Source organism: bacterium, from assembly GCA_021372535.1.
Classification (GTDB): Bacteria; Latescibacterota; Latescibacteria; order Latescibacterales; family Latescibacteraceae; genus JAFGMP01.
This window is the reverse complement of the sequence record JAJFUH010000007.1, coordinates 1-42,657: the sequence shown is the minus strand read 5'-3', so window position 1 is coordinate 42,657 and position 42,657 is coordinate 1. Positions and strand designations below refer to the sequence as shown.

General features: G+C 51.1%; 34 protein-coding genes and 1 tRNA gene. 16 read left to right on the top strand and 19 right to left on the bottom strand.

Annotated elements, in window-relative coordinates:
- Positions 1-336 precede the first annotated feature (336 nt).
- From LLG96_00735 to LLG96_00660, 16 genes are all read left to right on the top strand, one after another.
- Complete coding sequence (locus tag LLG96_00735; protein MCE5248722.1) at positions 337-1,188, top strand: ATP-binding protein; 852 nt, start codon at positions 337-339, stop codon at positions 1,186-1,188.
- Between the two features lie 38 nt (positions 1,189-1,226).
- Positions 1,227-1,604 (top strand): pyridoxamine 5'-phosphate oxidase family protein, encoded by a 378-nt coding sequence (locus LLG96_00730; protein MCE5248721.1) that lies wholly within the window; start codon positions 1,227-1,229, stop codon positions 1,602-1,604.
- Between the two features lie 16 nt (positions 1,605-1,620).
- A complete protein-coding gene (locus LLG96_00725; GenBank protein MCE5248720.1) occupies positions 1,621-2,064 on the top strand; it encodes a CGGC domain-containing protein in 444 nt (147 codons plus the stop codon).
- 58 nt (positions 2,065-2,122) lie between these two features.
- Positions 2,123-2,611 (top strand): tRNA (N6-threonylcarbamoyladenosine(37)-N6)-methyltransferase TrmO, encoded by a 489-nt coding sequence (gene tsaA, locus LLG96_00720; GenBank protein ID MCE5248719.1) that lies wholly within the window; start codon positions 2,123-2,125, stop codon positions 2,609-2,611.
- A gap of 115 nt (positions 2,612-2,726) precedes the next feature.
- On the top strand, positions 2,727-3,647 hold the full coding sequence (locus LLG96_00715; GenBank protein ID MCE5248718.1) for an ATP-binding protein: 921 nt from the start codon (positions 2,727-2,729) through the stop codon (positions 3,645-3,647).
- Between the two features lie 126 nt (positions 3,648-3,773).
- On the top strand, positions 3,774-4,586 hold the full coding sequence (locus tag LLG96_00710; protein ID MCE5248717.1) for an Mrp/NBP35 family ATP-binding protein: 813 nt from the start codon (positions 3,774-3,776) through the stop codon (positions 4,584-4,586).
- Between the two features lie 54 nt (positions 4,587-4,640).
- Positions 4,641-4,976 carry an ATPase gene (locus tag LLG96_00705; protein MCE5248716.1) on the top strand — a complete coding sequence of 112 codons (336 nt, stop codon included), beginning with the start codon at positions 4,641-4,643 and terminating at the stop codon, positions 4,974-4,976.
- A 200-nt stretch (positions 4,977-5,176) separates the two neighbouring features.
- Positions 5,177-5,253: transfer RNA gene (locus tag LLG96_00700), tRNA-Met, on the top strand.
- A gap of 482 nt (positions 5,254-5,735) precedes the next feature.
- Positions 5,736-5,972 (top strand): hypothetical protein, encoded by a 237-nt coding sequence (locus tag LLG96_00695; protein MCE5248715.1) that lies wholly within the window; start codon positions 5,736-5,738, stop codon positions 5,970-5,972.
- Positions 5,973-5,993: 21 nt separating this feature from the next.
- Positions 5,994-8,213: a methyl-accepting chemotaxis protein gene (locus tag LLG96_00690; GenBank protein MCE5248714.1), complete on the top strand. Its 2,220-nt coding sequence runs from the start codon at positions 5,994-5,996 to the stop codon at positions 8,211-8,213.
- 50 nt (positions 8,214-8,263) lie between these two features.
- Positions 8,264-10,384 (top strand): methyl-accepting chemotaxis protein, encoded by a 2,121-nt coding sequence (locus tag LLG96_00685; GenBank protein MCE5248713.1) that lies wholly within the window; start codon positions 8,264-8,266, stop codon positions 10,382-10,384.
- A gap of 23 nt (positions 10,385-10,407) precedes the next feature.
- Positions 10,408-10,860, top strand: coding sequence for a chemotaxis protein CheW (locus tag LLG96_00680; protein ID MCE5248712.1), 453 nt, complete (start codon positions 10,408-10,410; stop codon positions 10,858-10,860).
- 95 nt (positions 10,861-10,955) lie between these two features.
- Positions 10,956-12,572 (top strand): chemotaxis protein CheW, encoded by a 1,617-nt coding sequence (locus LLG96_00675; GenBank protein MCE5248711.1) that lies wholly within the window; start codon positions 10,956-10,958, stop codon positions 12,570-12,572.
- A complete protein-coding gene (locus LLG96_00670; GenBank protein MCE5248710.1) occupies positions 12,569-15,277 on the top strand; it encodes a hybrid sensor histidine kinase/response regulator in 2,709 nt (902 codons plus the stop codon). The genes LLG96_00675 and LLG96_00670 overlap by 4 nt, the downstream gene beginning before the upstream one ends.
- A gap of 166 nt (positions 15,278-15,443) precedes the next feature.
- The gene (locus tag LLG96_00665; GenBank protein MCE5248709.1) at positions 15,444-16,460 is read left to right on the top strand and encodes a chemotaxis response regulator protein-glutamate methylesterase; all 1,017 of its coding nucleotides are present in this window, start codon (positions 15,444-15,446) and stop codon (positions 16,458-16,460) included.
- Positions 16,461-16,465: 5 nt separating this feature from the next.
- Complete coding sequence (locus LLG96_00660; protein MCE5248708.1) at positions 16,466-17,665, top strand: fused response regulator/phosphatase; 1,200 nt, start codon at positions 16,466-16,468, stop codon at positions 17,663-17,665.
- A gap of 42 nt (positions 17,666-17,707) precedes the next feature.
- Here LLG96_00660 and LLG96_00655 read toward each other — a convergent pair whose 3' ends face one another.
- The 19 genes from LLG96_00655 to LLG96_00565 form a co-directional block, all read right to left on the bottom strand.
- Positions 17,708-18,040 (bottom strand): STAS domain-containing protein, encoded by a 333-nt coding sequence (locus LLG96_00655; GenBank protein MCE5248707.1) that lies wholly within the window; start codon positions 18,038-18,040, stop codon positions 17,708-17,710.
- A 19-nt stretch (positions 18,041-18,059) separates the two neighbouring features.
- Complete coding sequence (locus LLG96_00650; protein ID MCE5248706.1) at positions 18,060-18,479, bottom strand: ATP-binding protein; 420 nt, start codon at positions 18,477-18,479, stop codon at positions 18,060-18,062.
- Positions 18,480-18,493: 14 nt separating this feature from the next.
- Positions 18,494-19,270 carry a hypothetical protein gene (locus LLG96_00645; GenBank protein ID MCE5248705.1) on the bottom strand — a complete coding sequence of 259 codons (777 nt, stop codon included), beginning with the start codon at positions 19,268-19,270 and terminating at the stop codon, positions 18,494-18,496.
- 65 nt (positions 19,271-19,335) lie between these two features.
- A complete protein-coding gene (locus LLG96_00640) occupies positions 19,336-19,746 on the bottom strand; it encodes a DUF4150 domain-containing protein (protein ID MCE5248704.1) in 411 nt (136 codons plus the stop codon).
- 12 nt (positions 19,747-19,758) lie between these two features.
- Positions 19,759-20,349, bottom strand: coding sequence for a DUF3540 domain-containing protein (locus tag LLG96_00635; GenBank protein MCE5248703.1), 591 nt, complete (start codon positions 20,347-20,349; stop codon positions 19,759-19,761).
- A gap of 17 nt (positions 20,350-20,366) precedes the next feature.
- Positions 20,367-21,428, bottom strand: a complete 1,062-nt coding sequence (locus tag LLG96_00630) for a pentapeptide repeat-containing protein (protein ID MCE5248702.1) — start codon at positions 21,426-21,428, stop codon at positions 20,367-20,369.
- A 5-nt stretch (positions 21,429-21,433) separates the two neighbouring features.
- Positions 21,434-24,430: a DUF2169 domain-containing protein gene (locus LLG96_00625; protein ID MCE5248701.1), complete on the bottom strand. Its 2,997-nt coding sequence runs from the start codon at positions 24,428-24,430 to the stop codon at positions 21,434-21,436.
- Positions 24,431-24,501: 71 nt separating this feature from the next.
- Positions 24,502-26,940 (bottom strand): type VI secretion system tip protein VgrG, encoded by a 2,439-nt coding sequence (gene vgrG, locus LLG96_00620; GenBank protein ID MCE5248700.1) that lies wholly within the window; start codon positions 26,938-26,940, stop codon positions 24,502-24,504.
- A 33-nt stretch (positions 26,941-26,973) separates the two neighbouring features.
- Positions 26,974-29,592 (bottom strand): type VI secretion system ATPase TssH, encoded by a 2,619-nt coding sequence (gene tssH / locus LLG96_00615; GenBank protein ID MCE5248699.1) that lies wholly within the window; start codon positions 29,590-29,592, stop codon positions 26,974-26,976.
- A gap of 48 nt (positions 29,593-29,640) precedes the next feature.
- Positions 29,641-30,660, bottom strand: coding sequence for a type VI secretion system baseplate subunit TssG (gene tssG, locus LLG96_00610; GenBank protein ID MCE5248698.1), 1,020 nt, complete (start codon positions 30,658-30,660; stop codon positions 29,641-29,643).
- Positions 30,624-32,357: a type VI secretion system baseplate subunit TssF gene (gene tssF / locus LLG96_00605; protein MCE5248697.1), complete on the bottom strand. Its 1,734-nt coding sequence runs from the start codon at positions 32,355-32,357 to the stop codon at positions 30,624-30,626. Before tssF ends, tssG begins: the two co-directional genes overlap by 37 nt.
- 14 nt (positions 32,358-32,371) lie before the next feature.
- The gene (tssE, locus tag LLG96_00600) at positions 32,372-32,788 is read right to left on the bottom strand and encodes a type VI secretion system baseplate subunit TssE (GenBank protein MCE5248696.1); all 417 of its coding nucleotides are present in this window, start codon (positions 32,786-32,788) and stop codon (positions 32,372-32,374) included.
- Positions 32,789-32,933: 145 nt separating this feature from the next.
- Positions 32,934-33,422 (bottom strand): Hcp family type VI secretion system effector, encoded by a 489-nt coding sequence (locus tag LLG96_00595; protein MCE5248695.1) that lies wholly within the window; start codon positions 33,420-33,422, stop codon positions 32,934-32,936.
- 123 nt (positions 33,423-33,545) lie between these two features.
- Positions 33,546-35,036 (bottom strand): type VI secretion system contractile sheath large subunit, encoded by a 1,491-nt coding sequence (gene tssC / locus LLG96_00590; protein MCE5248694.1) that lies wholly within the window; start codon positions 35,034-35,036, stop codon positions 33,546-33,548.
- A gap of 11 nt (positions 35,037-35,047) precedes the next feature.
- Positions 35,048-35,533 (bottom strand): type VI secretion system contractile sheath small subunit, encoded by a 486-nt coding sequence (tssB, locus tag LLG96_00585; protein MCE5248693.1) that lies wholly within the window; start codon positions 35,531-35,533, stop codon positions 35,048-35,050.
- 184 nt (positions 35,534-35,717) lie between these two features.
- Positions 35,718-37,289 (bottom strand): type VI secretion system protein TssA, encoded by a 1,572-nt coding sequence (tssA, locus tag LLG96_00580; protein MCE5248692.1) that lies wholly within the window; start codon positions 37,287-37,289, stop codon positions 35,718-35,720.
- Positions 37,290-37,304: 15 nt separating this feature from the next.
- A complete protein-coding gene (locus LLG96_00575) occupies positions 37,305-40,724 on the bottom strand; it encodes a hypothetical protein (GenBank protein ID MCE5248691.1) in 3,420 nt (1,139 codons plus the stop codon).
- Positions 40,725-41,245: 521 nt separating this feature from the next.
- Positions 41,246-41,899 carry a DotU family type IV/VI secretion system protein gene (locus LLG96_00570; GenBank protein MCE5248690.1) on the bottom strand — a complete coding sequence of 218 codons (654 nt, stop codon included), beginning with the start codon at positions 41,897-41,899 and terminating at the stop codon, positions 41,246-41,248.
- A 15-nt stretch (positions 41,900-41,914) separates the two neighbouring features.
- Positions 41,915-42,657, bottom strand: a 743-nt coding sequence (locus LLG96_00565; GenBank protein MCE5248689.1) for a type VI secretion system baseplate subunit TssK, incomplete at its 5' end; no start/stop codon positions are given.

Genomic DNA, 42,657 nt, shown 5'->3' with positions numbered 1-42,657 from the left:
GTGTGCTCTTCCGATCTGAAAAGGAACAGAAAGACTGATACAGTTCGGTTACGACACCATCCGGGCAGGGTAATGGCTCAGGAATAAAAATGCCGGTCCTGCCCGGGTGATCCAATACCTAGTTGCATTCGAACAGGTATTCGCAGTAATTTAAAAAGATGCTGAAGCAAGTTCAGCATGACGGAGTTTACGTCACCCTGAATTTATTTCAGGGTTTATTGCACAGTTTATTACTTCAATGAATGCAACTTGGTAAAAACCACAAAACCTGTTCATGGCACAGCACTGTCGATGAACTATCAAAAACAGGGGTGTTTTTTATCCCGGGAGTGAATCATAGTAAAGCATATTGCGATAGCGAGCGGCAAGGGTGGCACCGGCAAGACCACGGTGGCGGTAGGTCTGGCCGCCGTGCTTGCCGAAACGGGTGTTGCGGTTGCCTACGTGGATTGCGATGTAGAGGAACCGAACGGCCATCTATTCCTTCGACCGGTGATGCAGGAGACGGTCAAGGCAACCATGCCTTATCCCGTTGTTGACCAGGAACGCTGCATCTCCTGCGGGAAATGCCAGGAAATCTGCCAGTATAACGCCGTGATCCTGATCATGGACAAACCGCTCGTATTCCCCGAGATGTGTCATGCCTGCGGCGGATGTGTCCTTGTCTGCCCATCGGGCGCGATCACGGAGGCGGAACGGGAGATAGGTATCATCGAGACCGGCAAGAGAAACGGTATTCGATTCATGCACGGCAAATTGCAGGTCGGTCAGGTGCTTTCTCCTCCGCTCATCCGTAAGGTAAAAATGCGCATTCCCGGGGAGGGGATTACGATTCTTGACTGCCCTCCCGGTACTTCATGCCCGATGGTCACTTCAATACGAGGCGCGGATTACGTTCTTCTGGTCACCGAGCCAACCCCGTTCGGCCTTAATGACCTCAGGCTCGCGGTGGATGCAGTACGTGAGCTCCGGATTCCGTTTGGGGTCTTCATCAACCGTGCAGATATCGGGACACAAGACACGGAGAAGTACTGCAAGAAACACGCCATCCAGATCATGGGGAGAATCCCCGATGACCGACGGGTAGCGGAAGCATATTCTCGTGGAGAACTGCTCGATACGCTTTTACCGCTCTATGGCGAAACATTTCGCATCACCTGGGAAGCAATAGAGCGTGAAGCCATGTGACGGCAATCAACGTAAGCTGTATAAAAAGGAATCTCAACATGACCTCATTGCCGGAAATGATAACAAAAGCCTGGGAAAACCGTGAGGGACCGGCCATATTCACCACCGTGGACCGGAACGGGAACCCCAATTCCATTTATGTCACCTGCGTATTCCTTCACGGCGATGATCGGATAGCTATCGCCGATAACTATTTTAACAAGACCCGCGAGAACATCCGCGCTGGAAGCCGGGGGTCCCTCCTGTTCATCACGAAAGAGAAAAAGGCCTACCAGATGAAAGGAATGATCGAATATCAGGAGAGCGGAGAAATCCGTGAGTTCCTGAAGGACTGTCTCGATCCCAAGTATCCCGTGCATGCCGCGGCGGTGCTCTTGATTGATGAAGTGTACAGCGGAGCGGAAAAAATTGTGTAATTGAGAAGGGTCTGAAATGATAAGAATAGGAATCATCATCTGCGCCCGTTATCGGGACTGCGGCGGCGGCAAATGTTTCCGGGCGCTGCGCGAGCGTCATGGCGGCTTTTCCCGGTACGCCGCAGACGAGCCAGTGGAGATTATCGGTTATTCGAGCTGCGGCGGCTGCCCGGGGGGAAACGTAGAATATGTTCCCGCGGAGTTTGTGAAGAACGGGTGCGACGTCGTCCACCTTGCTACCGGTCTGGTGGTGGGCTATCCCCCCTGTCCCTACATCTGTCAATTCAAGGCATTTATCGAAACGCGCTATGGTCTGCCGGTGGTTATCGGGACTCATCCCATTCCATTAAAATACATGGAAACCCACAGCAAACTTTCCTTCTGGGATGAAGCGGATATGAAAGTGCTCGCAGACCACCTCATTGTGGAGCCTCGCAATGTAATGGAGTTGTACAATTGAGAAAAATGCCAAAAAAAATTACGTTTTCAATCTCGGCGGATGGAGAGGGGCATTGGGCATGAGCGAAACCATTATTACCTACAAACCCATCGGTGTTATCCACAGCGAGCATGTCGCCACGGAACGGACACCCATCCAGCCAGCATACGCGAAGGGCTGTAAGGGCATGGCAGTGTTATTCCCAGAGTTTGTCGACGGTCTCCGCGATCTGGATGGTTTTTCACATATCTATCTCATCTGCCACTTCCACCAAGCAGGACCCACCAGGCTTCTGGTGAAGCCGTTTCTCCAGGATGTTGAGCGAGGCGTGTTCGCGACGCGAGCGCCTTGCCGCCCCAATACCATAGGGCTGAGCATTGTCGAATTAATACGCCGCGAAGGTAACGTGCTTCATCTTGATAGCGTAGACATCCTGGACGGCACGCCACTCCTTGATATCAAGCCATACACGGCCAAGTTTGATAGAATAGAAACGACTCGCAACGGCTGGCAAGACAAAGTGGACGAGGAAACCGCCAGGCTGCTCGGGAAACGCGGTTATCAATAACATTACATGTAAAAATTCAGCAGAACGCTCAAGCTTCTGACAATCGAACGGCGTTATACCGAACTTGTCTTGGCTGAGAAACGAAAATCCCTATTTAAGTTGAGGATAAGGAAACGTGAAAGAACTTGTGGTCATTAGCGGCAAGGGTGGGACTGGCAAGACCTCGGTGGTCGCCTCGTTTGCCGCACTGGCGAAACGGGAAGTGCTTGCTGATTGTGATGTGGACGCCGCCGATTTATATATAGTGCTCAATCCGAAAGTACTCCATCGAAATGACTTTGTCGGCGGGAAAACCGCCCGGATCAAACCGGGGCACTGTACGGCATGTGGTAAATGCGAAGAACTGTGCCGATTCGACGCTATTTTCTTAGACGGGCCCGGAAACGGCACATTCCCAAAAACATTCCGGGTCGATCCACTTGCCTGCGAGGGATGCGGAGTTTGCGCCCATTTCTGCGCTGAAGGGGCTATTGAGTTCACTCCGACAGTCAACGGACAGTGGTTCATTTCGGATACCCGTCATGGAACGCTGGTACACGCAAAGCTCCATGCCGGAGGAGAAAATTCCGGGAAACTGGTCACCATCATCCGTAACGAAGCGCGGAATATCGCCGCGCGGGATCGTCTCGATACGATCATCGTGGACGGCTCACCCGGCATAGGATGCCCTGTCATAGCCTCAATCACAGGAGCAGACATGGTTCTGGCGGTAACCGAGCCGACAAAATCGGGTCTTCATGATCTTGAGCGGGTTATCGAGCTTGCCGGACATTTCGGTATTCCCCTGGCGGTAACCATCAACAAGTGGGACCTGAACGGGGATATGACCCGCGTCATTTCTGAAAAGGTACAGAGCAGGGGGATCGATGTGCTCGGAACCATCAGATATGACCGTGCGGTAACAGATTCCATGGTTCAGGGATCGTGTGTGGTCGAATTCACCGATTCCCCTGTCACACAGGATGTGCGTGCCTTGTGGCAAAAGGTACATGAAAAACTCTCGTCCCTGCCTGAAAAACAGGATAATGCTTCATAACACCGGTGCCAGATCAAATGAATGAACAAAAAGGCGGTGAGAAAATATCATTTTCACACGCCCGTTAATGAAATATGTATTTGTCAATTATCCCATCGCAGCATTTCCACTTATGGAGAAAACAGCATGAACAGTCCCGCAAACTCTTCACAGGAAGAGACCGACAAAAAAATCAGCAAAAGGCTTGCATCCATACACCACATTCTTCTCATTCTCTCTGGAAAAGGGGGAGTTGGAAAAAGCACCGTTGCCGTCAATATCGCAACAGAACTTGCCCGCGCGGGGAAACAAGTCGGTCTCCTTGATGTCGATATTCATGGGCCCAGTATACCGTCCATGATGGGTCTTTCGGGATCGCCCATTTTATACAGCGAAAATTCCATGCTCCCTGTTGAGTTTACGGTGAATCTAAAGGTCATGTCTATAGGATTCCTGCTTCAGGACCGCGGTGATGCGGTCATATGGCGCGGTCCGTTGAAATACAGCGTGATACAGCAGTTTATTGCCGATGTGGAGTGGGGAACGCTCGATTACCTCGTCATCGACTCGCCGCCGGGCACCGGAGATGAGCCGCTCAGCATCGCACAGCTCACCGCTCCAAAGGCAACAGCGGTCATAGTCACGACTCCCCAGCAGGTTTCAATCGAGGATGTGCGCAAGAGCATAACCTTCTGCCGTAAGGTCAATCTCCCCGTGAAGGGAATTATCGAGAACATGAGCGGATTCGTGTGTCCTCACTGCGGCAACAGTGTCGATATATTCAACACCGGGGGCGGCGAAGCGCTCGCACGGGAAATGAACGTGCCATTCCTCGGAAGAATCCCGATCGATCCTGTCATTGTCTCATCGTGCGATGACGGTACCCCGTTCATTCTCAAAAACACCGAATCCAAGGCATCCAAGGCGTTTCAAACCGTCATACAGGCATTCATGTCTTAGGAAAAACCGTACAAAACCTCATACGTTGAAAACAGTCAGGAAGGGAGTTATTCGATGAAAATTGCCGTTCCGCTTACGGAAAACAGTCTGGCGATGCATTTCGGTCACTGCGACCGGTTTGCAGTTATGATAGTCGATGACAACGGAACCGTCATCAGCCGTGAAAACCTCATTCCACCTCCTCATGAACCCGGAGTGCTTCCCGCGTGGCTGCACTCTCTCGGGGTTACACATATCATTGCGGGCGGCATGGGTTCGAGAGCTCAGAGTCTTTTTGCGGAGAATAATATCTCCGTGGTTGTCGGAGCGCCATTGAAACCGCCCGAAGTTCTCGCTTCGATGTGTGCGACGGGTCAGCTGGAAGGCGGGGATAATATCTGCGATCACTGATGCACTGTGTTCAAAGGATGGTACATCCCGTAATGCCCGGTATAACGGCATGACTGACCCTGTGCCCCCGAATCCGGATACCATGCCTGAAAACACAGTGAATCATGCTCTTGTATAGTTCTCTTTATGGTTTTATACAGGAAGAATCATTGCTTGACAAAGATTCTTTTATTCTGTATACTATCAGTCTGAAATTGTGTCGCGGGGTGGAGCAGTCTGGTAGCTCGTTGGGCTCATAACCCAAAGGTCAGCGGTTCGAATCCGCTCCCCGCTACCATAATGAAAATAAGGGGTTAGAAACTATTCTCAACCCCATTTTTATGCTTAAAATGTTTTATCCCCAACCATATCCCCACCATTTTCTTATAAATTCAGAGCAAGTAGTGTTCATACATGTCCATAACCGGGAATTGATTGCGCCGGAAGCGATGTGTTTCCTTCTCGCAGCCGGATTCTCTCACCGATGTCTTCAGGTGCCCGGACATTATAAAGGAACGCCTCACCGGCCCGGGGAGTGGCTTGGGAGTGGTACAAAAAGCTGGTACAGGTCACAGCCGGTTTTACGGTATACAATGGTTTCCCAAAAGGCTTGTTTTTATAAAGGGCGGCTATTTTAACGAAGATATATCTTGACTTAGCCTTTTTTCAACTGTTTAATACTATCTTGTGAGAAAGTATCGGAAGGGACACAGAGGGGGCGAATCGGTTACCTTCTGTGATAAAAATAAACAGTTGTAAATAATCTATAAGGACAAAACTATGGAACTCGGCATGGTATTTGACGGAAGAGCCGGAGACCCGAACAAAATCGATGAGGCTACCCGGAAAAAAATCGCTGAATTCATCGACAGGCGTGTCGGGGATTTCCGCTGTCCCGATCACGATAAAGCCCCGACGATCGTTGTTAAAGGCGACAACCTTGAAAACATGGTCTTCGAAGTCACCGGCTGCTGCAATAAACTCATTCAAATGACGAAGGAAAAACTGGCAGAGTAACCGTCAGCAAAGGATTTTACGATGAACCTTACCATGCGAAAAAAGATCATCGGTCTGGTAATACTCTCCGTGATTATTCCTGTGATGATTATGTATATCCTGATTGTGAAATTCCAGGGAATAACGAAGAAAAAGGCGGAAGACGAGCTCGATAAAATCAGCAGGTTGAATATTGCCCAGATTGCCAAAGATGTCAGTGGTCTGTGTGAGGTTACAAACGATCTTGTTCAGATAAAAATCGATAACGACCTCAATGTTGCGCGGGAGATCATCAAACAAAACGGGTTCATAAACATCGGATCGGAAACTGTCGAATGGGAAGTGATCAACCAGTATAATAATGCATTGCAGCGACTCAAGCTGCCCAGGATGAATATCGGACGGACATGGTTCGGAAAGAGCCGTGATTTTTCGACAGCGACACCGGTTGTGGATGAGGTAAAAAAACTCGTTGGGGGAACATGCACGATATTTCAGCGGATGAATGATCGCGGCGATATGCTGAGAATCGCCACGAATGTCGAGAATCTCGATAACACCAGAGCCACCGGCACGTATATCCCCGCAGTCAATCCGAACGGTGCCGTCAACCCGGTCATCGAGAAAGTGCTGAAAGGGGAAACGTATCGAGGTCTTGCCTATGTGGTAAACGCATGGTATATCGCATCGTACGAGCCGATACAGGACAAAAACGATACAATCATCGGCATGCTGTATGTCGGGGAAAAACTGGAATCCGTTACATCGCTCCGGACAGCCATCATGAATATCGTTGTCGGCAAAACCGGATATGTCTGGGTTCTCCAGGGAACCGGGGGAAACAGGGGTTCGTACATAATCTCAAAAGATGGCGAACGTGACAAGGAAAATATCTGGGATGCTGTCGATTCAGAGGGAAACTACTTTGTTCAATCCATCATCAAAAAAGCGCTTCCATTAGGAAAAGGCGAGGTTGCGTACGAAAAATATCCATGGAAAAACGTCGGCGAGGATACAGTTCGGAATAAAATCGCTGCAATTGTATATTTCAAACCATGGGACTGGGTAATCGGCGCGGGTATTTATGAGGAAGACTACCAACAGGCAAAATATGAGATAGACAAGGCTACATCGAGACTGTTGTTCCATTTGATTATCGGCGGATTCATAATCATAGTAATTGCAACTATCTTTGCCAACTATATGGGCAATCGTATGGTCAAACCGCTCGATCTCATTACCAGGGTGGCGAAAAAGATCGCCGCCGGTGATGTATCGGGCGCCAGAAAAGAATTGACGGACGTTTCAATGAAATCGGGCCGGAAAAAACAAAAAGAACATTTTATACAGAACCACGATGAAACCGTACAGCTGCTCGAAGCCTTCGGTACTATGGCGGAAAGCCTCAATTCCCTGATCGGCCAGGTACATCGCTCGGGTATTCAGGTAACGACATCCGCCACCGAGATTTCGGCATCGATCAAACAACTTCAGGCCACAGTTTCCGAACAGGCGGCATCATCCAAAGAAGTCTCGGTCACAAGCAAAGAAATTGCCTCGACCGCTGTCGAACTGGCTAATACCATGGACAAAGTAAGCGAAACGGTCGACAATACGGCGACCAGAGCCGACAGCGGACGATCCAATCTGAATAACATGGAGACGGTCATGAACCGTCTTGTCGATGCAACCAGCAAAATTTCCTCAAAGCTGGCGATAATCAATGAAAAAACGAAGAAAATTTCGAGCATAGGAATAACCATCAGCAAAATCTCCGACCAGACCCATCTCCTTTCTCTCAACGCTGCCATCGAAGCAGAAAAAGCGGGAGAATACGGTAAAGGATTTTCAGTTGTCGCCCAGGAGATCAGCCGCCTTGCAGACCAGACATCCATTGCCACAGGGGATATCGAATACATGGTGAAGGAGATGCAGTCCTCTGTATCTTCGGGGGTGATGGAAATGGACAAGTTCACCGATGAAGTCCGTGAAGGCGTGCACGAGCTGGAATCCATCGGCGAGCAATTCGGCGGTATCATCGAACAGGTGAGGGCTCTGGTTCCGGATTTCGAAGCTGCAAAAGAAGGAATGCACGGGCAGGAAGACGGCGCTCATCAGATCAGCGAAGCCATCGTTCAACTTTCGGAAACCGCCGAACAGACAAAGGAATCGCTCCATGAATTCAAACTGGCGACAGACCAGTTGAATGAGGCTGTTCAGGGACTCCAGAACGAAGTCTCCCGATTCAGGATCATGGAATAACAGAACAGTGATCGCACTATTCCCCGTCACGTGTATGCGTGTATGAGTATATGAAAAACTATCTGAACAATCTGCCGATTTCCCACAAGCTGTTAATCAGCAGCCTTACCTATATTCTGCCGCTCTCAATTCTCTTTTATTTCGTCACTTCGGGTTTCAACAACACCATTCGTTTCGCCCGGCGGGAACTGATGGGCAGCGAGGTATCAAAACCGCTCGCGAAACTCACGGAGATGGTGCCCGAACACCGCCGATATATCCATTTTTCCGTATCCGGCGATATGGCTCAGCAGAACAATTGTGAGCTCGCAGCACAGGAAATCGATACCGCGTTCTCCGACCTTCTTGTAAAAACCACGAAGTATGAGAAAGCCCTCCAGATAGACAGACAAAGCCTGTCAAAGATCGATATGGGGCAGTATTACCCCGGAGAACTCTTCGCCAGATGGCAATCGCTTCAGGCAAACTGGAAAGCCATGTCACCCGAGCAGATTGACACCGCACACACTGAGCTCAGCAAAGGCATCACAACCCTGACAAGCCACGTTGCAAATACATCAAATCTTGTTCGTGACCCCGACATGGATACCTACCACCTTATCTACAATGTTTTTGTGGGTATCCCCCAGATGCAGGAACGGTGCAGTGAAATGCTGCTGTATGGCATGAAAGCTCTCGAATCCGGCAGACTGACCCAGGAGGACAGAATAACATTCGCCGAATTCATTGATATTACGGAAAACTACTATATGCGGTTCCTCCGGCAAAATCTCTCCTTCGCCCTGCAGGAAGACGAATATTTTTATGGCAAGAGCCAGTCTCTGCAGAATAATCTTCCTCCTGTTTTTGAAAACTATGATTCCGCAGTCAGCGGATTCACCTCGCTGTTGAAAAACCTTGTAAGCGAAGAACATCCCCCGGATACTGTTGTCGAGTTCACGAGTCTCGGCGAAAAGATGCTCGACACGAGCTCGGCATTCAATCAGGTTGCAATTCACGAGCTCGATATTCTGCTCGAAAAGAAAATTGCCACAAACGAGCGGAGCAGGCTGCTTGCCTATCTCCTCATCATCATTGCGCTGAGTGTGTCGTGGGGAATTGCATTTCTTGTTTCACGGGGTATTACACGTCCGCTCGGCGTTATCACGCATGCAGCTGAATCGATAGCGTCCGGAAATCTCAAGGAAGCAAAAACAAGCCTCGAAAGCGCTTATCGCATGGGAATCGGAAGCGGTAAGAGCGCCGGCAGTTCGACCGGAAAGAACCGGAACGAGGTAACGGTGCTGTTTCAGGCAATTACCACCATGATCTCCAATCTGGATGCAATCATCACTCGTCTGCGCACCGCAAGCGACAAGGTCTCCGAATCAAAGTCCAGGATTGTCACTTCCATGCGGCAGCTCGAAACAATCGCCGCCGAACAGGCCGCATCGACCACCCATGTCCGTTCGACCAGCACCCACATCTGCTCCAATGTCAAAGACCTCGCCTCGACCATGAACCAGGTCACCAAAATGTCTGTGGAGTCAGCCACACTTGCAAATTCCGGTATTCAGGGGCTGGATAACATCCGAACGACCATGCGGACGCTCCTCGTTGCATCATCCGATTTGAACGACAAACTGAAAATGATCAGTGAAAAAGCCGCGACTATCACCGGGGTTATTACCACGATAACCAATGTTGCCGACCAGACGAACCTGCTCTCCCTCAATGCTTCCATAGAAGCCGTAAATGCAGGCGAATACGGAGCAGGATTCCTGGTGGTGGCATCCGAAATCCGTCGCCTCGCAGACCAGACCGCAGTGGCGGCCCTTAATATCGAGGCAATGATACTGGAGATGGAAAATGCCATGAAAGACGGCGTCGCCAGTGTCGAAAACTACCATACACTTGCGAAGGAAAGTTCCGAGAAGACCGCGCGGATAAGCGAGGAACTGGGAACCATTATCGAGCATTCGCGTGAATTCGTACCACAATTCGAGTCGCTTAACCAGGGCATGCAATCGCAATCCAACAGCGCCGGACAGATCAGCGATGCGATGCAGCAGCTTAATATTACAGCCATCCAGGTTCGTGATTCGCTCATCGAATTTAAAGAAGTAACCGATCAGTTGACCGAAGCTGTGGAGAATTTACAGGAGGTGTCACGTTTCTCGCAAAACGACTGAGAAACCGGCACGAATGACATGCTATGCTTCTACTCATGTTCACATGCGAAAAAGAACGATACGGCATCGATGTTCGTCAGATTATCGAAGTCGTATCGATGGTCCGTTTCAAAAAAATCCCCCGCTCGCCGGACTATATTGCAGGACTGTTCAAGTATCGCGGCTCGATAGTGCCGGTGATCGATCTGACTGTGCTCCTTGCCGGCTCCCGGTCAAAGCCTCTCCTCAGCACCCGGATCATACTGGTCTATTGCACGGGTTCAGATAAGGAGCTTCATATTCTCGGCCTTCTTGCTGAAAAAGTCACCGATACGATGATGTTTTCCGAAGCTGATTTTCATTCTCCCGGCGTCGAATCGGACAATACACCATATCTCGGCACGATTACCACCGATACCGACGGTATGATTCAACTGATCGATCCGATGAAACTGTTACCGGAATCCCTTCAGCAGATACTGTTTGTAAATAAATAGCACAGTACAGCCGGCTTGAACCGGAAAACGGCCCCCGGGGAATATGAGGGCTGTTTTATTGCATTATATACTATCATAATCTGTCGGAGCAAACCATGGAGTTCATGGTAATCGAGAAACTGCTTCAGGACACTATCGGGCTGAATATAGAATCGCTCGGCGAAAAATTCATGGATCGTGTGGTTTCCGACGAGATGAAGCGTCTCGGTATCACTTCCGCTCTCCGGTACAGGGAAATCCTCGACACATCACCGGAAGAACTCGACCGTCTGATCGAGCAGGCGGTTGTCCATGAGACATGGTTCTTCCGCGACGCGGAACCCTTCCGTTACCTCAGCAACCATGTCCGTGAGAACTGGCTGCCCGCACGGCAGGGAAAGGTACTGCGGATACTTTCGGCCGCCTGTTCCACCGGAGAGGAACCATATTCGATAGCCATGACCCTCATCGATGCAGGCCTGTCCGGGGATGCATTCACCATCGATGCGGTCGACATCAGCAAAGAGGGACTGGAAAAAGCGGCGGGCGGTCTCTACGGCAGAGAGTCATTCCGCGGTAAAACAGAGGATTTTCGCGACCGTTACTTCGGCAGGATCGATCAGAAGTATAAACTCGATGACTCGATTACGGGGCTTGTGCGCTTCCACCGTGACAATCTTGTTCACCCGGATTATCTTGCAGGCAACAGGCCGTACGAGATAATATTCTGCAGGAATTTCATGATTTATCTCACGGATAAAGCGCGGGAAACAGTGCTTGCGACCATAAACCGTCTCCTTCTTCCGGGCGGTCTGCTCTTCGTCGGGAGCGCCGAGCTGTTTCTCTATAAGGATACCGGCTATGAGTCAGTGCATCATTCGAGATCGTTCGCCCTTCAAAAAACAATACCTGCCAAGAAACCGGCTGCCGAGAAAAAACATCTGAAAACAACGACCGGAACAACCAAGGTTCAAAGCACATCCGACAAAAAAATTCCTGCCAAAAAGATAATAGCGCATTCCGCTCCATATACGAACTCAAGTCCGAACGACACCGTTCCCGCCACTATCAGTAAAAATGCGAGTGAACTGTGCTGGGAAGAGACAGGCGTTTATGGCAACAAGACATGCACGAAACTGGATGAATTGTCACACTGCCGCGCCTGCCCGATATATGCACGGTACGGGAAGAGCCTTTTCGACCGTGAAATACCCCCGGAGTACCTGAAAGAACGAACCGAGATTCTCTCCCGGAAAAAGAGAACCGAGATACCGGGAACCGATTCCGTCGTCGTATTCAGGATCAGCGATGAATGGCTTGCCCTGAGAATCGCCTATTTCGAGGAAGTGAATAACACCCGACCCGTTCATTCAGTTCCCTTTCGCACGAATTCGATATTCAGAGGGCTGGTTAATATCAATGGCGAGCTGATACCCTGTGTTTCGATTGAAACTATCCTCGGTATACCGGCCGGAGATGGCGCGCATTCCACAGAGAATGTTATGAAACGGATGGCTGTAGTGGAAAAAAATGGCGAGCGGTTTGTCTTCTCCGTCAATGAAGTACTGGGAGTCAGACGAATAACTCCCGATGATCTCACGAAAACACCTGCTACCATATCGAAATCATCCCACGGCCTTACCGGGGGGCTTTTCACCATCGATGAAAGGACTGTGGGGCTGCTCGATGAGGACAGATTCTTCGATTCGTTACAGGAGAGTATAATCCGTTGATCAACGCGAATCAGGGTGAACCGGCAGACCTGTCTCTGCTGGATCTGTTCAGGACTGAGCTGGAAACCGGCGCTAAAAGGCTGGAAGTCGGCCTGGTCGATCTCGAAAGGGATCAGTCGCCCGAGAAAACCGAGCCGCTCATGCGGGCGGCACACTCTATCAAGGGAGCAGCCCGGATAGTCGGGCTTGACCTCGCCGTTTCTCTCGCCCATGCCATGGAAGACATGCTGTCGGCAGCGCAGCACGGGACTCTACACCTTACTTCAGACCACATCGATGTGCTCCTGAAATGCAATGATATTTTCCTTCGCCTGAGTTCCTCTCCGGTCGCGGGGATGTCGGCGCAGCTTTCGGGTGAAGAGCAGACAATACAAAATCTTTCGGTGAAGCTCCGGACAATGCTTTCCCCGGAACCGCAGGCTCAAAAGCAGACCGAACCAAAACCGGAACAACCGGCCGTCGAACCTGAAGCCGCACCGAAGCAGAGCAGGGAATTCTCCGATGAATCCATGCTCCAGCTCTTCCGTGTCGAGGTGGAGACCCACTCGCGGATTCTCGAAAGCGGCCTTGTCGAGCTCGAAAAGAACCAGACCCCTGAAAAAATCGAACCTCTCATGCGGGCGGCTCATTCGATAAAAGGCGCGGCACGGATTGTGAACCTTAACCTCGAGGTTTCGCTCGCCCACGCTATGGAAGATGTACTGTCCGCTGCCCAGCACGGGAACCTGATCCTGCATTCGGAGCATATTGACCTGCTGCTTCGGAGCAACGATATATTTTCCCGGATGTCCTCGCTCACCCCTTCGGAAATCCACAGTTCCCTGTCCACGCAATCCGACAGGGTAAAATCGCTGACCCGTTCGCTGATCGATGTCCTGACGGGGAAACCGTTCGAATCCTCACTCCTGGAAGCGAGACAGCTTGTCTCTGCCTTGCCGAAAAAAGAAGCCGCCCCGAGGGAAGAAACCTTTGTCCGCGTGCTTGCCGACACCCTTAACCGGATTCTCGGACTCACCGGCGAGTGCCTTATCCAGGCGAAACTGGCGAAACCGTTTTCCGCATCACTGCTCACATTGAAACACCTGTACATGGAGGTTGCCAGCTCGTTCGAAACCCTTCTCGTGACAGTCAAGAATACCGCCGGGCTCGAAGAGGTCTATGAAAAAAACTATGAAACGTTCCGGCTTCTGGAGCAGAGCCGTGAAATTCTCTACCAGCATATGGAAGAGTACGAGATTTTCTCGCGACGCATTGAAAATCTTACTGATCAATTGTATTCGGAGGTAATATCGAGCCGAATGACTCCTTTTTCCGACGGGCTTCTTGGTTTCCCCAGAATGGTTCGCGATCTTTCCAGACGGCTCGGTAAAAAAGTCAACCTTGTCATTCAGGGCGGGTCTACTCCTGTGGACAGGGATATTCTGGAAAAACTCGAATCGCCGCTCACCCATATTCTGCGAAACGCTGTCGATCACGGTATCGAGACTCCTGATGTACGGGCCGCGGCCGGGAAAAAACCGGAAGGTACGCTTCGTATCGAAGCCCGTCACATGTTCGGAATGCTCAATATCATCATACAGGATGACGGCATGGGGATCGATCCGGAGAAATTACGGAAAAAAGTGGTTCGGGACGGGCATGTCAGCGATGAAATGGCTAAAAACCTCACCCGCGACGAGCTCTTTGAATTTCTGTTTCTTCCCGGCTTCACCACGCACGAAAAGGTGACTGAAGTTTCGGGAAGAGGTATCGGGCTCGATGTTGTTTTATCGATGCTTCACTCGGTCAGCGGCTCGATACGGATCGAATCGGAACCCGGACGGGGGACGACGTTTCATCTCCATCTTCCCATAACGCTCTCGGTCGTCAGAGCTCTCCTGATGGACATTGCCGGCGAAACGTATGCTCTCCCGCTTACCCGTATCGAACATGTCATCGATTTTTCCGCAAAGGAGCTGAAAACGGTCGAAGACCGGCCGATATGCATTTTCGAGGGTGAAAACATCGGAATCGTCAATGCACGGCAGATTCTGCGGCTTCCTCAAGGGGACAACACGCCGGATTCGCTCCCTATTGCCATTATCAGCGACCGGTTAAACCGATATGGCTTTGTGGTCGACCGTTTTCTCGGTCAGGCCGAGCTGGTTGTCAGACCCCTCGATGCACGACTCGGGAAGATACCGACGATCAGTTCCGGCGCTATTCTCGAGGATGGTTCACCGGTGCTGATCATGGATGCCGATGACCTTGTCCGGTCTATCGATGAGTTCGTTACTCACGGCAAACCGGAGAAAATCGGCAATGGGAAAGTCAACCAGTCGGTAAAGAAAAAGATTCTTGTCGTGGACGATTCCATCACCGTGCGGGAAGCGGAGCGCAAGATGCTGCAGAGCAGGGGATACGAGGTTTCCGCCGCTGTCGATGGAATGGACGCATGGAACACGCTGCTCAAGCGCGAAGCGTTCGACCTTGTGATAACGGATATTGACATGCCCCGCATGAATGGACTGGAGCTTATCGGCAGAATCAAAAACAATCCGGATTTCAGCAGAATCCCGATCATCATTATCTCGTACAAGGATCGTGAAGAGGACAGAATGAAGGGCCTCGATGCCGGCGCGGACTACTATCTGACAAAGGCAAGTTTTCATGACGACCGTCTGTTCGATGCGGTCAACGACCTCTTAGCCCGATCTATTCAATGAATTTGACTAAACGCGGATTTTCACGGATTTGTTTTTTATTTATATCATTTGGGACGTTAACGATTAATAACTGCTAATAATAGTATAAACAATCCATTATATCTATTTGTGTCTTTGTGGTAAAAATATTTTCATGAATAATCCATGTCAGGAGAGCGGTAAGATAATGCGTATTGCCATTGTCAACGATCTGATGCTGGCGGTTGAAATACTCCGTAGAGTCATTTCATCTGTCCCGTCTTACGAAATATCATGGATTGCCATTGATGGGGCTGAAGCGGTGAAAAAATGCGCCGAAGATACTCCCGACCTGATTCTCATGGATTTGATCATGCCCGTTATGGACGGTGTTCAGGCTACCAGTACGATAATGAAGAATACACCCTGCGCAATCCTCGTGGTGACGGCGACGGTAAGCGGAAACGCATCCAAAGTGTTCGAGGCTATGGGTCACGGGGCGCTCGATGCTGCGGGAACGCCTGTCATGGGCGGCGACGGCTCGATACAGGGCGCCGATGAACTGCTGCGGAAAATTGCGACCATTGGTAAACTCATCGGTAAAAACGATACGATACCCGCTCGGGCACCCGTGGCAAAAAAAACCCCCAAAACCCAACCGTCCCTCGTGGCGATCGGCAGTTCCACCGGCGGACCCAGAGCTCTGTCGATCATTCTTTCGTCCATGCCCCGGCAATTGGGAGCATCGATCGTTATCGTCCAGCATGTGGATGTACAATTCGCATCAGGGCTGGCCGAATGGCTGAATGAACAGACAGCACTCACCGTAACAGTCGCGCGCGAGGGCGACCGCCCGGCGGAAAATACTGTGTACATCGCGAAAACCAACGATCACCTCATCGTTGGAGAGGATATGTCGTTTCATTATACTTCCGAGCCCCGGAACTATCCCTACCGACCGTCGGTCGATACGTTTTTCAGCAGTCTCGCCGCCTGCTGGCCGCAGAGAGGTATCGCACTTTTACTGACCGGAATAGGAAAAGACGGCGCCCGGGGGCTTTTGGAGCTGCGCGAAAAAGGATGGCACACTATCGCACAGGATATGAAAACCTCTATAGTTTACGGTATGCCGAAAGCCGCTGCGGAGATAAAAGCGGCTGTGGAAATTCTGCCCATTGACACCATCACGGAATCGATTGTACGTTATATGAAAGTAAAGGAATAGCCGATATGCCCGTTAACCCCTCCCCCTCGTTATCATCACGGCTGACCGATTACGAAATCACCGTCCTTCTGATCGATGACCAGACCATTGTTGCCGCCGCTGTCGAACGCATGCTTTCGTCCGAGAAGGACATATCGTTCCATTACTGCCAGGACCCCACCAAAGCGATCGAGATGGCAGTCGAAGTGTCGCCGACGATCATCCTTCAGGACCTTGTCATGCCGGATATCGACGGACTGACCCTCGTGAAATTCTTCAGGGTTCATCCACAGCTCAAGGATGTACCCCTCATCGTTTTGTCCTCGAAAGAAGAGGCGGGCACCAAAGCCGATGCGTTTGCGGTGGGAGCGAACGATTACCTCGTCAAACTGCCGGACAGGATTGAGCTGATCGCCAGAATACGCTACCATTCTAAAGCATACATCAACCTGCTGCAGCGGAACGAGGCCTATGAAGCGCTGCTTAAAAGCCAGCAGGAACTGGCTTCCGAGCTTGTAAAAGCGGCGGAACATGTGATGTCGCTTCTGCCCCCGCCGATAACCGAACCGCCCATCATGACCGAGTGGCGTTTTGTGCCGTCGGCGCAGCTTGGAGGGGATTCCTTCGGATACCACTGGATCGACGAGGATCATTTTGCGGTCTACCTGCTCGATGTATGCGACCATGGAGTGGGTTCCGCGTTGCTCTCGGTGTCTGCTCTCAATACGCTGCGGTCACAAACGCTTCCGAATACCGACTTTATTGTACCGGAGCAGGTTCTTTCCGGTCTCAACGATTCGTTTCAGATGGAGTCGCACAATAACCTCTATTTCACGATCTGGTACGGCGTGGTGAATATAAGGACGAATGAGCTCCGATACTCGACAGCCGGACATCCCCCCGGGCTGCTCATTTCCGGGCCGGACAGGTTCTCCGAGCTGATGACCAAAAATCTTCTCATCGGCGGATTGCCGGGTTCGTCCTATACGAGCAGAACGGTAAAAATCGACCGTCCTTCGACACTGTATGTTTTTTCAGATGGTGTATACGAAGTTCAGAAACAGGATGGGACGCTGTGGAGTCTCGATGAATTGAAGGCATTTCTCGTCGATCCGCCGACCGGGAAGGGTTCTGAAATCGATGCGCTCCTGCTCTATATCAAAGACATGAACGCGGGTGAAACCCTGGCGGACGATTTTTCCATACTCAAGGTGCGCTTTGAGTAAACTGCCGCTGCGAGTGAAGGAAATGAGCCATAAACCGGCATATCAGAATGCGCTCAGCGCTTTCGCCTGCGAGTCATAGATTGAAAAAATTCCCGAGAATCCCGAAATGTCAAATACTTCACTGATCGGCCCCTGAAGGGAACAGATAAGAAATTTCCCGTGAATCGCATTCATTTTTTTCAACCCCGTCAGGAAAACCCGCAATCCCGAACTGCTGACGTAGCCGAGCTGAGAACAGTCGAGAAGAATCTGCTTTTCTTTTCTGTCGATCAATCCCTCAATTTTTTTATCGAGTTGAGAAGCGTTTGTCGAATCGAGTCTTCCGTTAATTGTAAGAACGACAACCTGCCCTTTTCTTTCTTCCTTAATATCCATCAGAATGTTCCTTTCACGTTTATTTGATTCGGGATATCCGTCTTGTGACCGTAACACGGTTCCTGTCGCCATTACGTTCATACGAGAAAGAATCCATGAGCGTTTTCGCCAGATGAATCCCCAGCCCGCCTATTTTTCGTTCCTCGACCGGTGCATGTATATCGGGAGAAGGCATATCGAGGGGATTGAATGCCTTCCCCTCATCCTCGATCAGCACGCTTAATACATCACCATCCAGGCTGAATCTGAGCACAATGAGGTTACCGGTATCCTCATACCCGTAATTAATAACATTGGATACCAGTTCTTCAACCGTAAGAGCGATATCGAAAACCGGCTTCGGTGGTATGTTCCATTCTTCTCCCAGACGCTCCAGACAGTCATGTATCCGGTGCAGTTCCGAGAGGTCGTTTTCAATTTCAAGCGTATGTGTCCGCATGCACTCCATACCGGTTACCTGAGAGAGATTACACTGACAGACGCTTCATCATCCGGGGCATACGGTCCGAAAACGATGCCGGACGGCATGTCATGGATACGGACATAGTATGAATGTCCGGCGTCTATTGTATTCTGTACAGCCCATGCGCTGTAGTCTTTTTCGCCAAGCTGAAGTTTCAGACCCTCCATGGGATACTCAAGCACCGATTTCTCGGGCAGGGTACCGGCCGCTCCGACACCGTGGAAATTGATGTCCCCTCCCGAAACGCCGATGAGCGCTCCCTTCCATACGGCAGTTCCGGCCGGGCCGACCTCGAACCATATCCCGTAATTCGGATTCGCATGGATGTCGATACGGTAATCCGTACTGATTTTCGGTACCGGCGTGTTGGCTTTTGCCACAATCTTCGCCCCGAGTGAAGGGCTGGAGAATGCTATGCTGTCAGCCCCGCGAAGGGGAGTCGGCAGTTTATCGATTTCGAGAGCGCCATCGGTTACCGCAAACAGTATCGGGAAACCGATCCCTCGCACCGCCTGAACGGTAATGGCCAGAAGTGAAAGCCCGTACCGTACCGATTCCGATTCAAGGCTCTTCAGAGAACACAGAATGACCCAGAGCGATGTTTCCCTGTCGGCAAGCGCCTCTTTCGGCCCGAGCCAGGCAAGATTTTTGATATCGTCCTGCCAGAAATGGCCGTTGCCGTCAAGCCCGTACTGACGGATCGTTCCGAGGATCTTCTGCACTGATTGTGCATCTTTATCGAGCGCTGTCACCCAGATTTTTTTCATGGTTTATTCCCCCGGTATATAGTCGAAATTCACGAACCTCCATTATAATCGTTCACCATCATTATTCACATCATAATCTGAACTTTCTGCTGACCCGCCTGAAGCGCCGCGCCCATCGCATTGGGCGGCGTTCCGTTATGGGCGGTCGGGCAACCCATGAACACCGCGGGGGACCCTTCGATTTTTACCATTACGCTCCCCATGGTGAAACAGACTTCGCCCATGTTCTTGTTTGAGACGACTCCTCCGGCGACTCCCGCCTCATCGCCCTGGCTCATCTTCCATTTCGTCTTTAAAGTCATTGCATTCATCATCTCTATTTTTACCATCTGGGCGCAGGTACTCGGATCGGCGGTCTCCGTCATAGCCATATTCGGGAACGGCATTGGAACCGGTCCGGCAGGCGGAGCCGGGACTTTACAGACATCGGGAATGGCAAAACATTTACCACCCGCCTGATTGGTCATAGCCATCATACAGTATGCTCCTCATCCTAACAGTATCTTTTCTCCATTGACTTTAACAACTTCTTCCGCTCTGATATGCGTATCTTTCGAAGCGAGGAAGAATTTCCCCCGGACGAGCAGACGAAGCCTTCCTATCCTGCTTTCCTCAAATTCATCAACCGTACGATAACAGCGGCTGATTCTCTGAACCAGACGGTCTGCCATGGTATCGACACACCGCGCCGCAAGCCTGACAGTATCCATACAGCTTACCAGTGTCCTGCCCGTAATGGACAGTTTTCCGCCCACGGCGACATTCATATCGGGTGTTTCGACAGCGAACGCGCCTTCATCGACCCTGACGGAAACACCATGCTCGAACGGCACGGTAACCGGCTCCGCTGATTCCCTGCACAGAACAGACAGAATGTACCATGTCCCCCCGGTATCGATACAGATCATTACCGTATCGTTGATTTCAGGCTCTATCAGGCAGCCGACCGCCCGTACGGCTCTCCGCAGCAAGCCCTCGGCCTCGATGAGATAGCTGCGGTTTTCAACTGCCCTTACGGCGCCGGTTTTCAGCATGGTTTCCACCGGACAGTTCGTTTCCGCGATGTTTTTATTATCCATAATCGCCTCCTCTATTGTCATTTATCAGCTTTCGGTTTCCAGTCTTCGGCTTCAGCGAGCTCCGGATCGGTAGCCTTCGCTTTCGACCTGTTCGATCCATCCCAGATTGTCTTTGTGTCGATCACCCGGTGAAGATTCGCCTGGGTGAGAATCGCGTTTGAGAAATCCGCGGCGGTGAGATCGGCGTGGGACAGGTCCGCATAGGTGAGATCCGCGCCTGCGAATTTTGCCGCGCTGCATTTTGAGCCGTCGAGCATGCATCGAACCATACCGGCTCCGGAGAAATCCGCCAGCGAAAGATCGGCGCCGGTAAAAATCGCCGATTCGAGCACAGCGCCTGCCATATATACCTTTTTGAGAACAGCCCCCATAAACCGCGCCGCGTACGCCTCAAGACCTCCAAGTTTCGCGCCGGTCATAACAGCCCCCGCAAAGCCGGTCTGGAAGAGATTGCAGGTTATGAATTCGGTTCCCGAAAGGTCGGAACCGGTCAGATCGGCCATGGTGAAATCGCAGTGGTCAAGCTTCATCTCTTTCAAAGATACGCCGGTAAGATCGGATTTGATGAAACAGACCGATGAAAAAACAGTGCCATCGAATATGGCTTTCGACAGGTTTGCGCTGCTGAAATCGGCTCCGGTCAGATCGGCTCCGGTCAGATCGGCCTTTTGTAAATAAGCCTGCGAACAGCGAGCACCGGCAAGCCGGGCTTTTTTCAGAACCGCCGAGGCGGCCTGAAGCCCGGTGGCATCGGTCCCGGTCATGTTCACCTCTCCGGCATCCGTCTCCTCGAACGTTGCATAGGAGATGTTTGCCTTCTCCAGCGAACACCCGGTCATCCGCGATGCCCGGACAGCAATCCACATGCAGTTTGCGCCGGAAAGGTTCGCGCCGCCCAGGTCGCAATCGGTGAAGGACGCCGCCGTAAGATCGGCTCCGCTCAGATTTGCACCCGTAAGCGTCGATTTTTCAAAAACGGCATGCGGGAGCGCCAGCCCGGACAGATCGCACCCGGAGAGGTCTGCATGGGCAATAACCTTTTGTTTTTTATGGAAGACGATCAGCTTTTCACGGGTCATTGTCTTCACTGTTCCGGTCTCCATTCCGCCAGAATTGTGGAGTTCAGGTTGGCGCCCTCAAACTGCGGCTTTACGATGTTCGCTTTGTAAAAATCGACGCCGTAGAGGTTCGACCCCCGGAAATCGGTCTCGGTCAGGTTCGCCTTTCTCAGAATTCCTTTGAAAAAATTAAAGTCCGCCATGACCGTAAAGCTCAAATCGGATTTCGAGAAATCCGCGCTCGTGGCACTGGCATTCGTGAAATCGGCTTTGCTCAGATTGCAATTCATCATTGCAGCATTTTCGAGGCTGGCTTTGTGAAAAACAGCTCCGGACAGGTCCGTGTCTTCCCAGTTTGCACCGGAGAGGTTTGCGCCGGAAAAATCGGCTCCGGGAAACTGCGCCTTGCTGTCAGCCGCGCTTTTCTGCATATCGGCTTCGGTGAATATTCCCCCTTCGGCGGAAGCTTTGGAAAACCAGGCGCTTTGCAGGATTGTATGCGAAAAATTCGCCTTCGTCATCACGGCTCCGGAAAAATAAGACTGGCTCAGGTCCGAACCGGTGAAATCGGCGCCGCTCACATCAGCCTCGGTGAAAAAGGCCCCCGTTGCCTTTACCCTGCAGCATGTTACCCCGGCAAGCTTCGCTTTCGAAAAATCAGCATATTCCAGATTCGCTCCGGTCAGGTCCGCGCCGGTGAAATCGGCCCCGGATACATTGGCATAGGAAAAATCGGCCCCTTTCAGGTCGGCATCGACAAACGAAGCGCCCGACGCATCCCCTCCCGTGAATTTCACCCCCGCGAGACAGGCGCCGGCAAGCGCAGCTCCGGCAAGCATTGCGCCGTAAAGGTTTGCGCTCGAAAGATCGGCGCCCGAGATATCCGCCTTTTCCAGAACAGCGCCGGTCATGTCCGCTCCCGTCAGATTACTGCCGGAAAGATCCGCGCTGTCGAGGCTCGCGCTTTTCAGGTCAATACTAGTCAAATCTTTACCGGACAGGTCGAATCCCGTCAGGTCCTGCCCCTGAAAACTTACCCCGTCCTTCAGACCGGCAAGAAGATCATTGGCTGCTTTGGGTGTCTCTTTCGGGAGATTTGGAAGTACCGCTGTTTCCTTCTTTACTTCGGGGGGAATAACATCCTCTTCATCCTCAATGTCCATTTCCCCGGACATCTTTGCTTTCTGCTCCTCAAGCAGCTTGAACATGCGTTCCCGCTCGTAGAGCTCTTTTTCTACATCGGGAGGAACAACACCGCCCAGGCTCTGAATAAACAGCTTCGCGGAAAAACCTTCCGGCTCGGGCGGAAAGTACTTGTCGGGATTTTCGACACCGGCCTTCTGCATCAGGGCTTTGAACTGGGCTTCCTGTTTCGCAGCCCTTATATTGGCTTCGGTTTTCAACTCTTCAGGTGAAAGCTTCAGCAGCGCCAGGTCTTCCGGCTTCGGCTGGAAATACTGGTCGGGATTCTCGACACCGGCCTTCTGCATCATGGCCCTGGCCTGAAATTCCAGCTCCGCGGCCCGTTTATCGCCTTCCGCTTTCAGCTCTTCCGGCGATAACTTCAGGAAAGCCATATCTTCCGGCTTGGGTTTAAAAACCTCGTCGGGGTTCTCGACACCGGCCTTTTTGAGCAAATCCTTAAACTGTTTTTCCGATTCCGCCGCCTGTTTTTCAAATTCGGACCGCATGAACTTATCAAGAGCGGACTCATCCGCTGCAGGGGGTTTCCCCTGTGGAATTCCGGGTTTTCCTGCTCCACCCGCAGGAACAGCCCCGGCTTGCTCACCCGGCGCCTCGGATGGTTTTCCGGCTATTTCCGGTACTTCGATGTCCGGAGTTACCGGCAGTTTGGTTTCAGGAGTTTTCGGCTTTCCGGTATCGGCAGCGGCGATACCGGGAAGCGCGACAGCGGGAATTCCCAAAGCGAGTTTCGGTATTCCCGGCATTCCGGCTTCTTCGGCTTCGGGAACCTCCGCTTCGGGCGCTTCGACAGCCTCTCCCGAGAGTAACTCGCGGTAATACTCGGGTGGTTTCGGCGCTTCGCTCAAAGGTTCCCATGCGGCGAGAATATCGAGAATATCGCTGGCCTCATCATCGGCAACGGTCATGGCGCCATGGAACAGAATCAGTCCCGTTTCCGCGCCCGGTAAAAGCCACACCGTATCGAGATTCGTTTTTATTTCCCTGAACAGGACTTCGCCGTTTTTCTCCTGGTTTACAAAGCAGCGGGCCCTGACTCCCGGAAGCTGTGAATTGATAACCTGTCGTTTCGGGTGCATATTGACAACGGATACGCGCTCGTTTCCGGAGAAATACCCGTCGATCCACTGGTCGGGCGGCGCAGCATTGAAATACGACCAGTCCAGGTCTTTCGGATAGTAGGGCCAGGAATCCTGCCGCCATTCATCATCGAACGTACCGAGCTTTTTCGTTCTCCGGGGAAGTCCCGGATCGAGGGGGCCGAATCCTGCCGGGTCGGGCCTGTCGGAAGTCGCCCCGATGAGCTGGTTCGGCGTCTCGATGTTCGGCAGCGGGTAGACCCTGTTTCCATTCTTCATTACTACGGGGGCCATGCCTTTTCCAGCCGGATTCTTCTTGAAATCCGGACCGCCGAAAGCATTTTCATAGGTGACAGGCATCGCGGCAAAAGGCTCCGGGTCGGTAACGACATCGACCGCTCCTCCCGCCCGTTTCCAGAAACGGTTTCCGAAGACGTTCAGGGTTTTGTCGATGGTTCCAACCCTGAACCGTACCTGTGATGCGGGAAGATGCTTCCCTTCCGGCGCATGACACTTTCCCGAAAGAAGCGCTTCGCCATGGGGTTTGGGCATGGACATGTCGAGGATGTCAGTCTTGCCGAGTTCATTCCCCGCAGCCTCCATGAAATCCTTTTCATCGAGCAGCATGGGAGTATCAGCGAGAATAAACCCGCCGATGATACACAACGACAGATGATATCGCCGTTCACGTTCGAACGTGGTATTCATCAGGCAGAGGGTGTCCGGCTTGTTCGGTTTCATCTTTCCATATCCAATGGTACCGTTTTTCAGAATAAAAAGTCTTCATTAAAACTCGTTAACACTCTATTGCATTATCCTGGCGGCGGAGTGGAACTTCTGGCCGTTGTCGAAGATAAGTTCTCTTCGGCCTGAAGTGATTGTGCGATCGGCGACGGTTCTTCCGGCGGGCTGCCGGGCTCGACAATCGGAACCTCTGGAACTTCCGGGGGGTCCGGTGGCTGTGGCGTATTGGTAACATTCGGAACGGCCATCGGCTGTACCGATACAAGTTGATTCGCTTTCAGTTTTGTCAACACCTTTACATTATTTTTAAAATAGCTTTTACCATTGACAGTCAAGGTATCCGTTATGGTGACCGGCCCTTTTAATTTAATATTATTACCGGTTACTTTTACGGCTGCGGAAGAATTAATGAACACTCCGGTGGAACATACCTGAATCGAAGTACTCGGGACTTGAATCTTGATTCCAGTGGTAGGAAGGGGATCGAGTACTATTTTAACACCTGCCGTTCCTGAAATAAGCTGAATGTCAAGCGTACATTCATTCACGCTCCTGCCATAATGTTTCCACGCTGTAGTCCATTTGCCTTTAGACATGGTTGGCCCGATTTTCATGGCAAACTCAAAAGCAGCCTTGAGGCTCGCCGCTACTCCGACAAAAACACTTACCTCACCACCGCCGAAGAAACTTTCTTTCCCACCTATAACAGCACTGAAATCGTTGGAAAATCCCCAGGTCTCCTTTATGGCGTGAACGTATTCTTTGCTGTTTCCGCTTGTCTCATGAATGAAATCGCTCTCCTTCTGAACGATTTTACCTTTTTCGGCCTGAAGAACGATATCCTTATCTTGGCTTTGTATCAGAACATTTTCTTTTGCAATGGCATCAAATTTCCCTTCGGTCGTCATTCTGATTCCATTACCCGGATCCTCATCGACAACATAGGAAGGCGGATCGTTCGGCGCTCCCATTCGTATCCATGAATTCGCGGTCGGCGACTGCATCAGGATTCTTTCGTTACCCGCATTGTCCTCGATTGCAATTTTATTCGCGCCGCCTGTCTGAATGACGGACTGGGTCTGGTTCGATGACGTTACCGTGCTCGGAGTCTCCGGATTCGGCACTGCACCCGCGATGACCGGTCGGTCGGGATCGCCATCGATGAAAGTCAGAAGCACCTCGGTATCCTTGTGCAGCGGAAAATGCATACCGTGGTCGGTACCGGCATAGGGCTGCATCATGCGAAGGAAACAGGATGCCTTCCCGGCGCTGTGCTCGTCGTTCAGGTCGAACGGCAGCCGCACCTTGTACCGACCCTGCTCGTCGAGCTCTGCGTAGGTTCCGCTGCCCTCGGCATCCACCTTGGCATTGAGGGTACCCGATATGCGGGGTTTCTGCGCCTTACGTTCGGGCCGGAACTGGACATCGGAAGGTATGGCGGTGAACTGGTTCCGATAGTAGACCTGCTCCTCCATCTCGGCAAGAGCGGTCCTGATTCCGGAAATCAGATACCCGGTCTGAGTACCCTCATGAGACAGCTCCGTGATGAGATACTTACGGTTGAAATCGCTGCGGTAATGATCCTGCAGCGAAAACGTATATCCCGGCGCCATGAAGGGAACGGTACTCTCGCCGAAAAATTCCCTCTTACGGCAGAGCAGTTCCTCGGCGCGAATCTGGGCGAGAAAGTTGCCCTCTTCGGACGTGAGAAAATGCTCGCCGTAGAGATAGGAAGTTCCCCTGCCGTTCGCTTCCACATCGGCTGAGCCGGAAATTTCGAGCGTGGGACGCTCATAATTGTAGTCCTTCAGCTTGACATTCTTCGGGAGCTGGCGCTCACGGCAGGTGTAGGATTTGATGACCTCGGTCCGGTGCATCGTATCCAGGCCGGATGGCGGCGAATAGTAGAGAACCGCATCCAGCGGCAGATCGGTATGCGATATTTTGGTGTCGGTAAAAATGACTTTTTCCCCGGCTGCCGTCTGTTCGAAGTAGTAATATATCCCCTCGCGCTCACACCAGCGGGACACGAAGTTCAGGTGGCTTTCGCCATACTGGCAGACATAGTCGATCTTCGAGTATGAGCCCTGCAGCTTGAACTCATAGTCCATGGATGTCAGCCCGCCGTCCTTCAGCGTATTTTCGAGAATATCCTGAACCGATTCGTTGAGAATCACCTGGTTGTGCATGGTGAGGTTGAGCCACCAGAGCTTCGGGACAAGGTGGGCACGGTAGAATACAAAACCCTGATATTCGTGGAGCTGCTCGAACTGAGCGAGGATACCGTGAAAATCGATATCGGTGCCGTCCTCACGGTGAAAGGTGAGTTTGGCCGGGTTGCTCAGCACACCGGACAGATCGATATCCGGCACTCCCGATACAAGCATGATGGTGAACTCATAGGGTTTCGATATTCCCTCGAATCCCTTGAAATTCACCACCGCAAAGGTATCGTCGGGAAGCGCTGTTGTCGTAAATGAATATTTTTCAGCGGTTAAATATTCCATCAATTCCTCCTTGTAATGACAAGGAATATCGTATTACTGAAACTTGATCGTGAATTCGCCTTTCTTGTCGACACCGAGCTGCACCTTGGACGGCATCTCACCTGTCGTCATATGCGTCAGAATCTCCTGCGCCATCCGCGGCAGGATATTCCCGTTCAGGATGTATTCGATGTTGCGTGCGCCGGTCTCGACCTCGGTGCAGCGGGCTGCGATCTGGTCCACCACGTCCTTGGTGTAGTCCATTGCCATTTTGTTGTTCTCCAGCAGCGTTTTCTGCACCTTTTTCAGTTTGAGGTCAACGATCAGTTTCAATGCATCCTGCCGCAGGCTGAAGAAAGGAATAACCGTCATCCTTGCAAGCAGCGCGGGTTTGAAGTGCGACGACAGCACCGGACGGATGGCGGAAACGAGCGAATCCAGCGGCGGTATTTCGTCGGTGTTCGTCATTTCCTGGATGATGTCCGAGGCCAGATTGCTTGTCAGGATGATGATGGTATTCTTGAAATTCACATCCTTGCCTTCGCTGTCGGTCAGAATCCCCTTGTCGAACACCTGGTAGAAGAGGTTCATCACATCGATGTGCGCCTTTTCCGACTCGTCGAGAATGACAACGGAATAAGGTTTCTGGCGAACGGCCTCGGTCAGCATGCCGCCCTCGCCATATCCGACATAGCCCGGGGGCGAACCAATCAGACGGCTCACGGTATGGCTTTCCTGGAACTCGCTCATATTGACCGTCACCGCGTTCTTGTCGCTTCCGAACAGGATATCGGCAAGCGTGAGGCTCACCTCCGTTTTACCAACACCGCTCGGTCCGGCGAGGAGAAATACGCCGAGCGGCTGGTCGGGATTCTTGATTCCCGCCTTCGCGGCCTTGATCACTTCGGCCATCGCATCGAGCGCATGATCCTGGCCCTTGACACGGGCTTTCAGCTGGGCGGCGAGATTGATGATAGTCTGCGCCTCATCCTTGAGCATCTTGCCCATGGGAATGCCTGTCCAGTCGGACACAACCTGGGCTACCACATCGGGATTCACCTCGATATGGATCAGGGGATCATCACCCTGAATTTCCACGAACGCCTTGTCGGCTTCGTCGAGCTGTTTTTTAAGCTCTTCCTTCTTCTTTTCATCGGCTTCCTCCTGTATCTGATTTCTGATACCGATGACTTTCTCCGCCGCCTCTTTTTCCTTGAGCCACCGCGCTCTGATCTGCTCCGCTTCAACAGTTGCGGTTTCGATGGTTTTGAGAACCTTCTGATACTCTTCCTCGTCTACCTCGGCTCCGTTGATCCTGTCCCTGTCCATCCCTTTCTTCTCACGTTCAGAAGCCTGGACAACCCGTTCCTTGTCTTCGAGGACCGGAGGTTTTGCGATGAGGTTTATCTTGATCCGGGCGCAGCTCGTATCGAGCAGATCGATCGCCTTGTCCGGGAGGAAACGCCCCGTAATGAACTTATCCGAGAGTTCGGCGGCGGCGTTGATGGCATCGTTCCGGATGACCACCTTGTGCGCCTTTTCATAGCTCGCTTTGATACCCCTCAATATCAGGGCAGCGGCTGCAACGCTCGGTTCATCGAGCTTGACCGGCTGAAACCTTCTCGCAAGCGCCGGGTCTTTCTCAAAATATTTCTTGTACTCTTTCCATGTCGTTGCGGCAACGGTTCTGAGCTCACCGCGGGCAAGCGCCGGTTTGAGCAGGTTCGCCGCATCGCCCCCTCCCGCCGCGCCTCCGGCGCCGATCAGGGTATGGGCCTCGTCGATGAACATGATGATGGGCTTTTCCGACGATTTGACTTCGCCGATGACACCCTTCAGACGGTTTTCAAACTCGCCCTTCATACCGGCGCCAGCTTCGAGGAGTCCCATATCGAGCTCGATCAGCCGGACATTCTGCAGGATATCGGGCACATCTCCCTCGGTAATCCTGAGCGCAAGGCCCTCGATCACCGCTGTCTTTCCTACCCCCGGCTCGCCGACGCAGATGGGATTGTTCTTTCTTCTTCTGGCAAGGATGTCGATGATCTGGCGGATTTCCTTGTCGCGGCCGAATACCGGATCGATCTTGCCGTCAAGTGCTTTCTGGGTGAAATCGTTGCAGAATCTCGCTATAAAGCCGCCCTCGCGCTTTCCGGCGTCGGGTTCACCGGGCGCCGCTTCCTTCTCGGCGGTTTTCATCTCGATCGACTGTTTGGCGATTTTCCAGAAATCCTTCGCGAGCTGTTCACGGCTTATGGATTTGAACAGATCGATATACCGTCCCGTCGCAAAGAGAGCCGGTTTCGCCAGAAAGGTAAGAAGAACAGCGCCAGACCGTATTTTTCTCTCGCTTAAATCTATCGATGTGACCAGCCATGATTCCTGAAAAAGATCGAGCATCAGGGGCGAGAAGACAGGCTTGCCGGTATTGCCGGTCTTGTTGTCCTCCAGCGCATCCTCCAGCGCTTTAATCACCCGGCCGATATCGAGATCGAACTGCTGAAATATCAGGGGAAGGTCCGACCGGTTATCTTCGAGAAGCTTAAGAAAAAAATGCTCGACCGTTACCTCGTAGTGTGTTCTTGAAACACAGAGACCGGCAGCGGACTGCAGCGCATTCGTACAGTAAGCGTTCAAACGCAGCAGGAGGTTTTTCATATCCACTGTGACCATGTAAAACTCCTTTGTTGATTAAGGTAAAATGAATGATGTACAGTATTTTCAATGAGCACGTTCCGGCAATGTCACCGAAAGCGTCCCCGAACAAAACTTCTCCGAAAATATCCAGGTGTTCCACCCGAGCTGCGACCAGGTTTCCGAACCGAGCCTTGCAGTCTCAATGTCATCGCTATCGATTCGTAACTCGAAATCACAGGCCAGCGGCTGATCGAGGTAGAACCGTGTCATGCGTATCATTTTCCGAAACGCGGGCCTGTCCGGCAAAAAACGGTGAAAAGAGCCGCTGTCCAGCGGACCCGCCAGAATCCTGAACTTTCCCATACGGTCGGCGATCTCGAAACCGAGATAACTGTTTTCGCCAAGCCGGTGCCCCGATTTTCCGACAGAGCAGCGCTGATCTTCCGGAATGGCGGTCACCCGCGGGACACACTGATCGATACTGATGCTCGGCTCGTTTACACTGTCGATGAGCAATGAGCGCAAACCCTCTGCGCACCGTGGAAATTGTGTCAGGAGCCCGATATACCGGAGCATGCCCGCGGCATCATCGACTTTTCGTCTGAGCTGATCACCTTCCAGGCCGATCAGACAGTACAGACGCTGTACCACATCCGCATCCGGCTCATCGACTATCGTGTAAAAGAGCCGGTATTTTTTCCAGCACTTGAAAAACAGGCTGAAAGCCGGGAAATTGAAAATATCGATGAAATCACGGGTTATCGTCACATCATCCGACTGTTCATACAATAAATCTTCCGTATAAAAAGTCGGAAGCGGGGAAGATGCGCCGTAGAGACCCAGAAACGTCGCGGTTACCCGGTATAGCGGATCATCTCCGGGAAGCTTCTCTATCCCCGTGATATCCGATTCGGGAAAATCGAGACTCAGATAGGGGCGGACACGGATTCTGCGGCTGATTTCATCATAACCGCTGATACCGCCGTTCTCCCTGCTGATGATGTACCGCAGCAGCCGAAGCGCCTGGGTAAAAGTAAAACGCTCCCCTTCTTTGAGGAGCTTCGTTTTTATAGCAGGGGTCTGTCTCCTATCCTCGCCGGCCACAGGAATGTCTCTCCCGATATACTGTCTTTTAGTTCGAATTGGGTGAACGAATTAATGGAACTGTAAACTCCGAAAAACAAATCCATGACGGATGCAAACAAATAGAGATCTCCAAGACTCGCGAAATGATCCTGCTTTACGCTCATCTCGATTTTTTGCCCCCGGATGAACATCCCTTTTTCCAGACGCTCCGAGGGGGTGACCTTCAGATCATCGATGCCGTTTATCCTTTTTTCGTTGGCGGCTGTTTTCGTCTTGTTGGTCTCACCGGGGAAGATGTAGAGATTCAACAGGTTCTTTATGTTGGTGACATCCGCAACCGAAAGAAAATTCAATGACATATGCGACAGGAATTTCCAGAGCGTGTTTTTACCGAGCATCGGCTCTATTGTCGGAGTAGGCGGAATGATATTTCTGAAATTCAGCAGACCGGGAGAATCGGAAGTCTGGACGGAAATATCGCCGTGTTGAAGGCGTTCCGGCAGGACTCCGTTCGTATAGGTGAGCGTCAGGTTGAGCGTCTCCGGCTTCGGTTCCGGCCCCTCCGGGGGATAGGTAAACGAAAGATAGTATTCGGGCGTGTCGTCAATCGGCGATCTGTCGTGGATAACCTGATAGACTGAGGAATCATGCTCTTCGTATGAAAAAAGCTCCAGAGGAGAATATTGTTTGGGAGTCACCGTACCCTGTTCATATCCAACAACCCTGTCAACACTGAACACGCGATAGTGATCCCTGTTCTTCGTGGGGGGACGGACACGAACTTTTTCCAGCCGATGGTCGAGGGCAAACTGATCGGAATCGTCGGAAAAAAGATTGACCACGGGCGTTACGAAAAAGAGAAAATTACCCGGCTGTACCGATGGAGTGGAAAACGATGACGGCTTCAGCTCAAACCATACTTCAAATCGTGACCCATCGCCCCTGTTGCGCCACCGGTCCCATCCCCGAAGCTCCAGAAACAGAAATTTCTGCGGTAGAAGAAAATATTCGAAGATCAACCTGTATCCCTGAAATGAATGGGATGGATAGGGAATAAGGCTGTTGTTCATCTCCAGACCGGTCGGGACGAGGCATTCGGGAGGTATTTCACACTCCTGGCCGCCCGAAACCGGCCTGAGAACGATCCTTTTCACAAACCGTGTCAGGAGCAGATACAGCTCGGTGGCCTGTGTGTAGCTCTCACCGAGAAAGAAGCCGAGGCGTTTGGGCTCCCAGCCCGAAAGCGACAGGCCGTTCAGCTCGAATACGAGTCGGATACTGTCCGGTTTTTCAGGCAGCTGCACCAGGTCGGCCGACACCAGAGAGAGGGGATGTACCTCGGTCTCGAAGCAGGTTCTGAATATGCATTCTGTACCTTCGACCGGAATGGACGCCAGCGAAGTGCCTTTCCTGACAGTGATGCTCTCTTTGAGACTCGCTTTGGGGGAAAACATGACGATCGATGTGGAGGGGATCGGTCTCAGGTAGTGCGGAAAAATAATATCCATCAAGCCGTGAATGATTTCGGGGAAATCATTTTCGAGCTTCTGATCCAGAAGTCCCGTCAGAAATGCGACTCCCTCAAGGAGCCGTTCCACATCGGGATCGGAAGTCGTTCCGCTGAGCATGGGGGCAACCGCCGGATGAGCTTTCGAAAACTCGCGGGCCAGTTCCCTGAGATTCTGGAGCTCCTGCTGATAATATCTGTTGAACACGTACCCTTTACTCCCTATTGCGAAGAGATATTGACTTTTCCTTCGGAGCTGACGACTGTTTCGAGGACCACAGGAGTCGATTTATCGGTGGCGAGAACTGCTTCAAGCTTGAAACGAAGCGATAAAATGTCGTCTTCATGCGAAATGGTCGAAACCTTGACATTCGCCAGACGCGGTTCGTACTTCATGATAACTTCCTGCAGGGTCCGTTCGATCCTTCTGGAAATTTCGGTAATGCTTTCCCCGTGGGTATTCGTTATATCCGGTATTCCATAATCTTCCGCAATCAATGTGCTTCCCTGATGGGTATTCAACAGCCGCTGCAGATGGTTTATTATGGAAAATATCTTGCGGGTCATATCCCGCTCGATTCGGAAATCCGGATTCCGCTCCATGTTCTTGATTCGTTCCAGCAGACGTTCGTCAGCCATCAGGGGTGCCTTCGTAAAACAATACCATGGGAAGTAGCGGAAAAATCAGGGTGTATTCATTAGTTTCTAATTGAGCATAATCGGCCTAAAATAAATGCGTCGCGCCCCCGATAATTCTAGGGCGCGACACATTCTCGCTCATCCGTTATACTTTGGGTGTCTGCCAATCGTCCTCGGCTTCAACCCCGTCAACAACTGCGGTCCATATGATTTTCGAGTAGGTGAAATGAATTTCTTCCATGTCATGATACGGTTTGTTTTCAGGAAGAAATGTCATGGGTTTGTAATCTTTCATTCTGACAATGATGGCATTTTCCAGCTTGATCGTGTAGTAATGTTCCTCGGCTCCGGTGGGAGTTATATGGTAAAACTGTAAAACCACTTCCGAGAACCGCTCGCCGCTGGTACAGGCCTGCATGAGACTGGGAGAACTTTTATCGAAGTGCTTGGTGATAATGAGAGGATGATGTATACGCTGGCCTGTCGGAAGACCGGTATGGGTATCGCGCGGGATTTCAATCTCATGCTGCACATCGTATACAAGTATCGTTCCCTCGCGGCCCGCCTGGGTGCAATCTCCCTGAATAGGTCCCTGGTTGTTGCCGGTCAATGTCAAGTAAGATGTCATTGCCATGGAAAACCTCCATTGTAAAGTGTTTTGTCCGTTCTTCAACAGGAGCTGTATTCACACCGGCTTCACTTGAAGAATCTTTTTGTGTCCGAATGATTTATAAACCTTTTATACCAAACGGATCGATTACGACTTGTCAAGTTTACCGACAAGCGAAAGAGTAAAGGATGCGCCCATATACTTGAAATGAGGCTGCACCTTCATGGAAACACGGTACCAGCCGGGTTCACCCTCGACATCCGATACTTCGATCTGGGCCTTCCTCAGCGGCCGACGGCTTCGGACACCGGGCGACGGATTTTCCTGATCGGAGACATATTGGGAAATCCACTTGTTCAATTCTGTCTCCAGATCGACCCGTGTCTTCCAGCTTCCGATATTTTCGCGCTGGAGAACTTTCAGATAATGGGCAAGCCGGCTGACCACGAAATTATACGGCAGCTGAGTGCCCAGCTTATAGTTCAGCTCTGCCTGTTTGCCTTCAGCGGTATTACCGAAGTTCTTTGCCTTCTGGCACGAATTCGCGGAGAAGAATGCTGCATTATCGCTTCCCTTCCTCATGGTGAGCGCTATGAAGCCTTCCTCGGCAAGCTCGTACTCTTTCCGCTCGGAAATGAGCACTTCGGTCGGGATTTTCGTCTGCAGCTCTCCCATCGACTCGAAATTGTAGACCGGCAGGTCTTCAACGGCTCCACCGCCCTGGGGTCCGATAATATTCGAGCTCATCCGATATTTCGCAAAGCTGTCGGTAATCCTCGACGCAAACGCGAACGCAGCATTTCCCCAGAGATACGCTTTATTCCCGGTGGAGGCTTCTTCCTTGTAGTTGAAGCTCTTTGCCGGAATGGTATCCTGACCGTAAGGTACACGGAGCAGGAAATGCGGGAGCGTCAGACCGATATTTCTGGCATCTTCGGACTCGCGGAATCCCTGCCATTTCGTATACTGGGGCATTTCAAAGATCGATTTAAGGTCTTTCAGATTCGGAAGACCGTTGAATTCCTCAAGCCCGAAAAACTGCGGGCCTGCGGACGCCACAAACGGCGCATGAGACATCGTCGAAACGCTCGCAAGATGCTGGAGCAGCTTGATGTCCTGAGCGCCCGGCCCGAACTCGTAATTCCCGACCATGAGCCCGTAAGGCTTGCCGCCGAACTGACCGTATTCGGCAGTATAGGCGGTTTTGTACAGCCCTGATTTGACAATTTCAGGCGCATCCTCGAAATCATCGAACAGATCCTGCTTGTTGACATTGAGAATCTCGATTTTCGTATTCTCCCTGAAATCGGTCTTGTCAACCAGGAATTTCAGTGACCGCCAGGCCGATTCGAGCTTCTTGAATTCGTCATTATGCAGAATCGCATCCATCTGCCTGCTCATTTTCTGGTCGATGTTTGCGATCATCTCGTCCACAAGACCGGCTGAAATCCGTACCGATTCACGGCCGGGTTTCATCAGTTCGTCGATGAAAGCCTGGACGCCCTGCTTGGTGACTGCATAGGCCTCATCAGAGGGCCGCAGCTTGGTCGCCTGCAGAATTTCATCAAGGAGTGTTCCCTCTCCTGCGGCAGCTTGTGCCTCGGGCGCTGCCTGGGCCTGTTTTTCCTCATCAGCCATTACCGCTCTCCTTATCCTTCAATTCCAAGTTCTTTTAAGAGACGTGCTCTTGCGCCTTCATCCTGGACCAGCTCCTGTATCTTCTTCCTGAAATCAGGCACATTTCCAAGCGGCCCTTTCAACGCCTTGAGTGCTTCACGTAGTTCGACAAGCTTCTTCAGTTCGGGGACTTTCTGAATAATGGCATCCGGCTCGAAGTCTTTCATGCTCTTGAAATCGAGATTAACCGACAGTTTCGCGTCCTCCTGGCCAGACAGGGTGTCATCAACGACAGTCTCGAGCTTGACATCCTGCCCCTTCAGCACATCATTGAAGTTATCCTTGTCGATATTGACAGGTTTACGGTCTTCGAGAGGCGTACTGTCCGCCCGCATCGTGAAATCACCCATAACGAGTACTTTCAGAGGGAGCTCGACCTCTTGCTGCGCATCGCCGGTTGCCGGACGGTATACAATATTAACACGTTCCTTCGGGGCGACAGAACCTTCTTTCGCCATCCTAAACCTCCTTCACTTTTGGGGAAAACATTATTGTCAAATCCTCTATCCATAGCCCTGGGACAGGCACGAAACGGATTAAATGCTCATCTGCATGGAATTCACTTATTTTCACCCATGAATACTATCAATTAAACCTTTTTACCCTCCAATAGTCAAGACAATTATCACAACCTCACGCTTATTACAATAGTTCAATAGCCCTCGCCGGATCAAGGGCCGAAATACGATTCAACACCTTCTCGATCAGCTCATCATCCTTTTTTTCACCCTGGAGCCGCAATCCTGACAGCGCGAGGGTGAGTCCCTCCACTGCAAGCACAGGTTCCCACCGCTCGATTTTGTACTCGTCGATTATACTGAGAATCTCCTGAATATAGGGAACGACGAGCTGCGGTTTTTTGACACGCGAGAGCAGCTTGCATAAACCGATTTTCCATAATAACCGTTCACGGACGGACGATGCCTGATTGACCTTGCCGATAAAAGTGCCCAGGGCTGCATTCATCTTATTATCCATAATCAGTTTTTGCGCTTCGGCGATCTCGTTCTCGACGAGCTGCTCGATCCCCGATCCCGCGGACGAGAAAGAGCCGCTTCCACCGCCTGACTGGGCCGCCGCTTTCAGCCACTCCTTCGTTTCATCATCGGCAAACGGAGTACCATCGGAAAAGGCCATCTTTTCAATTCCGGGCAGCCGTTTCGTGAAATCCGCCGTCTCACGGGCCACCGTCTCGCCGATAGGGGAATACCGTAACTGTTCGAGCGACTCGGCGACAAACCTGCTGAGATCAAACCAGAAGGGATACTGGCGGACGAGCCCTTCCGACGCGAGCATGAGTTCACGCCAGTTTCTGGACTGGTAGAGACTTTTCAGCGAAGAAATCACCTGTTCTTCCGGCGGGGGTATCATGGTCTGACCGTCGGTAGCAGGCGGCAACTTCTGGACAGGCAGCCAGATACTGATACGGTTGAGGCGAAACGGAACGATACTTATCGGCTCCTTCTTCAGCAGGAGCGTCGATGCTCTCCCGAGGATATCGAAACCCTGCCTCAGGAGTTTATCCCCATCCGCATCGGCGCCCTCGGGCGGGGATGCGGGAGCAGGCGCAGGTTTAGCCGCAGGCTTTGCGGGTGGTGTTCCGGCGGGGGCTTCGGCGCCCGCTGCGGTGGGCTCTGCGGTGGGCTCTGTTCCGGCAGGCGCAGGCGCAGGTTCCGGCTCAATATCTATCAATCCGGTAATATGTTCAATCATGCTCCTCAGAACAGGCGCATCCTCGGTTTTTTCACTGAGAAAGGAATCGATAAAGGAGAGATCACCGGTGAAAGCTTCCTTTTTTTCCTTCGGCCATGTTTCGGCGGTGAATTCGGGTATTCTGGCATCTATCCGCTCATGCCACCACACAAAGGCGTTCACCCTCCCCCTCATGCGCTTTACCGGAGGATACATGTTCTCCCAGAAATTCTCGATCATATCCCTCAGTACATGAACCCCGCCGGCAAGCCCGCTTAACTTTTCCGTCTGCATAAGACCGATACAAAGGTATGTGGCAACGGTTAAATTTTTCGATTTTTCGGCCAATATCTTTGTCGAAAGGCTTACCACCTTCGCCCAATCGACCGCTCCCGATGCGGTCGGCGAAGAAAGCTTCCCCAGCTCGCCATCCAGCTCCTCGAACTCCGGCTCGAAACGAGCATCTTCTCCGACGGGGTTTGCGCCGGGTATAGGTTGTTTACCCAGTTCAGCTAATTCCATAATTGACTTCCCATTCTATTGATTTGTCACAATGATTTGCTTTGGTACTTCGGTAACGGATTTATTGAGCAGCTCAATAACCGGTGTGGCGCCTGTTATCTTATAGGCGAGACGTATCCATGTAATTCCCGTCTTCTGAAGCTGGTCAGCATAATCGGGAAACTCCCCGGTCTTGAATGTACAGTTGCCGCTCCTGAAATCCCTGAGAAATTTTGGGAAACCCATTTTCCCATCGTACGTTTTCGTCAGGGTTGTATTCTGAAGAAGTATATTGACCGTAACATCACCGCACTTCTCGCTGGACCATGCGAATGTCTGTTTCTGCGGATAATTATAGTTGTTCAGGGCTATATTTCCATCGGAGCTCTGCAGGGTGATGATACTTCCGTATGGTGCTTCTTTCGCCTCGCTGTTCACATCGAGGGGCAAAGTTTCCATGTTGACATAGTACACCGGCTGATAATTGGCTATCGTATCGGTGCCGTTATTGAGGAACGCGAAAAAATCGCTTCTGAAACGGATAAGGTTTTCGAACCGCTTGCGGACATAATATCCGTCGTTGTTCCTCGAAATGAATGATTTCCCGGAAGTGTCCAGGTACTTCCACACAATACCCTGGTTTTTGTCAAACAGAAGAAGGGGCAATTTTTCATCGCTGATACCGGTTATCCCTCCCAGCACCTGCTCTTCCCATTGTTCCTGCAGCACAAACGAGGTTTCCTGCGCGCAGTAGGCTACCAGAAATTGTTCCGGCCCTAAAACCAGATTCCAGACGACCGGGAATTCGTTTTCGTTCTGAAGCAGATTCTGGAGCTGAGTATATTTGCTTTCCGCCAGAGCAAAAGGGGACATATTGAACTCGGACAGAATCTGAAAGCACCGCTCTCTCGACCCGAGCGACGGAGAAATTGCCTGAAGGGCATCGGTGTATTCACCCCATATCGTTCCCATCCGCTGCAGCAACTCGGCATCCATGCTCCGCTTTTTATCCACTTTCCCCAGTGTCGATTGTATGAGAGTCTCCTTTTTGCTCTCGATTTTACCGAGGAGCGTCCCTTTCTGCTTCTCCTTTTCAACCAGCGCCTGTTTTCGAATATCATCCATCCGCTGTACGAATTCAACCCATGGGGGCTCCTTGTCTATTACATTGACCTTGGAAAACTCGGACGCCATTCGTTCGAGAAGTATGAAATAGGGATTCTGGTCAGTCGTCATAACCGTGGCCATGTGGTGGGGATTCGAACCGGTCTCCATATTCGAAATATCCTGGGAAAACTGTTGGGTGAAATCCCGCCATGCCTCGTAGAACTGGGATTGATACCACTGCCAGAATTTCTTCTTTTCATCTTGGATACGAGTCTGGTTGATGACCGAGGATTCGAGAACCTTGAAAAAGAGCTCTATCTGCTGTTGCGTATTGTTTGTGAAAATTCCGGAGACAAACACCTGTTCATTTTCATTGTCGCTTTTCAGGTTTTCCCAGAATGTATTCAGTGTCACATCGGGCTCAACCGGGATGGATTCAAAAATAATGTCCTTGATATTCGTATCGTTCCCGAGCATTTCCTCGAGTATTCCCCTGAATTTTTCAATCTGTGCCTCGAATTCAGCCGTATTCTCGTTCCATGTGAGGTAGTACTGATAATTATTCCCCAGCATTGCAGCGGTTTCAGGAGGAATATCCGGGTGTTTTTCGCAAAGGAGCGCACTGGAAATACCGATGAACTTTTCGACCGACAACGGCTGCTTGCCACCCACGCGTTCCTGCAGAAGAGTAATCCGTGTGATGAGAAAATTGAAATATTTCATAAGCTCGTCACGGTCGATATTTTCACCCGCCGCTTTGATATCGGTCACAACTTCCTGATCGAACGGGTAGAGCACGTTGTCCCTGAACATCGAAAGATACCGTATCTTCAGCCTGACCTCGGCGACATAGCTCTCCCGGAACATCAGGCGGGGCAGAAACCACCGGTTGTTCGCCTCTTCCAGTTCCACGAGCTTGCTTTTCATCAGGTACAGGCTCCGGATATCATCAGCCGTATTTGCGGTCATGACGGGCGGCTTGTAATTGGAAATGACATCCAGCGCAATACGGTTATTGATGTAAGAGAAACTCATCAGACCGCACAGGCACGCCCAGAGGAGAAACCATGCAATGAGCCCCGTGTTCCGTGTGACACGGCGCCATTGTATGAGCTCCCGGATCGGGGTGAAAAGATACCGGTCATTGGGAAGTATTTCTTTAAAAAAGTCTTTCAGAAACAGACCATTGCTATGATTACTGCTCCCGCCGCCGTCAGGCACGCCGAAGCTCTTAGAATCGATCCTGAGTTTTTCCTCCTGAATCGCACTGGAGAAGAACAGTCCTCTGAACAATGGGGTTTCCTGGTATGGATTTTCATCGAAAACTCCCTGAACAAAATACCGGAGTCCCTGTTTGATACGGTCGAATCCACTGGTGTAGAGAAAGATTTCGGGCTCGGGGATATTCCCCTGATTGATGAGAATTGATAACTGGTTCCGCAGATTTTCGGATATGGAGGACATGGCGGAGTCGAGCACTATGTTATATTCGGGAGAGCACTCCTGGTTGATAAATCCCATTGCCTGATCGACAGTCGCATCCGGCAGAAGATTCGAGAATTCAACCATGCCGTGAACAAGGTCCATTTTCGTCACCATGACATACACGGGAATCCTGGCCCCTACGGTTCGCATCAGCTGGTCGATACGTCTCCTGACACTCTGGCCCTCGTCGCTCAGCAGCGCCTCATCCTTTTCCAGGAGCTTGTCGGCGGCAATGGTGACAATGATACCGTTAATCGGTTCGCGGCGACGGTACTTCGCAAGCAGGGTCAGGAATTTCTCCCACTCTTCCCGGTCCCTCCCTTCTTCGACGGGAATGGTATACCGTCCCGCCGTATCGAGAATGATCGCTTCCTCGAAAAACCACCAGTCGCAATTTTTTGTCACCGAAATACCGGCCGTTCTCTTGACTTCGGTAATCGGAGAATTGAGGTTCGAATTCTTTATCGCCGAGGTTTTTCCCGAGCCGGACTCACCGAGCATGAGATACCACGGAAGAACATACAGAGGATTGCCTTTTTTCCGGAGATAGGAATTCCTGACGAGGTCGACCGACTCCTTCCATTTATCCTGAAGTGCCCTGAGATTCTGCTGTTCATGAATCGGCGCCGTCTCGATAGCTTCCTCGTTCTGCCTGATTACCCGCTGGACAAATTCCTTTTCCTTGCGCCGGACAATAATTTTCCTGATATACAGAATCCCGAACCACAATCCCGCCAGTCCGAGAGCCACCGACAGCACAACCCACCACGGGTAGTTCCTGACAAATATCAGCCATGCGATTCCGGCCAGCAGAACGGCAATAAGAAGAACGATCAGTAAAAGTTTTAAAATATTTTTTATCATACTATGCTGCTGCTTATTAAGCGTGGTGAAAAACATCATATGGTTAAATTCAAGCTGTCAAGGGTCGGTATGAAGTGCCGGACCCCGATTAATAATTCGAGGACATGTTTACATGCTGGCGACCTACCAAAATCCACGATGAATTGTATTGTAATACATTGATTATAAATAGAATATAGACCATTAAATCCTGTGAATTTATAAACCCGTTGAAAAGCCCCGGGGTCACAACCGGTTTTCGGAAAAAGAATGGGTGCTGTCCGAGCGAACCGAAGGCTCGTGAGTTCACACATTCCCGAAAAACAGGCAGTGAACGCGGATAAAGGCTTTTCACGGGGTGCCCCCCTTTCCTTGGTTACTTCCTTTGGGCACGCAAAGGAAGTAACATATAAAAAAGTGTTCTTTAAAAAATGGGGGGCTGCCACCGATATACATGCCCTTGACAGCAACAAAACAATATATTTCATTATCGGGCATGTGAAAAAGATACTTTTTCACCGCCCTCCATTACCGTTTGATTTTTATAAGTATTGGATAATCATATTCATCAGGGAATTTTTGAAGACATACAATAAAACGAAAAATACAATCGGCGGCAGTATGCTGAGTAACAGGGTGATGAGAGATAAACCGAACGGTCCCTTCTTTCCTTTTCTGGTCAGGTATGTTTCCGAATATGCTTCCGGGAAAAAGACTTTTGAGAAAGTGAGTTTATCCTTTACGGAGAATTTACTCATGATCGCCTGTTTCAGTTCTTTGAGCTTTCCGGCGTATTTCGGGTCGAAGTACTGTCCTTTGAAACCCAGGGCAAGGCAGAAATAATAGACTTCCAAGGTGTTTTTTTCATGAGACCCAAGCCTGAAAAGTCTGGAAAAAAACTCTTCACCCGCCATGGTTGTCTTAAAAAAACACATCTGTAACGGATACCGCTGCCACTGATTCCTTCCCGACCATCCGGAACACAGGATCGTTTCATCAATCCAGGCGCTTACGGCAAAAAGTCCTTTCCCCCATTCGCCCTGCGAAAAACCGGCATTCCGTGCTGTCATAAGCGAACGTGAAAACAAGTCATTATAGTGTTTTATGACATTGTTATAGGTAAGCTGGCTGAAATTCAGGCTGTTGATAAAAAGCGTATAGTAGAAAAGTTCAAAATAACAGTCGACAAGTCGCATCTGATACTATCCATCCTATTTCCGCAATACGATAATTTCCGCTTTCGTATCTTTCGGCGCCTTCTGCCAGTAAAGGCAGATATTCTGACTCTTCTGTATCTCGACCCACTGGGAATGACTCTGGTCGAGCTTAAAGTATAATGCATTGGGACGGGTAGGAAGTCCCGGCGGCGGAATCAGGCTGTATTCAAGGGAAATACCGGGCAGCGCCCTTCCGACCAGTGTTGGCATCTGCTCGAAACTGCTGACCTTGGCGATGTGTTTCATCACATCAAGCACCTTGCTCTGTTTCTCCGCGGTCATGACGACCAGGTAAAATATATTCCTGCTCTCGAAGGATTCTACCGGTATCTGGGCCTTGAAATGGTCATCTTTCCTGATAAGATGAATGATATTTTCCGGGCCGATGGTGATGGAACTCAGAAGCTCGCCGATAAGCGTCTGCGCCTCCTCAAAGCACGACCGCAAATCATCATGGTTGTATTTTGGAAGAAGAGGCGTTCCATCCATCAATCGCCCCAGCGAGTCGATCCGGTCGGTAAAAGTGCTCAGCTCGCCGATAAGCTGCCTGATAATGCCATAGACAACCCAGGGATGAGCATGTTCACTCTCGGTGACATGAAAAAGCAGGGGAACATACCTGTTCAGAGATCGCAGCGCAAAAAGGTAGACAATATAGGTTGAATCGAACCCGGATGTCTGCATTTCCCTCGGGCTTTTGTATTCCTCGAGCTTACGGCAGCGCGCAAGAACCTGTT

Coding starts and splice junctions, on each gene's coding strand:
- LLG96_00730 (MCE5248721.1), top strand. CDS start 1,227: ATGACCTCATTGCCGGAAATGATAACAAAAGCCTGGGAAAACCGTGAG.
- LLG96_00725 (MCE5248720.1), top strand. CDS start 1,621: ATGATAAGAATAGGAATCATCATCTGCGCCCGTTATCGGGACTGCGGC.
- tsaA (MCE5248719.1), top strand. CDS start 2,123: ATGAGCGAAACCATTATTACCTACAAACCCATCGGTGTTATCCACAGC.
- LLG96_00710 (MCE5248717.1), top strand. CDS start 3,774: ATGAACAGTCCCGCAAACTCTTCACAGGAAGAGACCGACAAAAAAATC.
- LLG96_00705 (MCE5248716.1), top strand. CDS start 4,641: ATGAAAATTGCCGTTCCGCTTACGGAAAACAGTCTGGCGATGCATTTC.
- LLG96_00695 (MCE5248715.1), top strand. CDS start 5,736: ATGGAACTCGGCATGGTATTTGACGGAAGAGCCGGAGACCCGAACAAA.
- LLG96_00690 (MCE5248714.1), top strand. CDS start 5,994: ATGAACCTTACCATGCGAAAAAAGATCATCGGTCTGGTAATACTCTCC.
- LLG96_00685 (MCE5248713.1), top strand. CDS start 8,264: ATGAAAAACTATCTGAACAATCTGCCGATTTCCCACAAGCTGTTAATC.
- LLG96_00680 (MCE5248712.1), top strand. CDS start 10,408: ATGCTTCTACTCATGTTCACATGCGAAAAAGAACGATACGGCATCGAT.
- LLG96_00675 (MCE5248711.1), top strand. CDS start 10,956: ATGGAGTTCATGGTAATCGAGAAACTGCTTCAGGACACTATCGGGCTG.
- LLG96_00665 (MCE5248709.1), top strand. CDS start 15,444: ATGCGTATTGCCATTGTCAACGATCTGATGCTGGCGGTTGAAATACTC.
- LLG96_00660 (MCE5248708.1), top strand. CDS start 16,466: ATGCCCGTTAACCCCTCCCCCTCGTTATCATCACGGCTGACCGATTAC.
- LLG96_00655 (MCE5248707.1), bottom strand. CDS start 18,040: ATGGATATTAAGGAAGAAAGAAAAGGGCAGGTTGTCGTTCTTACAATT.
- LLG96_00650 (MCE5248706.1), bottom strand. CDS start 18,479: ATGCGGACACATACGCTTGAAATTGAAAACGACCTCTCGGAACTGCAC.
- LLG96_00645 (MCE5248705.1), bottom strand. CDS start 19,270: ATGAAAAAAATCTGGGTGACAGCGCTCGATAAAGATGCACAATCAGTG.
- LLG96_00640 (MCE5248704.1), bottom strand. CDS start 19,746: ATGATGGCTATGACCAATCAGGCGGGTGGTAAATGTTTTGCCATTCCC.
- LLG96_00635 (MCE5248703.1), bottom strand. CDS start 20,349: ATGGATAATAAAAACATCGCGGAAACGAACTGTCCGGTGGAAACCATG.
- LLG96_00630 (MCE5248702.1), bottom strand. CDS start 21,428: ATGACCCGTGAAAAGCTGATCGTCTTCCATAAAAAACAAAAGGTTATT.
- LLG96_00625 (MCE5248701.1), bottom strand. CDS start 24,430: ATGAAACCGAACAAGCCGGACACCCTCTGCCTGATGAATACCACGTTC.
- vgrG (MCE5248700.1), bottom strand. CDS start 26,940: ATGGAATATTTAACCGCTGAAAAATATTCATTTACGACAACAGCGCTT.
- tssH (MCE5248699.1), bottom strand. CDS start 29,592: ATGGTCACAGTGGATATGAAAAACCTCCTGCTGCGTTTGAACGCTTAC.
- tssE (MCE5248696.1), bottom strand. CDS start 32,788: ATGGCTGACGAACGTCTGCTGGAACGAATCAAGAACATGGAGCGGAAT.
- LLG96_00595 (MCE5248695.1), bottom strand. CDS start 33,422: ATGGCAATGACATCTTACTTGACATTGACCGGCAACAACCAGGGACCT.
- tssC (MCE5248694.1), bottom strand. CDS start 35,036: ATGGCTGATGAGGAAAAACAGGCCCAGGCAGCGCCCGAGGCACAAGCT.
- tssB (MCE5248693.1), bottom strand. CDS start 35,533: ATGGCGAAAGAAGGTTCTGTCGCCCCGAAGGAACGTGTTAATATTGTA.
- tssA (MCE5248692.1), bottom strand. CDS start 37,289: ATGGAATTAGCTGAACTGGGTAAACAACCTATACCCGGCGCAAACCCC.
- LLG96_00575 (MCE5248691.1), bottom strand. CDS start 40,724: ATGATAAAAAATATTTTAAAACTTTTACTGATCGTTCTTCTTATTGCC.
- LLG96_00570 (MCE5248690.1), bottom strand. CDS start 41,899: ATGCGACTTGTCGACTGTTATTTTGAACTTTTCTACTATACGCTTTTT.